Source organism: Paraburkholderia sp. LEh10 (assembly GCF_017814945.1).
Lineage (GTDB): Bacteria > Pseudomonadota > Gammaproteobacteria > Burkholderiales > Burkholderiaceae > Paraburkholderia.
On the sequence record NZ_JAGIPX010000004.1, the window covers coordinates 1 to 57,671 of the forward strand.

47 protein-coding genes and 1 other RNA gene (1 of these 48 running past the window's edge) are annotated in these 57,671 nt (G+C 64.8%); 25 read left to right on the top strand and 23 right to left on the bottom strand.

Annotated features, from left to right (window positions below; genetic code table 11):
- Positions 1–167 precede the first annotated feature (167 nt).
- Genes J8I87_RS04225 through surE form a run of 5 tightly spaced genes read right to left on the bottom strand, consistent with a single transcriptional unit; the run spans position 168 to position 4,861 of the window.
- Positions 168–944, bottom strand: coding sequence for a 3'-5' exonuclease (locus J8I87_RS04225; protein WP_209930209.1), 777 nt, complete (start codon positions 942–944; stop codon positions 168–170).
- Between the two features lie 6 nt (positions 945–950).
- The gene (gene rpoS, locus J8I87_RS04230; RefSeq protein WP_209930210.1) at positions 951–2,045 is read right to left on the bottom strand and encodes an RNA polymerase sigma factor RpoS; all 1,095 of its coding nucleotides are present in this window, start codon (positions 2,043–2,045) and stop codon (positions 951–953) included.
- A 16-nt stretch (positions 2,046–2,061) separates the two neighbouring features.
- Positions 2,062–3,006: a peptidoglycan DD-metalloendopeptidase family protein gene (locus J8I87_RS04235; RefSeq protein ID WP_209930211.1), complete on the bottom strand. Its 945-nt coding sequence runs from the start codon at positions 3,004–3,006 to the stop codon at positions 2,062–2,064.
- A 5-nt stretch (positions 3,007–3,011) separates the two neighbouring features.
- Entirely contained in the window at positions 3,012–4,106 is a 1,095-nt protein-coding gene (locus J8I87_RS04240) for a protein-L-isoaspartate(D-aspartate) O-methyltransferase (protein ID WP_209930212.1), read from the bottom strand.
- The gene (gene surE, locus J8I87_RS04245) at positions 4,103–4,861 is read right to left on the bottom strand and encodes a 5'/3'-nucleotidase SurE (RefSeq protein ID WP_209930213.1); all 759 of its coding nucleotides are present in this window, start codon (positions 4,859–4,861) and stop codon (positions 4,103–4,105) included. The genes J8I87_RS04240 and surE overlap by 4 nt, the downstream gene beginning before the upstream one ends.
- Before the next feature lie 294 nt (positions 4,862–5,155).
- Here surE and J8I87_RS04250 point away from each other — a divergent pair, with 294 nt between their 5' ends.
- Positions 5,156–6,130 carry an NADPH:quinone oxidoreductase family protein gene (locus J8I87_RS04250; RefSeq protein WP_209930214.1) on the top strand — a complete coding sequence of 325 codons (975 nt, stop codon included), beginning with the start codon at positions 5,156–5,158 and terminating at the stop codon, positions 6,128–6,130.
- 80 nt (positions 6,131–6,210) lie between these two features.
- Here the strand turns inward: J8I87_RS04250 and J8I87_RS04255 are convergent, their stop codons facing one another.
- The 8 genes from J8I87_RS04255 to ffs all read right to left on the bottom strand — a co-directional run bounded on the left by J8I87_RS04255 (position 6,211) and on the right by ffs (position 14,188).
- Entirely contained in the window at positions 6,211–7,035 is an 825-nt protein-coding gene (locus tag J8I87_RS04255; protein WP_209930215.1) for an ABC transporter permease, read from the bottom strand.
- A gap of 2 nt (positions 7,036–7,037) precedes the next feature.
- On the bottom strand, positions 7,038–7,862 hold the full coding sequence (locus J8I87_RS04260; RefSeq protein ID WP_209930216.1) for an ABC transporter ATP-binding protein: 825 nt from the start codon (positions 7,860–7,862) through the stop codon (positions 7,038–7,040).
- Between the two features lie 40 nt (positions 7,863–7,902).
- A complete protein-coding gene (locus tag J8I87_RS04265; protein WP_209930217.1) occupies positions 7,903–8,940 on the bottom strand; it encodes an ABC transporter substrate-binding protein in 1,038 nt (345 codons plus the stop codon).
- 70 nt (positions 8,941–9,010) lie between these two features.
- Positions 9,011–10,240: a CaiB/BaiF CoA-transferase family protein gene (locus J8I87_RS04270; protein WP_209930218.1), complete on the bottom strand. Its 1,230-nt coding sequence runs from the start codon at positions 10,238–10,240 to the stop codon at positions 9,011–9,013.
- A 70-nt stretch (positions 10,241–10,310) separates the two neighbouring features.
- A complete protein-coding gene (recR, locus tag J8I87_RS04275; RefSeq protein WP_209930219.1) occupies positions 10,311–10,907 on the bottom strand; it encodes a recombination mediator RecR in 597 nt (198 codons plus the stop codon).
- Positions 10,908–11,039: 132 nt separating this feature from the next.
- Entirely contained in the window at positions 11,040–11,366 is a 327-nt protein-coding gene (locus J8I87_RS04280) for a YbaB/EbfC family nucleoid-associated protein (RefSeq protein ID WP_006048866.1), read from the bottom strand.
- A 74-nt stretch (positions 11,367–11,440) separates the two neighbouring features.
- Entirely contained in the window at positions 11,441–13,846 is a 2,406-nt protein-coding gene (dnaX, locus tag J8I87_RS04285; protein ID WP_209930220.1) for a DNA polymerase III subunit gamma/tau, read from the bottom strand.
- A 243-nt stretch (positions 13,847–14,089) separates the two neighbouring features.
- Positions 14,090–14,188, bottom strand: an RNA gene (gene ffs / locus J8I87_RS04290) — signal recognition particle sRNA small type.
- A gap of 452 nt (positions 14,189–14,640) precedes the next feature.
- Between ffs and trxA the strand changes: the two genes are divergently transcribed.
- The 7 genes from trxA (at position 14,641) to J8I87_RS04325 (ending at position 21,987) form a co-directional block, all read left to right on the top strand.
- Positions 14,641–14,967 carry a thioredoxin TrxA gene (gene trxA / locus J8I87_RS04295; RefSeq protein WP_007586494.1) on the top strand — a complete coding sequence of 109 codons (327 nt, stop codon included), beginning with the start codon at positions 14,641–14,643 and terminating at the stop codon, positions 14,965–14,967.
- 277 nt (positions 14,968–15,244) lie between these two features.
- On the top strand, positions 15,245–16,507 hold the full coding sequence (gene rho / locus J8I87_RS04300) for a transcription termination factor Rho (protein ID WP_012400357.1): 1,263 nt from the start codon (positions 15,245–15,247) through the stop codon (positions 16,505–16,507).
- 152 nt (positions 16,508–16,659) lie between these two features.
- Positions 16,660–17,166 carry a MerR family transcriptional regulator gene (locus J8I87_RS04305; RefSeq protein ID WP_209930221.1) on the top strand — a complete coding sequence of 169 codons (507 nt, stop codon included), beginning with the start codon at positions 16,660–16,662 and terminating at the stop codon, positions 17,164–17,166.
- 69 nt (positions 17,167–17,235) lie between these two features.
- Positions 17,236–18,072 (top strand): M90 family metallopeptidase, encoded by an 837-nt coding sequence (locus tag J8I87_RS04310; RefSeq protein WP_209930222.1) that lies wholly within the window; start codon positions 17,236–17,238, stop codon positions 18,070–18,072.
- Between the two features lie 171 nt (positions 18,073–18,243).
- Positions 18,244–18,507, top strand: coding sequence for a type B 50S ribosomal protein L31 (locus J8I87_RS04315; protein ID WP_209930223.1), 264 nt, complete (start codon positions 18,244–18,246; stop codon positions 18,505–18,507).
- 340 nt (positions 18,508–18,847) lie between these two features.
- Positions 18,848–20,605, top strand: a complete 1,758-nt coding sequence (locus tag J8I87_RS04320; protein WP_209930224.1) for an ArnT family glycosyltransferase — start codon at positions 18,848–18,850, stop codon at positions 20,603–20,605.
- 2 nt (positions 20,606–20,607) lie between these two features.
- Entirely contained in the window at positions 20,608–21,987 is a 1,380-nt protein-coding gene (locus J8I87_RS04325) for an MATE family efflux transporter (RefSeq protein WP_209930405.1), read from the top strand.
- 235 nt (positions 21,988–22,222) lie between these two features.
- On the opposite strand, the gene J8I87_RS04330 is transcribed toward J8I87_RS04325, so the two are convergent.
- Positions 22,223–22,633 carry a carboxymuconolactone decarboxylase family protein gene (locus tag J8I87_RS04330; RefSeq protein ID WP_209930225.1) on the bottom strand — a complete coding sequence of 137 codons (411 nt, stop codon included), beginning with the start codon at positions 22,631–22,633 and terminating at the stop codon, positions 22,223–22,225.
- Positions 22,630–23,046 (bottom strand): MerR family transcriptional regulator, encoded by a 417-nt coding sequence (locus tag J8I87_RS04335; protein WP_209930226.1) that lies wholly within the window; start codon positions 23,044–23,046, stop codon positions 22,630–22,632. The genes J8I87_RS04330 and J8I87_RS04335 overlap by 4 nt, the downstream gene beginning before the upstream one ends.
- A gap of 162 nt (positions 23,047–23,208) precedes the next feature.
- Between J8I87_RS04335 and J8I87_RS04340 the strand changes: the two genes are divergently transcribed.
- From J8I87_RS04340 to J8I87_RS04355, 4 genes are all read left to right on the top strand, one after another.
- Positions 23,209–29,268 carry an Ig-like domain-containing alpha-2-macroglobulin family protein gene (locus J8I87_RS04340; RefSeq protein ID WP_245253691.1) on the top strand — a complete coding sequence of 2,020 codons (6,060 nt, stop codon included), beginning with the start codon at positions 23,209–23,211 and terminating at the stop codon, positions 29,266–29,268.
- A gap of 11 nt (positions 29,269–29,279) precedes the next feature.
- Entirely contained in the window at positions 29,280–31,712 is a 2,433-nt protein-coding gene (gene pbpC / locus J8I87_RS04345; protein WP_209930228.1) for a penicillin-binding protein 1C, read from the top strand.
- A 185-nt stretch (positions 31,713–31,897) separates the two neighbouring features.
- Positions 31,898–32,428, top strand: a complete 531-nt coding sequence (locus J8I87_RS04350) for a helix-hairpin-helix domain-containing protein (protein ID WP_209930229.1) — start codon at positions 31,898–31,900, stop codon at positions 32,426–32,428.
- Positions 32,429–32,566: 138 nt separating this feature from the next.
- The gene (locus J8I87_RS04355; protein WP_209930230.1) at positions 32,567–33,010 is read left to right on the top strand and encodes a YidB family protein; all 444 of its coding nucleotides are present in this window, start codon (positions 32,567–32,569) and stop codon (positions 33,008–33,010) included.
- Between the two features lie 131 nt (positions 33,011–33,141).
- Here the strand turns inward: J8I87_RS04355 and clpB are convergent, their stop codons facing one another.
- Together clpB and J8I87_RS04365 are read right to left on the bottom strand one after the other, a co-directional pair.
- Positions 33,142–35,739: an ATP-dependent chaperone ClpB gene (clpB, locus tag J8I87_RS04360; RefSeq protein WP_209930231.1), complete on the bottom strand. Its 2,598-nt coding sequence runs from the start codon at positions 35,737–35,739 to the stop codon at positions 33,142–33,144.
- Positions 35,740–36,057: 318 nt separating this feature from the next.
- A complete protein-coding gene (locus tag J8I87_RS04365; RefSeq protein WP_209930406.1) occupies positions 36,058–36,576 on the bottom strand; it encodes an Rrf2 family transcriptional regulator in 519 nt (172 codons plus the stop codon).
- A 238-nt stretch (positions 36,577–36,814) separates the two neighbouring features.
- Between J8I87_RS04365 and J8I87_RS04370 the strand changes: the two genes are divergently transcribed.
- Positions 36,815–37,363: a group III truncated hemoglobin gene (locus J8I87_RS04370; RefSeq protein WP_245253692.1), complete on the top strand. Its 549-nt coding sequence runs from the start codon at positions 36,815–36,817 to the stop codon at positions 37,361–37,363.
- Between the two features lie 112 nt (positions 37,364–37,475).
- Here the strand turns inward: J8I87_RS04370 and J8I87_RS04375 are convergent, their stop codons facing one another.
- The 6 genes from J8I87_RS04375 to J8I87_RS04400 all read right to left on the bottom strand — a co-directional run bounded on the left by J8I87_RS04375 (position 37,476) and on the right by J8I87_RS04400 (position 44,042).
- On the bottom strand, positions 37,476–37,952 hold the full coding sequence (locus tag J8I87_RS04375; RefSeq protein WP_209930232.1) for a molybdenum cofactor biosynthesis protein MoaE: 477 nt from the start codon (positions 37,950–37,952) through the stop codon (positions 37,476–37,478).
- A 27-nt stretch (positions 37,953–37,979) separates the two neighbouring features.
- Positions 37,980–38,237 (bottom strand): molybdopterin converting factor subunit 1, encoded by a 258-nt coding sequence (gene moaD, locus J8I87_RS04380; RefSeq protein ID WP_209930233.1) that lies wholly within the window; start codon positions 38,235–38,237, stop codon positions 37,980–37,982.
- Positions 38,238–38,276: 39 nt separating this feature from the next.
- Positions 38,277–39,533, bottom strand: coding sequence for a gephyrin-like molybdotransferase Glp (gene glp / locus J8I87_RS04385; RefSeq protein ID WP_209930234.1), 1,257 nt, complete (start codon positions 39,531–39,533; stop codon positions 38,277–38,279).
- Between the two features lie 384 nt (positions 39,534–39,917).
- Positions 39,918–41,366 carry a threonine synthase gene (gene thrC, locus J8I87_RS04390; RefSeq protein WP_209930235.1) on the bottom strand — a complete coding sequence of 483 codons (1,449 nt, stop codon included), beginning with the start codon at positions 41,364–41,366 and terminating at the stop codon, positions 39,918–39,920.
- A 36-nt stretch (positions 41,367–41,402) separates the two neighbouring features.
- A complete protein-coding gene (locus J8I87_RS04395) occupies positions 41,403–42,734 on the bottom strand; it encodes a homoserine dehydrogenase (protein ID WP_209930236.1) in 1,332 nt (443 codons plus the stop codon).
- A gap of 54 nt (positions 42,735–42,788) precedes the next feature.
- The gene (locus tag J8I87_RS04400) at positions 42,789–44,042 is read right to left on the bottom strand and encodes a pyridoxal phosphate-dependent aminotransferase (protein ID WP_313063929.1); all 1,254 of its coding nucleotides are present in this window, start codon (positions 44,040–44,042) and stop codon (positions 42,789–42,791) included.
- A 771-nt stretch (positions 44,043–44,813) separates the two neighbouring features.
- Here J8I87_RS04400 and J8I87_RS04405 point away from each other — a divergent pair.
- The 12 genes from J8I87_RS04405 to J8I87_RS04460 form a co-directional block, all read left to right on the top strand.
- Positions 44,814–45,188 (top strand): Mth938-like domain-containing protein, encoded by a 375-nt coding sequence (locus J8I87_RS04405; protein ID WP_209930237.1) that lies wholly within the window; start codon positions 44,814–44,816, stop codon positions 45,186–45,188.
- Positions 45,189–45,636: 448 nt separating this feature from the next.
- Positions 45,637–47,448: a glycosyltransferase family 39 protein gene (locus J8I87_RS04410; protein WP_209930238.1), complete on the top strand. Its 1,812-nt coding sequence runs from the start codon at positions 45,637–45,639 to the stop codon at positions 47,446–47,448.
- Positions 47,449–47,474: 26 nt separating this feature from the next.
- Complete coding sequence (locus tag J8I87_RS04415; RefSeq protein WP_209930409.1) at positions 47,475–47,846, top strand: multidrug efflux SMR transporter; 372 nt, start codon at positions 47,475–47,477, stop codon at positions 47,844–47,846.
- Positions 47,847–48,104: 258 nt separating this feature from the next.
- Positions 48,105–49,256 (top strand): DegT/DnrJ/EryC1/StrS family aminotransferase, encoded by a 1,152-nt coding sequence (locus J8I87_RS04420; protein ID WP_209930239.1) that lies wholly within the window; start codon positions 48,105–48,107, stop codon positions 49,254–49,256.
- Positions 49,257–49,274: 18 nt separating this feature from the next.
- On the top strand, positions 49,275–50,324 hold the full coding sequence (locus tag J8I87_RS04425; RefSeq protein ID WP_209930240.1) for a glycosyltransferase: 1,050 nt from the start codon (positions 49,275–49,277) through the stop codon (positions 50,322–50,324).
- Positions 50,321–51,268, top strand: coding sequence for a formyltransferase (locus J8I87_RS04430; protein ID WP_209930241.1), 948 nt, complete (start codon positions 50,321–50,323; stop codon positions 51,266–51,268). Before J8I87_RS04425 ends, J8I87_RS04430 begins: the two co-directional genes overlap by 4 nt.
- Positions 51,265–52,311, top strand: a complete 1,047-nt coding sequence (locus J8I87_RS04435; RefSeq protein WP_209930242.1) for a bifunctional UDP-4-keto-pentose/UDP-xylose synthase — start codon at positions 51,265–51,267, stop codon at positions 52,309–52,311. Before J8I87_RS04430 ends, J8I87_RS04435 begins: the two co-directional genes overlap by 4 nt.
- A gap of 12 nt (positions 52,312–52,323) precedes the next feature.
- Positions 52,324–53,220: a polysaccharide deacetylase family protein gene (locus J8I87_RS04440; protein ID WP_209930243.1), complete on the top strand. Its 897-nt coding sequence runs from the start codon at positions 52,324–52,326 to the stop codon at positions 53,218–53,220.
- A 185-nt stretch (positions 53,221–53,405) separates the two neighbouring features.
- Positions 53,406–53,867 carry a peroxiredoxin gene (locus tag J8I87_RS04445; RefSeq protein ID WP_209930244.1) on the top strand — a complete coding sequence of 154 codons (462 nt, stop codon included), beginning with the start codon at positions 53,406–53,408 and terminating at the stop codon, positions 53,865–53,867.
- 353 nt (positions 53,868–54,220) lie between these two features.
- Entirely contained in the window at positions 54,221–56,056 is a 1,836-nt protein-coding gene (locus tag J8I87_RS04450; protein WP_209930245.1) for a PhoH family protein, read from the top strand.
- Between the two features lie 220 nt (positions 56,057–56,276).
- Positions 56,277–57,365: a C40 family peptidase gene (locus J8I87_RS04455; protein WP_209930410.1), complete on the top strand. Its 1,089-nt coding sequence runs from the start codon at positions 56,277–56,279 to the stop codon at positions 57,363–57,365.
- A 148-nt stretch (positions 57,366–57,513) separates the two neighbouring features.
- A protein-coding gene (locus J8I87_RS04460) for an SDR family NAD(P)-dependent oxidoreductase (RefSeq protein WP_209930246.1) crosses the window boundary here: on the top strand, positions 57,514–57,671 show its start. It continues 649 nt past the right edge of the window; 158 of the gene's 807 nt are visible here — the first part of the coding sequence; its start codon is at positions 57,514–57,516; its stop codon lies off the right edge, out of view.

A 57,671-nucleotide genomic window follows, 5' to 3' on the forward strand; every position in this document is an offset into this window, starting at 1 on the left:
CTTTGCCTCCTTTCTTTGCCGCGGCAAAGAAAGGAGGTGCCGCCCCGCACAGGGGCAACGCCTGCGCCGCGAGGCGCATCGCGGATGCCAGCGCAAAGGCAAAAGGAACCGCATCGCGGAGGCAAAACGAACCGCATCGCGAATGCCACACGCAAAAAGCTACTTAATCAATTCTCAAACGCCGCGAGATATTCGGCCCAATGCGGGGCCGATTCCTGTGCGAGTGCATTCTTCACAAACGCGATCTCATCGGCATACTCCTCCGGCGAGAAACCGCCCCGCATCAACTGAAACCGGCAATACAAAAGATATGTATTCACCACGTCAGTCTCGCAGTAATTGCGAATCTCATCGATACGCCCCGCCTGGAACGCGTGCCACACCTGGCCGCCGTCCATCCCGAGCTTGCCGGGAAATCCGCACAGCTTCGCGAGCGCATCGAGCGGCGCATTCGCGCGCGCCTGGTACATCGCGAGCAGATCCATCAGATCCGTATGACGCGAGTGATAACGGCTGATGTAGTTGTTCCACTTGAAATCGCGATCGTCCTCGCCGAGGTCCCAGTAGCGGTTCGCGCGAATCCCGTTGATCAGCGCACGGTAGTGCAGCACGGGCAGATCGAAGCCGCCGCCGTTCCACGAAACGAGTTGCGGCGTGTATTTCTCGATGGTCCGGTAGAACGACTGCACAAGCGCCGCTTCGCCGTCAGCGGTCGTGCCGAGCGAGCGCACGCGAAAGCCGCTATTGTCGCGGAACACGCACGAAATCGCCGCGACGCGCTGCAGATGATGCGGCAGGAAATCGCTGCCCGTCTTCTCACGCCGCGCGCCGAAGGCGTGCTCGGCGACTTCTTCGTCGCTCATCGTCGCGGGAAGACTTTCAAGCCGGCGAATGCCGGCGACATCGGGAATCGTCTCGATGTCGAAAACCAGAATTGGAGTCATCAGTTTCTAGAGAACGGCGTCCTTGCGTACGCCATTGGAGGCGAAGAAGCGCTTCAGTCGCACAAGCGCCTCTTGCTGGATCTGACGCACGCGCTCCCGCGTCAGCCCCATTTCGTCGGCAAGCTCTTCGAGGGTGGCCGGCTCGATGTGATTCAGGCCGAAGCGGCGCTCGATCACATGCCGGTGCTTGTCCGACAGTCGCGCAAGCCACGCGCGCGTCAGCGTTTCGAGCTCGCGGTGCTGGACTTCCGCGTCAGGCGACTGGCTGGTGTCGTCCGACAACAGATCGAGCAGGCTGCTCGCCGGATCGAGATCGAGGGGCGCGTCGAGCGACGCCGTGTGCTCGTTCAGCGCGAGGATATCAGTCACTTCGTCGGTGGTCTTGCCCGTCAAATACGCGATGTCGTCGATGCTCGCGTCACGGCGGTCGGCCGCCGCGCCCGAATTCATCGAATTTTTTTCGAGGTGCCGCTTCGCGCGCAGCACCTGGTTCAGCTCGCGAATCACGTGCACGGGCAGCCGCACCGTGCGCGCCTGGTTCATGATCGCGCGCTCGATGCTCTGACGGATCCACCACGTCGCGTAGGTCGAAAAACGAAAGCCGCGCGTCGGGTCGAATTTTTCGATCGCGTGCATCAGCCCGAGGTTGCCCTCTTCGATCAGATCGAGCAGCGGCACGCCGCGGTTCAGATAGCCCTTCGCGATACTGACCACGAGCCGCAGATTGCGCTCGATCATCACCTGGCGCGCGTCGAATTCGCCCGCCTTCGCAAGACGCGAGTAACGCTGCTCCTCCTCGACGGTGAGCAGCGGCTTCACGCTGATCCGGTTCAGATAGTGCTGGATCGTGTCGGCCGTCAGTTCGGCCTGCAGGAGCGCGCGGAAATCGTCGGCGTCGGGCGCGGAATCGTTTGCGCCTTCGCGGGACTCGGACTCGTCGTCCGACGACGAAGCGCGCTCGTCGAGATCATTGGTGCTGTCGAGATCGTCGACATTGTCGTCGTCGACATCCGAAGCGCCAGCGTCGTCCACAGAAACATGCGTGGCACGGCCGAGTGACTCAGTCTCTGCTTGCGATGGGCGGCGCTTCGATTTCGGCATGGTCGTATCGCTTGGCTTATTGCGGCGGCAAATACTTCAATGGGTCGACAGGCTTACCCTGGCGGCGAACTTCGAAATGCAACATCACGCGGTCCGAATCACTATTGCCCATTTCGGCGATCTTCTGACCTTTGGTCACCGCGTCACCCTCTTTTACCATCAAAGCACGATTATGTGCATACGCTGTGAGATACGTCGCGTCATGTTTGATGATAATGAGATTGCCGTAACCGCGCAGCCCATTTCCTGCATAAACCACGCGACCATCAGCGGAAGCCTTTACCGCTTCCCCTGCCGCCCCGCCGATGTTCACGCCTTTGTTCTTCGAATCGTCAAAGCCGTTGAGCAGCGGACCGCGCACGGGCCACGCAAACGTCACATTGCCGTTCGACGCCGTCGTATCGCTCGCGGCGGGCGGCGCGAGCGCGGCTGACTGCGTGCCCGGCGTCACAGCCGGCGCCGCGCCATAAATGGGCGGCTGGTTCGCCGGCCCCGCTGACGGCGCGGGCGGCGCGCCCGTGAGCGGCGCGCTCTGCACCGCACCACCGCCGACGGGCGCCGTCGCGACGCCCGGCACCGCGGGTGCGCCATTGGCGCCCGGCGGCGCCACGCGCAGCAACTGGTCGACTTCGATCTGATTCGGGTTCGTCAGGTTGTTCCACGCGGCGATGTCGCGATAGTTTTGGCTGTTTTCGAGCGCGATCCTATACAACGTGTCGCCGGGCTTCACTCGGTAGTAGCCCGGAGGCGGCGGGCCGAGCGGCACGGCAGGCTGCGCACCGGGCGCGGCGCCTGTCTGCGTGACGGTGCCGAGGGTGCCGGAGCGGTCGACGACGGGCGCCTGATCGAGCCGCGTCGCACATGCGGCCAGGATGGACAGCATGGCCACGCAAACGCTGCGCTGAGCGACGGACAACGGGACATTCAGGCTGGTTCTTTGCATCGCGCGAAACATACTCATCGGGTTCAAATCACTCCGGATTTTAAGGGGACAAAGAAAACGCGATCAAGCCGCGATTCGCGCCATTGCGCAGGCCCCGTGCGCTCGACGAGCGTGAGCACCTGCGACTGTCCGTCCTGCGATCCGACGGGCGCGACGAGCCGCGCGCCGATCGCGAGCTGCTCGAGCAGCGCCTGCGGCACATCGAGCCCCGCGGCCGCGATCACGATCGCATCGAACGGCGCAGCCGCCGGCAAGCCGATGCGTCCGTCGCCGTAATGCAGACGGATGTTCGGGATGCGCAGCGGACGCAGATTCGTCTTCGCGCGTTCATAAAGCGGCTTGATGCGTTCAATCGAATACACATCGCGTGCGACCTGGCTCAGCACGGCCGCCTGGTAGCCGCAACCGGTGCCGATTTCGAGCACGTTCGCGAGCGTGCGGCCCTGCGCGGCCAGCTCGATCATCCGCGCGACCACGGACGGCTTCGAGATCGTCTGGTGATGGCCGATCGGCAGCGCCGCGTCCTCGTAAGCCTGCGTGGCGAGACCCGGGTCGACGAACATGTGGCGCGGCACCATCGCCATCGCGTTGAGCACGCGCGGGTCTGTGACGCCGTTCGCCCGCAGCCTTTCGACCATCCGCTCGCGCACGCGTTCGGACGTCAGCGTGAGCGCGCTGCTCAACGCGACATTCGGTGCACCCGTGCGTTCCGTCGATGCCGTCACGGGACGCGGCAACTGGTTGCGTGCGCCTTCGTTGCGGATCGTGGATGCGCTTTTCGTATTGACGATTGCAGCGGCGTTTTTTGCAATCGCGCCGGATGCAATCGACGGCGATGGCGTGCGCGCCTGCGAACGCGCGCCTGCCGCCTTCGCGTTGCTGCTGCTGAAGACGCCTGTCGCGCTCTTCGCGCCTGCCTGCGCGTTGACGCTGGACGTGCCCGCCGTGCCGCTTGCGCCGCTGCGCGCGCGGCCTGCTGGCGCGTTCGCATTCGATGCCGTGGGCTTGCCTGTCGACTTCGCGCCGCGTGCGTCGACCGCGCGCGCGTCGGCGCGGCGCGGCTCGCGCACCAGGTCTTCGAGGCCAAGCGGGAAGCGCTTTGCGCGCTCGCCGGTCATGAACCACCGCTCCCGGCGCGCACCCAGTCGCACGCCGTGGGCAGCATCGCCGTATCGGTCAGATCGAGTTGCAGCGGCGTGATCGACACGAAGCCGTTCGCCACTGCGTGGAAGTCGGTGCCTTCGCTGGCATCGCGGGCCGCACCCGACGGACCGATCCAGTAGATCGGTTCGCCGCGCGGATTGGTCTGCCGGATCACGGGCTGCGATGGATGGCGCTTGCCAAGACGCGTGATGCGCCACTCGCCCATCTGCTCGTAAGGCAAATTCGGAATGTTGACGTTCAGCAACGGGTGACCTGGCAACGGACGCTCGAGATAGTGCGCGACGATTTCCGCGGCGACGCGCGTTGCGTCTTCCAGATGCGTCCAGTCTTTATCGACGAGCGAAAACGCGATCGCCGGCACGCCGAACATGATGCCTTCTGTAGCGGCCGCGACGGTGCCCGAATACAGCGTGTCCTCGCCCATGTTCTGGCCGTTGTTGATACCGGACACGACAAGGTCGGGCGTGTGGTCGAGCATGCCCGTCAATGCGATGTGGACGGAATCGGTCGGCGTGCCGTTCACGTAATAGAAGCCGTTGGCCGAGCGCAGTACCGACAGCGGGCGCGACAGCGTCAGCGAATTCGACGCGCCGCTGCAATTCTGTTCGGGTGCCATCACGGTGACATCGGCGAGCGGCTTCAGCGCTTCGTAAAGCGCAGCAAGGCCCGGCGCCAGATAACCGTCGTCATTGCTGAGTAGGATTCGCATGCGGCGATTGTAACCGAGGAAACAAGGCACGCGAACGACACACGGGCGCGCCGCATGCCTATGCTTTCAAGTCCGGCGTCGCATGCGATGCGACGCGGCAAAAGCGCACGGTCGTTCGCGCTTGCTTTACACTGGCTGATCGCGCCGGGTCATTGACGTAGTCGGTTCGTTGCGTCGACATGGACGTTCCCGTGCAGAAACGCGGCGAGCATGCTTATCGAGTGCATGCTCACGAGTTCGCACATGACCCGCGACGCTTGCCATCAACATGAACACTTATCGCTGGGAGACACGATGCGTGCAATCCGCTGCAACCAGTATGGTCCGCCTGAAACCCTGAGCATCGAAGAACTGCCCGATCTCGTGCCGCAAGCCGGCCAGGTCGCGATCGACGTGAAGGCGGCGAGCGTCAATTTTCCCGATGTGCTGATCATCCAGAACAAGTACCAGTTCAAGCCCCCGCTGCCCTTCACGCCCGGCGCGGAAGTCGCGGGCATCGTGCGCGCAGTGGGCGAAGGGGTCACGTCGTTCAGGCCGGGCATGCGCGTGGTTGCCTACACACAGCAAGGCGGCTTTGCCGAGCAGGCGCTCGCCGACGCCAGCGCGTGCGTGCCGCTGCCCGACGACGCCGATCTGGAGACGGCCGCGATCTTCACGCTCGCGTACGGCACGTCGCACCATGCCGTCGTCGATCGCGCGGCGTTGCGAGCGGGCGAAACGATGCTCGTGCTCGGCGCGGCGGGCGGCGTTGGGCTTGCAGCCGTGGAAATCGGCAAGGCGCTCGGCGCGCGCGTGATCGCGGCGGCGTCGAGTGACGAAAAGCTCGCGACCTGTGTCGCGCATGGCGCCGACGCGACCATCAATTACGCGACGCAAGATCTGCGCGAACGCGTCAAGGCGCTCACGGACGGCAAAGGCCCCGACGTGATTTATGACCCTGTCGGCGGCAGCTACGCGGAGCCCGCGTTTCGCAGCATCGGCTGGCGCGGGCGCTATCTCGTCGTCGGCTTTGCGAACGGCGAGATTCCGAAGCTGCCGCTCAACCTCGCGCTGCTCAAGGGTGCGAGCATCGTCGGCGTGTTCTGGGGCGACTTCGCGCGGCGCGAGCCGCAGCGCAATGCGGCCGCGTTCCAGCAGATGCTCGGCTGGATTCGCGAAGGCAAGCTCAAGCCGCTCGTGTCGGCGCGCTATCCGCTCGAGGACACGGCGCGCGCGCTCAACGACATGGCGCAACGGCGCGTGCTCGGCAAGATCGTGATCACGCCGTAAGCGTTCAAAGCCGCATTCAGTGAAAACGGCGCGCGACCCTTGCAGGTCACGCGCCGTGTTTCGTTCGATACATCAACCGATCAGATCTTTTCCGTCTCGCCGCTCTTCGGTTGCCATTTCATCAGGCGCTTTTCCAGCACGCCGACGATCGCATCGAGTATCAGCGCGAACGCCGTCAGCACGAGAATGCCGGCGAACACGGTATTGATGTCGAACGTCCCTTCCGCCTGCAGGATCAGATAGCCGACGCCGCGCGCCGAGCCCAGATACTCGCCGACCACCGAACCGACGAACGCCAGCCCCACCGACGTATGCAGGCTGGAAAACACCCAGCTCATCGCGCTCGGCAGATAGACGGCGCGCAAGAGCTGCTTGCGGTTCGCGCCGAGCATGCGCGCGTTCGCGAGCACGACGGGGCTCACTTCCTTCACGCCCTGATAGACGTTGAAGAACACGATAAAGAACACGAGCGTGACGCCGAGCGCGACCTTCGACCAGATGCCGAGACCGAACCACACGCCGAAGATCGGCGCGAGAATGACGCGCGGCATCGAGTTGGCCGCCTTGATGTACGGATCGAATAGCGCGCTCGCCAGCGGCGACAGCGCGAGCCACAAACCGACGCCGAGCCCGAGCACCGTGCCGAGTGCGAACGCGAGCACCGTTTCGATCAGCGTGATCCACAGATGCAGATAGATCTCGCCCGATGCGAACCACTCCCAGATCCGCAACAGCACCTTTTGCGGCTCGCCGAAGAAGAACGCGGCCTTGTTCGGATCGTCGAAGTAGAACGCGGGCAACAGTGTCGGGCTCGTCAGCACGTACCAGAGCACGAAGCTCAGCACGAGCAGAAGCCACTGCCAGATCACGAGGTTCGCGCGGTTCGGGCGCAACGCTTTCCACATGGTCAGTTGCCCTCCTGCGCGGCCGTCAACTGCTGTTGATAGCCCTTGAGCACTTCATCGCGCAGCACGCTCCAGATCTGCGCATGCAGTTCGACGAAGCGCGGATGGGAGCGCACTTCAGCGACATCGCGCGGACGCGGCAGGTCGATCGTAAACTCGCCGATCGGCCGCGTGCCCGGCCCCGCCGACAGCACGACGACGCGGTCCGACATCGCGATCGCTTCGTCCAGATCGTGCGTGATGAAAAGCACCGCCTTGCGCTTCGCGGCCCACAAGTCGAGCAACTCGTTTTCCATCAACTGGCGTGTCTGGATGTCGAGCGCGGAGAAAGGCTCGTCCATCAGGATGATGTCGGGATCGAGAATCAGCGTCTGCGCCATTGCGACCCGCTTTCTCATGCCACCCGACAGCTGATGCGGATAACGGTCCCCGAAGCCGCCGAGACCGACGCGCTTGAGCCATTCCTGCGCACGTGCGCGGGCTTCGGCGCGCGGCACGTCATGGAACGACAGGCCCGCGATCACGTTGTCGAGCGCCGAGCGCCACGGCATCAGCGCGTCGGCCTGGAACATGTAGCCCGCGCGCCGGTTGATGCCCGCGAGCTTCTCGCCGAACACGCTCACCGTGCCCGTGGATGGTTCCAGCAATCCTGCGCCGACATTCAGCAACGTCGACTTGCCGCAGCCCGTCGGTCCGACCACGGACACGAACTCGCCCGGCGCGATGCGCAAGGTCGTGTCCTTGACGGCGGTGTAGCGTTGCCCGCGTTTCTCACGCGACGCAAATGTGCAGGTGATGTTTTCGAGCGCCAGGGCGGCAACGGTCATCGTTCGGCTCGCTTGTTTCTCGTTGCTTTTGTTCTATGCGTCAGGCCTTGACCGTCGCGAGCGCCTTCTTCACGAAGTCGTTCGTCCAGGTCTTCGACAGGTCGATCGGCTTGCCCTTCACGGTCTCGTCGAACGCCTGCAGCGTCTTCAGCGACGTCGCGGGACCATCGGCGGGCATCAGTCCGTCAGGCGACATCGCCTCTTTCACGTGCTGCCATGAGTCGAGATACAGCGCGCGGTCGCCGAGCAGATACGACTCGGGCACGGTGTTGATCAGCTCCGTGCCCGTCGCCGACTGCAGCCACTTCAACGCGCGCACCATCGCGTTGGTCAGCGCCTGCGTCGTATTCGGATTCTTGCTGATGAACGATTGCGATGCGTACAGGCAGCCCGCGGGCATGTTGCCGCCGAACACCGTGCGCGTGTCGTTGAGCGTGCGCGTATCCGACACGACGCGAATCTCGCCCGCGCGTTCCAGCTTCGTCATCACCGGGTCGAGATTGGCGAGCGCATCGATCTGGCCCGACTGCAGCGCGGCGATCGCCCCCGCGCCCGCGCCGACGCCGATGAACGACACGTCTTTCGCCGTCAGACCTGCTTTCGCGAGCACGAAGCTCGCCATGATCGACGTCGACGAACCGGGCGCCGTCACGCCGATCTTCTTGCCCTTGAGATCCGCGATCGTCCTGTAGCTCGCCATCGTCTTCTTCGACACGGCAAGCACGATCTGCGGCGCGCGCCCTTGCAGCACGAATTCGCGGAAGTACTGGTTCTTCGCCTGCAACAGGAGCGTATGCTCGAACGCGCCGGAGACGACATCCGCACTGCCGCCGACAGCCGCCTTCAACGCCTGCGAGCCGCCCGCGAAATCGGAGATCTCGACTTCGAGCCCTTCGTCCTTGAAGAAATTGCGGCGCTCGGCGATGGTGAGCGGCAGATAGTAAAAAAGGTTCTTGCCGCCGACGGCGATCGAGACCTTCGATGTCTCCAGCTTGCTCTGCGCGAACGCGAGCGGCGAGCCGACGAGCGATGCGCCCGCGAGCGCCGCGGTGCCTGCGAGGAAGCTTCTTCGTTGCATGGTCCTGTCTCCAATTGTTGTTCTGTTGCGGGCTCATCCGCCCGTCTTCGCGCGTTATCTCGTACGCGGGCTACACGATCTGTTGCGCGTGCAACCTTGCGATGTGGTCCGCATCATAACCCAGCGTTTGCAGAACTTCATCCGTATGTTCACCCAGTTCCGGCCCGAGCCAGCGCGTCTCGCCGGGCGTCTCCGAGAGCTTCGGCGTGACGTTGGGCAGCGCGATGTCGCGGCCGTCCTGCCACTTGAACGTCTGGATCATTTGGCGCGCGGCGTACTGCGGATCGGTGAACATGTCTGCGACGCTGTAGATGCGGCCCACGGGCACATCGGCGGCATTGAGCACGTCGAGCGCCTCGTCGATCGTGCGATTCGCGAGCCACGCGGCAATCGCGCCGTCGATCTCCTGCGTGCGCGGCACACGGCCGTCATTGTGGGCGAGCGCGGGATCGTTCGCGAGGTCGTGGCGGTCGATCGCGATCATCAGCCGTTTGAAAATGGGATCGCTGTTGCCGCCGATCACGATGCTGCCGTCGCGGCACGGATAAGTGTTCGACGGCACGATGCCCGGCAGCGACGCACCCGTGCGCTCGCGAACCATGCCGTACACGCCGTACTCCGGCACCACGCTCTCCATCATGTTGAAGACGGCTTCGTACAGCGCGACGTCGACGACCTGGCCCTTGCCGCCGTTCACCTGCCGGTGGTGCAGCGCCATCAGCGCGCCGATCACGCCGTGCAACGCCGCGATCGAATCGCCGATCGAAATGCCGATGCGCGGCGGCGGCAAGTCCGGATAGCCGGTGATATGACGCAAGCCGCCCATCGATTCGGCAATCGCGCCGAAGCCGGGACGGTCGCGGTACGGCCCCGTCTGCCCGTAGCCCGACAGGCGCACCATCACGAGGCCGGGGTTCTCTGCCGACAGCACGTCATAGCCGAGCCCGAGCTTTTCGAGCAGGCCGGGCCGGAAGTTCTCGACGACGATGTCCGCTTCCTTCGCGAGCTTGCGGACGATTTCCTTGCCTTCGTCGGCTTTCAGATTGATCGTCACCGACTTCTTGTTGCGCGCCTGGACGGCCCACCACAGCGACGTCCCGCCGACTTCGGGATAGAGCTTGCGCCACTTGCGCAGCGGATCGCCGCCCTTGGGATCTTCGATCTTGATCACGTCCGCGCCGAACTCGCCGAGAAAGCGCGCGGCGAACGGGCCCGCGATCAGCGTGCCGAGTTCGAGCACCTTGATGCCCGCGAGCGGCCCTCGCGGTTGTTCCGTTGGCGTAGCAGTCGATGCGCTCATGTGTCTCCTGATCTTCTTGTGCTGGCCGTTGCGCCTCTTGCCGCGGCGCGTGCCGCCATGGACGGGCGTGCTACATCGAACGCCGGTCGAGCATCGCGCGCGCGATGGTCCCGGCGTCGACGTACTCGAGCTCGCCCCCGACGGGCACGCCGCGCGCGAGCCGCGTGACGGCGAGGCCGCGCGCCTTCAGCGTCTGCCCGAGGTAATGCGCGGTGGCCTCGCCTTCATTCGTGAAGTTGGTCGCGAGCACGACTTCCTTCACGACGCCATCCGATGCGCGTTTGACGAGACGGTCGAAGTGGATCTCTTTCGGCCCGATGCCGTCGAGCGGGCTCAGCCGCCCCATCAGCACGAAGTAAAGCCCCCGATAGGTCATTGTCTGTTCGAGCATGATCTGATCGGCGGGCGTTTCGACGACGCACAACAGCGTCGGATCGCGTTCGGTGTCGCTGCAGACTTCGCAGATCTGCGCTTCCGTAAAGGTGTTGCACTTCTCGCAGTGCTGCAGATGCTCAGTCGCGAACAGCAACGAGCGGCCGAGCTTTTCGGCGCCTTCCCGGTCGTGCTGCATCAGATGGTACGCCATGCGTTGCGCGGACTTCGGCCCGACGCCGGGCAGCGCGCGCAGCGCTTCGACGAGCGCCGACAAGGCGGAAGGTTGTTTCATGCTGGTACGGCGTCGTCGATCGTGAGTTGAATAAGACGCGGGGCGCGGGGCGTGGCGCGCGGGTTCGCGCCGCCCTGCCGCGCGGACGCTGACGTCTGCGAACAGTTCGCGTGCCCCGCCACCCTGCGCGATTTAGAACGGCAGCTTGAATCCCGGCGGCAGCGGCAGGCCGGAGGTCATGCCGCCCATCTTCTCCTGCGCGGTGGCTTCCGCCTTGCGCACGGCGTCGTTGAACGCGGCCGCGACGAGGTCTTCGAGCATGTCCTTGTCGTCGGCGAGCAGGCTCGGGTCGATCGACACACGGCGCACGTCGTTCTTGCAGGTCATCGTCACCTTGACGAGACCCGCGCCCGACTGCCCCTCGACTTCGATCTGCGCGAGTTGCTCCTGCATCTTCTTCATGTTCTCTTGCATCTGCTGGGCCTGCTTCATCAGCCCGGCGAGTTGGCCTTTCATCATGGACTTGCTCCTTCGTAATGGTCGGATCCGGGGTTTATCCCGCTCGCGCGCGTCAGATAAGACGCGCGCGAGAATCAGTGAGTGGCTGCCTGATGGCCGCCTTCGGCGCCCGGCGCGAGCGGGCGAACCGAACCCGGCACGATGCTCGCGCCGAATTCGCGGATCAGCGACTGCACGAACGGATCGGCGCCGATCTCACGCTCGGCTTCCTGCTGGCGCTTCGCGCGCTCGATCGCGTCGAGCACCGCGGCCGTGCGCCGGACGGGGCCGACTTCCACCTGCACGTCGATCTCGCCGCCGAAGCGCTCGGCAAGCGCCGTCTTCAGCTTCGCGATCTGCGCGGACTCCGTGTAAAGCTGAACCGCGACGTTGAGTTTCAGCGTCTTGCCGACGACCGCCATCAGCTCGCTGTTGAAGGCAAGCTGGTACGAAATGCCCTTGAGCGGCAGCGTCACCGCGAGCGCTGGCCAGTCGCCGTCGAAGCCGATCGCGTCGAGCGGCACGGCGGGCGGCAGCGTGCGGATATCGACGACGGGCGCGGCTGTGGATGTCGCGGCGGACGCGCTGCCTAGGCCAACGACGACATCGTCGGGGCCGCTGTCGAAGACAGGAATGAAGTTGTCGTCGGGCGGCGCGAAGAACGCATCGTCCGACGAGGCAGGCATGTAGTCGTCGGGCGGAATGTCCTCCCACGGCGGAACCGGTTGGCCTGCGGCTTGCTGCTGAGCCGCTCGCGGTGCCTCGCCACGCGCGGGCGCATCCTGCTGGGCGGCGGCTGCGGCGCGGCGGGCCGGGTCCGGCGTCGGCACGCGAACGGCCACGCGCGGCGCGGCGGGTTTCGCTGCGGGTGCGGGCGCCCCTGCCGGTGCTGCCGCCGCTGGACGGCCTCGATCCGTCGAGACCTTCATGCCCGCATTGCGCAGCACGTCGAGCGCCGCGCTCGCGCCGCCCGTGCGGCGCGACGTGGGTTCAGGCCGCGCTTGCGACGCTGCCGCTTGTGCGGCCACCACTCGCGTAGGCGCGCCGTCGTTCGGCGCAATTTCGGCTTGCGGCGCGTCGTCTTGTGCGGGCGCCGCCTCGGACGCCGCGCCGGATTCGGCCACGAACGTCGGCGTCACTTCTTCATCGGCTGGCGCTGCTGCCGTTTCCGGCGCCGCATCGATTGAAGGTGTCTGCGATACGAACGCTTCGCGATCTGCTTGCGGCTGTCGAGGCGGCTCGGTACGCACCGCGGCCGCAGCGGCCGCAGCGGCCGCCGATTGCGTCGGCGCATCGGTCGCGCGGGCCTGCGGCTGCGACGCAGCCGCCGCGACGGGCGCGCCCGTGCGCTTCGCGCCTGCCGCTGCCGGAACGGCCGAACGCCCTGCGGGCGCCACGCCGCCTCCGCCCCCGTTCGGCGCCGGCTCGAAGGCGAGCATGCGCAGCAGCGTCATCGTGAAGCCCGCGTATTCGTCCGGCGCGAGGCCGAGTTCGCTTCGGCCGATCGTCGCGATCTGATAGAAGAGCTGTACCTGCTCGGGACTCAGCGCATCGGCGAAGCGTCGCAGATCGGCGGCTTCCGGCCATTCGTCGAGCACCGACGACGGCGCGAACTGCGCCCACGCGATCTTATGCAGCAGCCCAGCGAGATCCTGCAGCGCCGTGGAGAACGACAGGCTGCGCAATGCCATTTCGTCGGCGACAGCCAGCACGGCAGCGCCATCGCCCGCAGCCACCGAGTCGAGCAGACGGATCAGATAGCTCTGATCGAGCGCGCCGAGCATGCCGCGCACGGCTTCCTCGGTGACCTGGTTGGCCGAGTACGCGATGGCCTGATCCGTCAGCGACAGCGCATCGCGCATCGAACCATCCGCAGCGCGCGCAAGCAGACGCAGCGCCTGCGCCTCGTGCGGAACGTTCTCCTCGCCGAGAATGCGCTCGAGGTGCGACACGATATGCCCCGCCGGCATCTGCTTCAGATTGAACTGAAGACAGCGCGAGAGCACCGTGACGGGAATTTTCTGCGGATCGGTCGTGGCGAGGATGAACTTGACGTGCGGCGGTGGCTCTTCCAGCGTCTTCAACATCGCGTTGAACGCGTGGTTCGTCAGCATGTGCACTTCGTCGATCATGTAGACCTTGAAGCGTGCATCGACGGGTGCATACACCGCGCGTTCGAGCAGCGCGGCCATCTCGTCGACGCCGCGATTGCTCGCCGCGTCCATTTCGACGTAATCGACGAAACGCCCCTCGTCGATCTCGCGGCAAGCGCGGCAGACGCCGCATGGCGTAGCCGTTACGCCCGTTTCACAGTTGAGCGCCTTCGCGAAGATCCGTGAGAGCGTCGTCTTGCCAACGCCCCGCGTCCCCGTGAAAAGGTAGGCGTGATGCAGACGGCCGCCGTCGAGCGCGTGCGTGAGCGCGCGCACCACATGCTCCTGTCCGACGAGCGACGCGAAATCCTTCGGCCGCCATTTGCGTGCGAGAACTTGATAGGTCATCCGGAAATTGTATCAGCAACACTGCTGCGAAAAGGCGAATCGACAGCGCGCTCACGCAAGGCGTGACAATGCTCTGATGGTCCATTGAATTTCGCTACTCAGGCGATAGACGATACCGCGTTTCGAACGACGCGAGCACGTGACACTTCGGAGGAAGCAAGGGGAAAACCGCGAGGGGGATGACAACCGCGATGACAACCGCGACGACAAGCCGGGATGAAAACCAGCAGGATGAAAAGCGAAGGTGACGAGCCCGACCCTCGGCACTGGCGGAAAACGGCTGTGGCTGCTTCGTTCCCGACCTGACCAGGTTGACCGCCCCTCCATGCGAGGAGGCCCGTCACGGTGCATTCTAACATCGCTTGCTGCGCCGCGCGAGCGGCTCGCGGACAAAAGATGGCAATGGCGCGCAAACGTGCCGGCGCGCGCTCTTGCATTCGCAATGCGGCATCTCCAGATAGGGTATGTCACGACGGGTTGCCATGCGCGGGACGTAAGCAGAGACCGCTACGGATGCATGCCGAAGCGTCCTCGCCGAAGCCTGATGCGGCATGAAACCCTACCGTCGGAATGCGCACTATCACGACGGGCAACGCATAGCAATTTAGGCTAAACTGACGTTCAACTGACCCGCAAAGCCAAGCCTGGCCGCCCTCCCGAAGGTGTCCCCACGATACTTCCCGAGTTGGTGCTCATGGTTTGTCCTGTGGCAAGGCGAACGGAAAGTTTTCTGGTTTTGTTGTATCGTGGCGGGCAATCAAAGCAGGCCTCGAACCGAAAGAGGTATTCACACAATGAGCGAACACATCAAGCATATTAGCGACGCGTCGTTTGAACAGGACGTCGTCAAATCCGACAAACCCGTGCTGCTCGACTTCTGGGCGGAATGGTGCGGTCCATGCAAGATGATCGCGCCGATCCTCGACGAAGTCGCCAAGGACTACGCTGATCGCCTGCAGATCGCCAAGATCAACGTCGACGAACACCAGTCCACGCCCGTCAAGTTCGGCGTACGCGGCATCCCCACGCTGATTCTCTTCAAGAACGGCGCGGTCGCTGCGCAGAAGGTCGGCGCACTGTCGAAGTCGCAACTTACCGCGTTCCTCGACGGCAACCTCTGATCCGCGTACACGGCGGCGCGCTTTGCATGCGCGCTGCCCGGCTCGCCACAGTGCATCGCGTGCAGTGATGCTGTGCAACCGGCGAGCCGCATGATTCCTGTTGTCCCGCGACAACAGGAATCATGCGCCGGCACCAACCGGCCGCGCAGGCTGGACTTGGCGTGTGCTATGCTAGAATCTATAAAACGTCTAAAAGACGAGTAAGTCCTTGAGCGGTTCCGCTCACTTCTCCTCCCAGATTTCATTTCAGGTCGCACCTTCTCTGCGGGTTCTCCGTATGCATTTATCCGAGCTTAAGACGCTACACGTGTCCCAATTGATCGAGATGGCCAATGGTCTCGAGATCGAAAGTGCGAACCGCCTGCGCAAGCAGGAACTGATGTTCGCCATTCTAAAAAAACGCGCCAAGACGGGCGAAACGATCTTCGGTGACGGCACGCTCGAAGTGCTGCCTGACGGCTTCGGTTTCCTGCGCTCGCCGGAAACCTCGTATCTCGCGAGCACGGATGACATCTACATCAGCCCGTCGCAGATTCGCCGCTTCAACCTCCATACGGGCGACACCATCGAAGGAGAAGTCCGCACGCCGAAGGACGGCGAGCGCTACTTCGCGCTGGTGAAGGTCGACAAGGTCAACGGCCAGCCGCCGGAGGCGTCGAAGCACAAGATCATGTTCGAGAACCTGACGCCGCTGCACCCGAACAAGGTGCTGCTGCTCGAACGTGAGATGCGTGGCGAGGAAAACGTCACGGGCCGCATCATCGACATGATCGCGCCGATCGGCAAGGGCCAGCGCGGCCTGCTCGTCGCGTCGCCGAAGTCCGGCAAGACCGTGATGCTCCAGCACATCGCGCACGCGATCAAGCAAAACCATCCCGACGTCATCCTGTTCGTGCTGCTCATCGACGAGCGTCCGGAAGAAGTGACGGAAATGCAGCGCTCGGTGGCGGGCGAAGTGATCGCGTCGACGTTCGACGAACCCGCCGCGCGTCACGTGCAGGTCGCCGAAATGGTGATCGAGAAAGCCAAGCGCCTCGTCGAAATGAAGAACGATGTCGTGATTCTGCTCGACTCGATCACGCGTCTCGCGCGTGCGTACAACACGGTCGTGCCGGCATCGGGCAAGGTGCTGACGGGCGGTGTCGATGCGAACGCATTGCAGCGTCCGAAGCGCTTCTTCGGCGCGGCGCGCAACATCGAGGAAGGCGGGTCGCTCACCATCATCGGCACTGCGCTGATCGAAACGGGCAGCCGCATGGACGACGTGATCTACGAAGAGTTCAAGGGCACGGGCAACATGGAAGTGCACCTCGAACGCCGTCTCGCGGAAAAGCGCGTCTATCCGTCGATCAACCTGAACAAGTCCGGCACGCGCCGTGAAGAACTGCTGATCAAACCCGAGATCCTGCAAAAGATCTGGGTGCTGCGCAAGTTCATCCACGACATGGACGAAGTCGAAGCAATGGAATTCCTGCTCGACAAGATCCGCCAGACGAAGAACAACGCCGAGTTCTTCGACATGATGCGCCGCGGCGGCTGACGTCCCGCGCAGCGCGCGCATCTGTACAAAAAACGCCTGCCATTGTGCAGGCGTTTTTCTTTTCAGCACATTCCGATCGCTGCACGCGCATGCATCTGAACGTACACGTTTATCTATAATTCTTTACGTCCCGCCGATCCATCAACCTTCCCATGCCGAACGACGCTTCCTCCACTCTGCTGACCGTGCGCGACGCAGCCGAACGTCTGAACGTCACGCCGCGCACGCTCAAGTACTACGAGGAACGCGGCCTCGTCACGCCGAGCCGTAGCGAAGGCCGCTATCGGCTTTACGACGAGGCCGATCTCGAGCGCTTTGCGCGCATCCTGCGGCTGCGCGCGCTCGGCTTCTCGCTGGCGGGCATCACCGAGATGCTGAAGCGCCCGCTCGAAAAAACGGAAAGCGGACGCAGCGGCTACTCGATGGAATCGCTGCGCCAGATCCGCGACGGCCTTGCACAGCAGGTCGACTCGCTCGATGCGCGCATCGAGTCCGTGCGGCGCGAGCTGAAGGAAGCGCAAAAGCTGAAGGCCGAACTGAGCGACGATCTCGACTATGTGCAGCGGCGTCTCGACGGCGAAAGCGCCGATGAACTGATTCAAAAGCGGCGCGCCGCGGCTGCGCTGAAGCGCGCTGCCGGCAAGGGCGAGAAAGCGTAAACGTCGCGGTTTAGAATCGATTCGATCCGACACATATCGACCACGCAAGCGAAGACAGACACCGGCGCGATGTTTTCCAAACTCACTCAATGGCTCGACACGCGCCGCCGCGACCGCGCGCTGCGCACCCACGCAATCGACGACGCGCTATGGCAGGCGACCCTCGATGGCCTGCCGTTCCTTTCGCGTCTCGGCGCCGCTGACCTCGCGCGCCTGCGCGATATGACGAGCCTCTTCATCGCGCAAAAGGAGTTTTCCACCGCGCACGAACTCGAACTGACGGATCAGATCACGGTCGCGATCGCCGTGCAGGCCTGCCTACCCGTGCTGAACCTCGGGCTCGATCTGTATCGCGGCTGGGTGGGCGTGATCGTTTATCCTGGCGAGTTCGTGATCCGCAAGACGGTCGAGGACGAAGACGGCGTCGTGCACGAAGTCGAGCACGACGCGAGCGGCGAAGCGTGGGAAGGCGGCCCCGTGATCCTGTCGTGGGAAGACGCGCAGATGACGGACGGCTCGGACGCCTACAACGTCGTGATCCACGAGTTCGCACACAAGATCGACATGGTGACGGGCGAAGCCGACGGCCACCCGCCCCTCTTTCGCAGGCTGCACGCGCCGCTCGATTCCGCGCAGTGGAGCGACGTATTCGATCACGCATACGACCAGTTCTGCGCGAAGGTGGACGCCGTGCCCGAACGCCGCTGGTCGCGCTTCGAACGCGACTCGCTGATCGATCCCTACGCCGCCGATCATCCGTCGGAATTTTTTGCCGTGTGCAGCGAGGCGCTGTTCGTGAAGCCGCGCGAATTCGAGGCGGAGTATCCCGAACTCTACCGGCTGCTTGCCCGCTATTACCGGCAGGACCCGGCGCGCACGGGTGCGCTCGACCAGACGGGCGGCTGAACGAACCGAAAGCGGTCCGCCCGCCGCCGAAGCTTGCGAAAAACATCCACGAAGCTCGTCAAAGGTCTGATTTTCTGGCATAATTGCCGTTTTTCGACCTTAGGCAAGTGGCTCGCGGTTGCGGAATTCTCCGGCTCCCGGGTTGGCTACCGCCAGACTAAAGGAAAGACCATGAAAGAAGGCATTCACCCGAATTATCGCGAAGTCCTGTTCGTCGACATGTCGAACGACTTCAAGTTCGTGACGCGCTCGACCATCCAGACACGTGAAACGGCCGAATACAACGGCAAGACGTACCCGCTGGCAAAGATCGAAGTTTCGTCCGAATCGCACCCGTTCTACACGGGCCAGCAAAAGATCATGGACACGGCCGGCCGCGTCGAGAAGTTCAACAAGAAGTTCGGCGCCCGCGCATCGGGCAAGGCCGTCAAGTAATACCGCGGTATCGCACATCAGAGGCCACGACTTCCGCTCGTGGCCGAGAGATGCAAAAAGGGCAGCGCAAGCTGCCCTTTTTTGTCGGTGGAAGGTTTGTTGCGCGCGGTTCCCGGCGTGCCCCGCGGTTCGAAGCCGCTTCCCGAGCCATCACCCGCGCACGCATCCAAACCGTTCCTGCTGCCGCCGTCATAGCGCGCTTCAATACACGCCTCGGCGGGCGATTGTGACGTGCACCGCGCCACACGACTACAATGCCGCATGCCAGAATCCGAGACGCCTCCTGCGCTCCACCAATAACTGACGGCTGCCGTTCCGCGAGAGCCCACACGAATACCGCATGAGATCTGTCGTTCGCCTTACCGCCTCCGCCACCAGCGCGCTGCCGCGCTGGCTGCTGCTCACGATTTGCGTCGTGTACGCGTCGTTCGGCCTGTTCGGCCGCGATCCGTGGAAGAACGAAGACGCAGCCGGCTTCGGCGTCATGTGGACGATGGCCAACGGTTCGCTGCACGACTGGCTGCTGCCGAATCTCGTCGGCAAATACATGACGTCGGATGCGCCGCTCGGCTACTGGCTTGGCGCGAGCGCGATGCGCGTGCTCGATCCGCTCGTCGACGCGAGCAATGCGTCGCGCGTGTTCACGGGCCTGCTGTTCTGCGCGGCATGTGCGTTCGTCTGGTACGCGGCCTATCTGCTTGGCCGCCGCCCCGAAGTGCAGCCGTTCAAATATGCATTCGGCGGCGAACCCGAACCGCGCGACTATGGCCGCACGCTCGGCGACGGCGCGCTGCTGATCCTGCTCGCCACCTTCGGCCTCGCCGAGCGCGGCCACGAGGCCACACCGCAGATTGCGCAATTCGTCTGCATCGCGATGCTCGTCTACGGCCTCGTGCGGATGATCGACAAGCCCGTCCAAGGGGCGCTGATCTGGGGTTGCGCGATCGGCCTCGTCACGCTGACGAGTAGTCCCGTCCTGGTCGGCGCGCTGCTCGTCGGCACCTTCTCGATGATGGTCATCGTGCACGAGACGCACTGGCGCACGCTGATGCTGGCCGGCTTGCCTGTCGCGCTGGCGTTGTCGGTCGCGTGGCCGCTCGCGGCCATCGCGCTCTACCCCGACGACGCCGTATGGTTCCTCCATCAGTGGATGCGCGGCAGCCTGCATGCGTTCGCGGGCCCGTATGGTTCGACGCTGCGCTATGCCGTCAAGAACCTGCCGCTTTTCGCGTGGCCCGCGTGGCCGCTCGCGATCTGGGCATGGTTCAGTTGGGCCGGGCTGCGGCGCGCGCCGCACGTCGCGATTCCGCTGTCGGTGATCACGCCGCTGCTCATTCTCGTCGTGCTGCAAAGCCAGGGGTCGAACCGTCTCTACATGCTGCTGATGCCCGCGCTCGCGGTCATCGCCGCGTTCGCGCTGCCGACGCTCAAGCGCGGCGCAATCAACGCGATCGACTGGTTCGCCGTGTTGAGCTTCACCGTGCTCGGCACGTTCGTCTGGCTGGTGTGGCTCGCGGGCATGACGGGCTTTCCGCATCAACTGGCGCGCAATCTCGCGCGGCTCGCGCCCGGCTTCAGCCCGCAGTTCAAGATTCTGTCGTTCGTGTGCGCGGTGGCCGTCACGGTGTGCTGGTTCGCGCTCGTCCAATGGCGCGTCGCGCGGCATCCGAAGGTGCTGTGGCGCAGCGTCGTGCTGTCGAGTGCGGGCACGACGCTGATGTGGGTGCTGCTGATGACGCTGTGGCTGCCCGTCGTCAACTATAGCCGGACCTACAAGGACGTCGCCCAGCAGATCGCCGCGCATTTGCCGTCCGACTACAACTGCATCTCACCCGTGCGTCTCGGCGACGCGCAGATCGCGACGTTCGCCTATTTCGGCGACATGCACTTTTCGTTCGATGAAGACTGCGACGTGATCCTGCGCCAGGACACGCAGGACTTCGGCGAGCCGAGCGCGATGTCGAACTTCGTCTGGAAGCTCGTCTGGGAAGGCCGCCGCGTTGCGGACCGCGACGAACGTTTCCGGCTGTACGTACGCATCGATCGCCCGCAGCCGCCCGTCAAGCGCCGCCCTTGGCGTCCGAAGAAAAGCGGCTGACCATGTTCGCCGATGTGCGGAAAATCGCCGGGCTTGCATGGCCCGTGCTGATTGGCCAACTCGCGATCATCGCGTTCGGCGTGATCGATACGGCGATGGTCGGCCGCTACTCGGCGACGGATCTGGCCGCGCTCGGCCTCGGCTCGTCGATCTACATCTCGGTGTATATCGGCCTGACGGGCATCCTGACCGCGCTGCAGCCGATCGCCGGTCAACTGTACGGCGCGGCGCGCTACGAGGAGATCGGCGAGGAAGTGCGCCAGTCGCTGTGGCTCGCGGCCGCGCTCGCTGTCATCGGGTTTCTGATCCTCTACTTTCCTCATCCGCTGCTGCAACTTGCGCGCGCGCCCGAAGCGCTGCGCGAGCGCACCGTGTCCTATCTGCAGATTCTCGCGTTCGGCTTGCCCGCGAGCCTCACGTTTCGTGTCTATAGCTCGCTGACGAACGCCGTGGGCAAGCCGCGGCTCGTGATGATCCTGCAGATCGGCGCGTTGCTGCTGAAGCTGCCGCTCAACACGTGGCTGATTTTCGGCGGGCCTGGCGTGTCCGCGCGCGGCGGCCCGGGCGCCGCGCTCGCCAGCATCACGATCAACTGGGCGCTCGCCATCGTCGGCATGCTGGCGATGACGAAGCTCGATGTGTTCAGCCCGTTTGCGATCTTCCGGCACTTCTGCTGGCCCGTCTGGAAGCGGCAAGCTGCGCAGTTGAGGCTCGGCGTGCCGATGGGCCTGTCGTATCTGATCGAAGTCACGTCATATACGTTCATGGCCCTCTTCATCGCGCGCTTCGGCACGACGACGCTCGCCGGCCATCAGATCGCGGGCAACATCGGCGCGGTGCTGTACATGACGCCGCTGTCGATCGGGATCGCGACATCGACGCTGGTTGCGCAGGCGCTCGGCGCGCATCGCTACGAAGCGGCCCGCACGCTCGCGCGGCACGGCATCGTGATGGCGATGGCGATCGCGTGCTGCTATGGCGTAATCGTGCTCGCGCTGCGGCCGGTGATCATCGCGGGCTATACGCCGAACGCGCATGTCGCGGCGGCGGCGATGCCGCTGGTGCTGATCGTCGTCTTCTACCATGTGTGCGATGCGCTGCAGATCACGTCGGCATTCGTGCTGCGCGCATATCGCGTGGCCGTCGTGCCGACCGTGATCTATGCCGTCGCGTTGTGGGGCGTTGGAATCGGCGGCGGCTACGCGCTCGGCTTCGACGTCGGCGGATGGGTGCCCGACTCTTTCACGGGCGCGCGCGGCTTCTGGCTGGCGAACACGGCGAGCCTGCTGATTGCGGGCGCCGGTCTCGCCGCCTATCTGCGCAGGATCAGCGCGCGCTCGGCGCACACGGGCCGCGCGCAGCAGGCGGATGACGCCGTGTGACGACGCCCGCCAGGCAGTGCGCGGCCGCTGACGTATCGCCGCCTGCGAGCGCGTGTCACAAGCGATCGCCAGCCTTGCGACGCGCGCTCATCTTCGTCGTCTCGATCCTGACGACATCTCATTGAAGACTGGGGTCCAGCGTGTGCCGCATTCGCCGTTTGGAAGGATGCAGTAGCAACAGACCGTTAGTTGCGTTCGAAACACCTTGTCCTGCTTGCAATGTCGCTTGCCGCGGCTAGTCCGCCACCTCCGCCGCCTTCTCCTCATCCCGCCGCTCGAACACCTCGCGTGCCGCGAAGAGCGCATTCAACGCCGCCGGAAATCCCGCATAAACGGCCATCTGGATGAACACCTCGACGATCTCGTCGCGTGTGCAACCGACGTTCAACGCCGCCTCGACATGCACCTTGAGCTGCGGCTGCGCGTTGCCCAGCGCGGCGAGCGCCGCGATCGTCGCGATCTCCCTTGAGCGCAGGTCCAGTTGCGCACGGCTGTACACATCGCCGAACGGAAACTCGATCAACATACGTGCGAAATCGGGCGCAATTGGCGCAAGCGCCGCGATCACCTTCTCCCCTGCCGTTCCGTCGATTTCCTTCAGCTTGTCCCAGCCGCGTGCATAGCGGTCATCGTGTGCGTGTTTCATAGTGAGTCCTTTACGAATGATTGGTCGATATGTCCAGTCGATGACGCCTCATGTCCGGCTGCTTCGTACACCGCGATCTTGTCGTCGATTGCGGCGAGATTAGTCTGCAGCTCCTCGATGCGCGCCAGCACGGCATCGCGATGCTCGATCAGCATCGCGCGACGCGCGCCGATCGTTGCGTCGCCTTCGGCGCGCAGCGCGGCAAACGCCTGCATGCCCGCGATCGGCATGCCTGTCGCCTTCAGGCGCATCACGAACTGCAGCCAGTCGAGATCGGCGGGGGAATACAGACGATGCCCCGCATCCGTGCGGCCAATGGGGCGTAACAATCCCGCCTGCTCGTAGTAGCGCAGCGTATGCGTGGAGACGCCGCTCGTCGCGGCGACCTGACCGATCGTGAGAGCTTTCGACATGACGGAACTCAGGTTAGGACTTCGAGTGAACTCTAAGTCAAGCGCAATCTGGTCGCTAACAAAATTCGACACAATTCCACGAAACGCGCGGGCAGAGGCGCTGCACGCATCGGCTAGAATCGGCTGCCATCTGAAAGAAAAATGAAACCGGGAGCGCAGTCGATGCAAAGCGTGGCAAGCGGCACCAACAAACGCAAGTGGATCGGGGCAACTGAAGCGGCTGTGACGCTCGCCCTGCTCGCCGCCGTCGCCTGGCGCGCCGACGCAGCACGCATCACGCAAGTCTCGCCGCAAGGCAAGGTCGCGCAGGTGCGGCAGGTGGTCGTCAAGTTCGACGAAGCGATGGTCCCGTTCGGCGCACCCAATCTGCCCGCGCCCGCGCGCGTCAAATGCGGCGACGCGGCCGCCAGCGCCGGCCAGCCGCGCTGGATCGACGACAAGACCTGGGCGTGGGACTTCAACGCCGATCTGCCGCCGGGCGTCGCCTGTTCCGTCGATCTCAACGATGGCCTGAAGTCGTCGGCAGGCAACCCGCTGACGGGTCCGCGCCACTACGCGTTCGAAACAGGCGGTCCGTTCGTGCAGAGCGTCGAGCCGTACGGCGGTGAGATCGAGGAAAACCAGATTTTCATCGTGCGTCTGAACGGGCAGGCGACGGACGCGTCGGTGCGTCAGAACGTGTGGTGCGAATCGAGTGGACTTGGCAACCGCATCCCGGTGACGGATGTCGATGCCGCGACGCGCACAGCGCTGCTCAAGCGTTTCCGTCTGCAAAAGGAAGCGGCGCGCGTGCTGACGCTGCAGTGCCAGCAGGCGCTGCCGTCCGGCACCAAGGCGCAGCTCGTCTACGGCAAGGGCGTCGCGAGTCCGGGCGGCATCGCGAACGACGTCGAGCGCCGCTTCGACTTCACGGTGCGCGAGCCGTTCGCGGCGAGCTTTAGTTGCGAGCGCGAAAACGCGAAGGCGCCGTGTACGCCATTGCGTCCGCTGCGCGTGCAGTTCAACGCGCCGATCGCGCGCGCCGACGCGGAAAGAATCCGCCTCAAAGGGCCAAAAGGCGACCTCAAGCCGACCTTCTCGCCCGACGACAAAGACGCGCAGACCAGCGCGGTCGAGTTCGCCGCGCCGCTGCCCGAGCGCGCCGAGCTGACCATCGAACTGCCGCCGGACCTCAAGGACGCGAGCGGCCGAGGGCTGACCAACGCGGACCTGTTCCCCCTGAAGACCACGACGGCCGCGCTGCCGCCGCTCGCGAAGTTCTCGTCGGGCACGTTCGGCATCATCGAGCGGTTTGCCGAGCCGGACATGCCCGCGCTCGTGCCTGTCACGCTGCGCAATGTCGAGGCCGATCTGCATATCGCGGGGCTCAACGCGGGCGGCGCACAGTTCACGAAGCTGCGCGTCGATGCCGATCTCGACATCCGGCGCTGGATGCGCAGCGTCGAGCGCTTCGACGGCTTCACGATGAACCGCGCATGGATCAACGAGCAGATGCCGCAACTGCTCGCGCACAATCCGCATCCCGTCATCGTGCCGCGTCAAGGCGAAGACCTGGACCCGAACGAAGACCGCAAGAACCCGCAGATCGACTTGCGCTCGCTGTCGCTGCTCGCCGGTCAGCCAAACGTCGAAAGGCTCGCGCTGCCGAAGGCCGAGCCGAAAACGCTGCGCCCTTTCGAAGTGGTCGGCGTGCCCATCACGAAGCCAGGCTTTTATGTGATCGAACTCGCGTCGCCCGCGCTCGGCGCGTCGCTGCTCGGCAAACAGGCGCCTATGTACGTGCGCACGGCCGTGCTCGTCACGAACCTCGGCGTGCATTTCAAGCAGGGACGCGAGAACAGCGTCGTATGGGTGACGACGCTCGATAAAGGCCAGCCCGTGCCGAACGCCGACGTGCAGGTGAGCGACTGCAACGGCGACGCGCTGGCGTCGGGCAAGACCGACGCGCACGGCGTTCTGGCCATCAACCAGCCGTTGAGCGCGCGCGCCGCGTGCAACGAAGACAGCTTCGAGGGCCTGTTCGTGTCCGCGCGCATCGACGATCCGAAAACGGGCCACGACATGGCGTTCGTGCGCTCGGACTGGAATCGCGGCATCGAAGCGTGGCGCTTCAACGTGCCGACGGACACGAGCGCCGATCAGACCGTGCGCGCGCATACCGTGTTCGACCGGACGCTGCTGCGCGCGGGCGAAACGGTGTCGATGAAACATATGATCCGCGCCGAGACGATGCGCGGCCTCGCGTTCCCGAAGACGTATCCGACGCGCGTGACGATCCGTCATCTCGGCAGCGGGCAGACATGGCACATGCCGCTCAAGTGGACCGCCGATCACACAGCGGACTCGACGTTCGCGATTCCCGCCTCGGCGAAGCTCGGCGAGTACAGCGTGACCCTCGACGATGGCGATCCGAACGCGTCCGCGCAAAACGTGGACAACGCAAGCAACGAAGCGGACGACGACAGCGATGCCGGTTCCGCGCGGCACAGTTATTCGTCCGGCAGCTTCCGCGTCGAGGAATTCCGGCTGCCCGTGTTCAAAGGCACGATTGCCGTGCGCGACGAGAAGACTCGTCCCCTCGTCGCCGCGAGCGAGGCGCCGCTTGCGCTGCAGATCGACTATATGTCGGGCGGCGGCGCGTCGGGGCTGCCCGTGCAGGTGTCGGCGCTGATGAAAAGCACGACGCCCGGGTTTGCCGGCACCTATCCCGAGTTCAGCTTCGCGCCGTACAGAAAGCGCAATGAGACCAATGCGTCGTCGGACGACGAGGAAAGCGAACCGGCATCCGACGATGACACGTCGAAGCTGATCGCCGACAAGGAACCCGTGACGCTCGACCGCAACGGCTCCGGCAGCCTGACCTTGAAGAGCCTGCCCTCCGTCAACGCACCGAAGCGTCTCGCGCTCGAAGCCACCTTCGCCGACCCGAACGGCGAAGTGCAGACCATCAGCGGCAGCGCGACGCTCTGGCCCGCGGCCGTCGTCGCGGGCGTGAAGTCGGGGCAATGGGTATCGGTGGGCAACACCGTGCCCGTGAAGGCGCTGGCCGTCGATCTGCAAGGCAAGCCGCGCGCCGGCGTGCCGCTCGAAGTGCGCGGCATCGCACGCATCACGATCTCGTCGCGAAAGCGGATGGTCGGCGGCTTCTATGCGTACGACAACCACACGGAAACGAAGGACCTCGGCACGCTCTGCACCGGCAAGAGCGACGACCACGGCCTGATGACGTGCGACGCGACGCTCAAGGAAGCGGGCAACGTCGATCTCGTCGTGACGGCGAAGGACGGCGACGGCCACGTGTCGACGGCCGCGACGTCCGTCTGGGTCACGCGCGAGGAAGACCTGTGGTTCGGCGGCGAAAACACCGACCGCATCGACGTGCTGCCGGAAAAGACCGCCTACGAACCCGGCGAGACGGCCCGCTTCCAGGTGCGCATGCCCTTTCGCTTCGCGACGGCGCTCGTGGCCGTCGAGCGCGAAGGCATCGTCGAAACGCATGTCGTGAAGCTGGACGGCAAGGACCCGACCGTCGAACTCAAGGTGAACGAAGCGTGGGGGCCGAACGTGTATGTGTCGGTGCTCGCGCTGCGCGGGCGCATCCGCGACGTGCCGTGGTACTCGTTCTTCACGTGGGGCTGGAAGGCGCCCCTCGAATGGGCGCGCGCGTTCTGGTACGAAGGCCGCTATTACGAGGCGCCGACGCCGCTCGTCGATCTGTCGAAGCCCGCATTCCGCTATGGTCTCGCCGAGATCAAGGTCGGCACGGCGGCGCACCGGCTCGCCGTGACGGTCACGCCCGACGCGAAGTCGTACGCGGTGCGCGGCAAGGCGCACGTGAAGCTGCGCGTGCAGATGCCGGGTGGCCGGTCCGCGCCGGCAGGCACGCAGATCGCGGTGGCCGCCGTCGACGAAGCGCTGCTCGAACTGATGCCGAACACCAGCTGGGACGTGCTCGACGCGATGCTGCAAAGGCGCGCCTATGGCGTCGAAACAGCGACCGCGCAGATGGAGATCGTCGGGCGCCGCCACTTCGGACGCAAGGCCGTGCCGGCGGGCGGCGGCGGCGGACACAGCTCGACGCGCGAGCTGTTCGACACGCTGCTGTTATGGAATCCGCGCGTGACGCTCGACGCAAACGGTGAAGCGTTCATCGACGTCCCGCTCAACGATTCGCTGACGAGCTTTCGCATCGTCGCGATCGCCGCTGTCGGTGACGGCGCGTTCGGCACGGGCAGCACGTCGATCCGCAGCACGCAGGACCTGCAACTGATCTCCGGCTTGCCGCCGCTCGTGCGCGAAGGCGACCAGTTCCGCGCGCAGTTCACGGTGCGCAACACCACGGCGCGCGCGATGAAGGTCGCCGTCACGCCAAACGTGCCGGGGCTGTCGTTGCAGCCGCAAACGGTCGACGTCGCGGCGAACGCGGCGCGCGAAGTCGCGTGGACGGTCACGCCGCCCGATGGTCTTTCCGAGGCCACGCCCGCCGCGCTGACATGGAGCATCGCGGCAACGGAGCAAGGCGCAGCGCACGCGGCGGACGCGCTCAAAGTCACGCAGCGCGTGACGGCCGCCGTGCCCATCACCGTGCAACAGGCGACGCTCACGCAAATCGACGGCTCGTTCTCGCTGCCCGTCGCAGCGCCGCCCGATGCAACGACGACGCAAGCGGGCGCGCTGCGCGGCGGCATCGCGGTGTCGCTGCAATCGAAGCTGTCCGACGGCATGCCGGGCGTGCGGCGCTGGTTCGAGCGCTACCCGTATAGCTGCCTCGAACAGCAGACCTCGGTTGCGCTCGGCTTGCGCGACGCGGCGCGCTGGCAAGCCGTGGTCGCGCGCATGCCCGTCTATCTGGACCGCGACGGCCTCGCGAACTACTTCCCGCCCGGCGACGACAGCGGCAACACGGGCAGCGTGACGCTCACCGCTTATCTGCTGTCCGTGACCGACGAGGCCGCGAAGCTCGACCCGCGCTTCGCGCTGCCCGACGACCTGCGCGCGAAGCTCGAAGACGCACTCGTGAACTTCGTCGAAGGACGGCTCGCGCGCAATGTCTGGGCGCCGCGCCAGGATCTCGACCTGCGCAAGCTCGCCGCGCTCGAAGCCCTGTCGCGGCACGGCGCCGCGCGCGCCAGCATGCTTGCGTCGATCGAGATCGCGCCGAACCAGTGGCCGACCTCGGCCGTGCTCGACTACTACGCCGTGTTGTCACGCGTGAAGGACATCGCGCAGCGCGACGAAAAGCTCGCGCAGACCGAGCAGATCATTCGCTCGCGGCTCACGTATCAAGGCACGCGGCTCTCCTTCTCGACGGCTGGTAACGACGATCTCTGGTGGCTGATGACGGGCACTGAAACCAACGCGGCTCGCACCGCGCTCACCTTCGTCGACCGGCCTGGCTGGAAGGACGAGATGCCGCGCCTCGTCGCGGGGTTGCTCGCATTGCAGAGGAACGGCGCATGGCAGACGACGACCGCGAACCTGTGGGGCTCGATTGCTGTCCAGCGCTTCTCGCAGGTGTTCGAGAGCATGCCCGTCGCGGGGCAAACGAAGCTGCAACTCGGCACGACGGACAAAACGATTTCGTGGAACCAGCCCGCTTCGGCCGCCGCGAATTACGCATCCGCGACAGCCATCACGAAGACGGCCGACACGCGCAGCCAGTTGCTGCCGTGGCCCCCTGAAGCACGCAGCGCGTCGGTCCCGCTCACGCTCACACACGACGGCGCCGGCAAACCCTGGGCGACGATCGAGAGCCTTGCCGCCGTCGCATTGAAAGCGCCGTTCGCCGCCGGATATCGGATCACGAAGACCGTCACGCCCGTCGATCCCGCCGTGAAGCGTGCGTACACGCGCGGCGACATCGTGCGCGTGCATCTCGATGTCGATGCGCAGACGGACATGACCTGGGTCGTCGTCAACGATCCCGTCCCTGCGGGCGCGACGATACTGGGCACGGGACTCGGCCGCGACTCGCAAGCGGCAACGGAAGGCGAGAAGTCGACAGGCCATGCGTGGCCGGCATTCGTCGAGCGCGGCTTCGACGGCTATCGTGCGTACTACGACTATGTGCCGAAGGGCAAGTTCTCGGTCGAGTACACGGTGCGGCTGAACAATGTCGGCACGTTCGGCCTGCCGCCGACGCGCGTCGAGGCGCTCTATGCGCCGTCGACGTTCGGCGTGCTGCCGAACGCGCCCGTCGTCGTGAAGCCATCGGCGCAGTGACGGAGCGCGCGATGAACGGCACGAACACAACGAGCCGCAACTGGACACTCAACCGTCCGTTCGATCGCGCACCGAGACTGCGAAGCCCGATTGCGTTCGCGCGCATCGCCGTGTGCGCGGTTTTGATCACGACGCCGCTCGCCGCACACGCACTGCCGACCTTCAACGACGTGCGCACGCAATGGCGCAGCTCCGACTGGCTGCTGCTCTCGCGCGACGGCGTGCCGCTGCAACGCACACGCGTCGACAAGACCGGGCGCCGCGGCGACTGGGTCGCGCTTGCGGATGTATCGCCTGCGCTGCGCGAAGCGATCGTCGTTTCGGAGGACAAACGCTTTTACGAGCACAGCGGCGTCGACTGGCGCGGCGCGGCAGCCGCTGCATGGGCGAATCTGTGGAACACGCGCACGCGTGGCGCGTCGACGGTCACGATGCAGCTGACGGGACTGCTCGACGACGATCCGCAGCACTCCGGTCAACGCTCGCTCGCGCAGAAAGCGAATCAGGCCGTGAGCGCGCTGTGGCTCGAACGCACGTGGCGCAAGGACCAGATTCTCGAAGCGTATCTGAACCTCGTGCCGTTTCGCGGCGAGACGATCGGGCTGTCCGCGTTGTCGATCACGCTGTTCAACAAGGCTCCCTCCGGCCTCGACGAGCGCGAAGCCGCCGTCGCCGCCGCGCTGATCCGCGCGCCGAACGCGTCGTATGCGAAGGTCAGCGACCGCGCGTGCCGTATCCTGCGCGACATGAAAGCGCCCGAGCGCTGCGCGAATCTCGCGAGCTTCGTGCAGCTCGCGTTCGCGCGCCCCGCTCCCGCGCTGCTGTCCGTCTCGCCCGATGAAGAAACGCTCGCGCCGCATTTCGCGCGACGCGTCGCCAGCGAAACGCAGCCCACGGCAGGCGCGCGGATCACGAGCACGCTCGACGCGAGGCTCCAGCGTTTTGCCAGCAATACGCTCACGCGCACCCTCGTCGAGCTCAACGCGCCCGCGCATCCGCGCAACGTGCATGACGGCGCTGTCGTCGTGCTCGATAACGCGACAGGCGACGTGCTAGCGTGGGTCGGATCGTCGGGCGGCCTGTCGGGCGCGCGCGATGTCGATACCGTGCTCGCGCGCCGCCAGGCGGGCTCGACGCTCAAACCGTTCCTCTATGCGCAGGCCATCGACGAAAGGCGGCTCACCACGGCATCGCTGCTCGACGACGCGCCGCTCGATCTCGCGGCGGGAGGCGGCCTCTACATTCCGCAAAACTACGACAAGGACTTCAAGGGCTGGGTGAGCGTGCGCACGGCGCTCGGTTCGTCGCTGAACGTGCCCGCCGTGCGCACGCTGGTGATGGTCACGCCGCATCGCTTCGCGAAGACGCTCACCGCTCTCGGCCTGCCGCTCGCCCAAAGCGGCGACTACTACGGCTATTCGCTTGCGCTCGGCAGCGCGGACGTGACGCTGCTGTCGCTGACCAATGCGTATCGTGCGCTCGCCAACGGCGGCGTCGCGGCACCGACGGCAGACCTGCGAGTTCACACGAATGCGCCCTCGCCGCAACGCCGCGTCTTCAGTGCCGACGCGAGCTACATCATCACGACCGTCCTGTCCGACAACAACGCCCGCACGCGCACATTCGGCTTCGACAGTCCGCTTGCGACGCGCTTCTTTTCGGCCGTGAAGACGGGCACCAGCAAGGACATGCGCGACAACTGGACGATCGGCTACACGTCGCGCTATACGGTGGGCGTCTGGGTCGGCAACGCCGACGGCCAGCCGATGTGGGACGTATCGGGCGTGACGGGCGCAGCGCCCATCTGGGCCGCGATCGTCGGCTATCTGCACGGGCGCGTGCCGAGCGCCGCGCCGCCCGCGCCGGCGGGCGTCGTGCAGGCGCGCGTGCGCTTCGATGGAAACGTCGAGCCCGCGCGCAACGAATGGTTTCTGAGCGGCACGCAAACGCCTGTCGTTGCGCTCGCCGCGAATACCGCCACGACGGACAACTCACCCGCCGTATCGGGAGGAGCGCATTCGCCGCCGACTGCGCGCGCGTCGATGCTCACGGGCATGGCTTCATCCCGCGCCGCCGCGCCGCGCATCGGCTCGCCCACGGACGGCACGCTGTTCGCGCTCGACCCCGATATTCCCGCCGCGCGCCAGCGCATCGTGTTCGAACGCGTGAGCGGCTCGTCGGCGCGCAGCAACTGGCGTCTCGACGGCAAGCCCCTCGGCCGCGACGAGCGCGTGCTGTGGCTGCCCTGGCCGGGCCGGCATGTGCTCGAACTCGTCAATGCGGACGGCGCGAACACCGATACCGTGCGCTTCGAAGTGCGCGGCGCGACGGCGCGCGATGCTCCGCTGTCGCGGACAGGCGGCCGCGACGCGACGCCGTCGCCGCATCGACGTCCGCTGCCGTCCGCGCAGCATGACGGCCCGGCGAACGGGCAAAAGCGATAAATTTGGTTCGCGTCGATTGTCTTGTCACGATCCCGCCGGTATAAATCGGCGGAATCGCGCGAGGCCCGACGTCGTTCGTTCGGTTAAAGAGGACAGTAAATTGTCCTATGCTTGAACGCAGTGCTTGCTAACGTGAATGCGTCGTCCGTTCCGGCTACCTGTTCGCCCTCAATGGAGTGATTGCCATGTTGAAGAAGCTCTTGATGCTGTGCGTTGCGCTCGTCCTGTCGCTGTCGGCGGGTTTTGCGGCCGCCGTCGAAGTGAATACGGCCGACCAGGCCGCGCTCGAATCGGTCAAGGGCATCGGCCCGGTTCACGCGAAAGCGATCATCGACGAACGCACGAAAAACGGCCCGTTCAAGGATGCTGACGATCTCGCCAACCGGGTCAAGGGTATCGGCCAGAAGTCGGTGAAGAATCTCGAAGCGGCGGGCCTGACGATCAACGGCTCGTCCGCGCCGCCAATGGGCGCCAAGTCCGCGGGCACGATGTCGAAGACGACGCCTGCGAGCGCAACCACTGCGCAATCGACGGCGCCCGCCGACGCGGCATCGGGCGCGAAGGCCTCGAAGAAGAAGAGCAAGAGCGACGCGGCAGCATCCGCTGCGACCACGGCATCCGCGGCCGCGGCGCCCGCGATGGCGTCGGAGACGACTGCTTCGAAGTCGAAGAAAGCCAAAAAGAGCAAGGCTGCGTCCGCCGCTTCGGGCGCATAAGGACGCACGTCGATCGGCGTCCAGCGGCCTCACTGCCCTCACGTTTCACGTTCACGGTGCCGCGCTTTGCGCGGCGTTTCGTTCCCTGCCGGCGCGCACCTCGATGAGCATCGCGCCGGCTTCTGAAGAGAGATCGTCATGAGCCTACTCGACACCCTCGGTTCCATGCTCGGCGGCGGTAACGCGCCCGAAGGAGGCGGCCAGGCAGCGCTGGTCGCAGCCGCGCTCGAATTCATCAACAACCAGCCGGGCGGCCTGAACGGGCTGATCCAGCGATTCCAGCAAAACGGCGCGGGCGACATCATCAACTCGTGGGTCAGCACGGGCGAAAACCAGCCGATCGCCGCCGATACGCTGCATAACGTGCTCGGTTCCGAAGCCGTCGCCAATATGGCCTCGAAGGTCGGCGTCGAGCCGTCGATGGTGACAGGCCTGCTGTCGCAAGTGCTGCCGCACGTCGTCAACGCCGCGACGCCAAACGGCGAAGTGCCCGCCGACGGCAAGCTCGATGTGGGCGGCCTGAGCGGCGCGCTAGGCGCGATCAGCCAGCTCGCCGGCCTGTTCGGCAACAAGAACGCCTGAGCATCGTGTCGTTCGACAGGCGCGGCGCCTGATACGCCGCGCAAAAAAAGGGCAACGAATCGCTTCGTTGCCCTTTTGCTTTTGATAAGGAACGGATACGCCAGCGTCTGATGCATCCGTTCGCGTGCGGCTTAGTGCACCACCCGCTCGAACACGAGCTTGCCGTTTTCCACCTCGACGGGGATCACTTCCTTCGGTCCGAACTTGCCAGCCAGAATCAGCTTCGCGACGGGGTTCTCGATCTCCTGCTGGATCGCGCGCTTCAAAGGCCGCGCGCCGAACAGCGGGTCGTAGCCGACCTTGCCGATCAACTCCAGCGCCGCATCCGACACGACCAGCTGCATGTCGAGCTTCGCCAGCCGTTCGTGCACGCGCTCCAGCTGGATCTTCGCGATCGACTGGATGTTCGAGCGGTCGAGCGCATGGAACACGACGACGTCATCGATCCGGTTCAGGAACTCCGGCCGGAAATGCAGCTTCACCTCTTCCCAGACGGCATCCTTCACGGCTTCCTGCGGCTCGCCGACCATCGACTGGATCACTTGCGAGCCAAGGTTCGACGTCATCACGATCACCGTGTTCTTGAAATCGACCGTGCGGCCTTGGCCGTCCGTCATGCGGCCGTCGTCGAGCACCTGCAGCAGCACGTTGAAGACATCCGGGTGCGCCTTTTCGATCTCGTCGAGCAGGATCACGCTATACGGCTTGCGGCGCACGGCTTCCGTCAGATAGCCGCCCTCTTCGTAGCCGACATAGCCCGGCGGCGCGCCGATCAGACGTGCGACGCTGTGCTTCTCCATGAACTCACTCATGTCGATGCGGATGAGATGATCTTCCGCGTCGAACAGGAACGCCGCGAGCGCCTTGCACAGCTCCGTCTTGCCGACACCCGTCGGCCCGAGGAACAGGAAAGAGCCGTAAGGACGGTTCGGGTCCGACAGGCCCGCGCGCGAGCGGCGGATCGCGTCGGCGACGGCACTGATCGCTTCATCCTGACCGACTACACGCTGATGCAGCTTCTCTTCGATCTGCAACAACTTCTCGCGCTCGCCCTGCATCATTCGCGATACGGGAATGCCCGTTGCGCGCGACACGACTTCGGCGATCTCCTCGGCGCCGACCTGCGTGCGCAGCAAGCGCGGACGCGTCGGATTGTTCTGCTCTTCCGCCTCGGCCTTCGTGACTGTTTTCAGTTGCGCCTCGAGCTGCGGCAGCTTGCCGTACTGCAGCTCGGCGACCTTCTCCAGCTTGCCTTCGCGTTGCAGCCGCGTGATTTCCGCGCGCGTCTTCTCGATCTCTTCCTTCAACTGGGCGCTGCCCTGCACAGCCGCTTTTTCAGCCGTCCAGATTTCTTCGAGATCCGAGTATTCGCGGTCGAGCCGCTCGATTTCTTCTTCGATCAGTTGCAGGCGCTTCTGCGACGCTTCGTCCTTCTCCTTCTTGACGGCTTCGCGCTCGATCTTCAACTGGATGCGGCGGCGGTCGAGCCGGTCCATCTCTTCCGGCTTCGAGTCGATTTCCATCTTGATCTTCGACGCGGCCTCGTCGATCAGATCGATCGCCTTATCCGGCAGGAAGCGGTCCGTGATGTAGCGATGCGACAGTTCCGCCGCCGCGACGATGGCCGGGTCGGTGATGTCGACGCCGTGGTGCAGTTCATAGCGCTCCTGCAAGCCTCGCAGGATCGCGATCGTCGCCTCGACGGTGGGCTCGTCGACGAGCACTTTCTGGAAACGGCGTTCGAGCGCGGCATCCTTCTCGATGTACTTCCGGTATTCGTCGAGCGTGGTCGCACCGACGCAATGCAGCTCGCCGCGCGACAGCGCCGGCTTCAGCATGTTGCCCGCGTCCATTGCGCCTTCTGCCTTGCCGGCGCCCACCATCGTATGAATCTCGTCGATGAAGACGATGGTCTGGCCTTCGTCCTTCGCGATGTCGTTGAGCACCGCCTTCAGACGCTCTTCGAACTCGCCGCGATACTTCGCGCCCGCGAGCAGCGCCGCCATGTCGAGCGACAGCACGCGCTTGCCCTTGAGCGTCTCCGGCACTTCGCCGTTGACGATGCGCTGCGCGAGCCCTTCGACGATCGCTGTCTTGCCGACGCCCGGTTCGCCGATCAGCACCGGGTTGTTCTTGGTCCGGCGCTGGAGGATCTGGATCGAACGACGGATTTCGTCATCCCGGCCGATGACGGGATCGAGCTTGCCCGCGCGGGCGCGCTCGGTCAGGTCGATCGTGTATTTCTTCAGCGCTTCGCGCTGGCTTTCGGCGTCCTGGCTATGCACCTGCGCGCCGCCGCGCACGGCGACGATGGCCGCTTCGAGCGACTTGCGCGACAGGCCGTGTTCGCGCGCGAAACGGCCCGCCTCGCCTTTGTCGTCGGCGATGGCGAGCAGGAACATTTCGCTCGCGATGTAGGTGTCGTTGAGCTTCTGCGCTTCCTTGTCGGCCTGGTTCAACAGGCCCGTGAGGTCGCGGCCGATCTGCACGTTGCCGTCCGTGCCCCGCACTTGCGGCAGACGCGTGATTGCGTCGTTCAACGCGGTTTGCAGCGCCTGCACGTGGACGCCGGCGCGCGATAGCAGCGAGCGCGCGGAGCCGTCCTGTTGCGCGACGAGTGCGGCGAGCAGGTGGACGGGCTCGATGTACTGATTGTCATGGCCGACGGCAAGGCTTTGCGCATCGGCCAACGCTTCCTGGAATTTAGTGGTGAGTTTGTCGATTCTCATCTAGAGACCTCCAATTTCGATTACCACCAAAATGAGGCGTTTTATTTGGGTTTCAAGCGCTTTTTTGCATCAGGGAGAGGGAATTGCACGATTGGCCTCGATTCGACGCTGATCACGACATGCGGTCGGAACTGCAGCGGAAAGCCGAAGGCCAGTGTAGCCCGGCGCGTAGCCGCGCGAAAGCCGGCGACGGGCGGCAGGCAGCGGCCGCCGCACTGCGCGGCATGTGCGGCGGCGGAATCGGCGGGCGCAGGCACGCCCGGGCGTATGAAACGCCCAGGCACGAAATCTGGGCGCCCGCGGATACGGCAGAGCGGCTCAGACTCCCGCCGACGCAGCGGGCGCGGCGGGCGCCGGCACGATCGGCACGACGGTGGCGGACGGCTTGAGTCCGAGCAACGACATCAGCGGTGAAGCCGGCTCCGCGATATCGCGGATCGTATAGCGGTCGAGTTCACGGAAGAATGCTTCGCGCGCCGCTTCGAGTATGCCCTTCAGTCTGCATTGCGACTGAATGACACATTCGCGGTGGGCGCCCGGCTCGCCGCTGCCGCTGCCGTTGAAGCAGCTCACGAGCGTGAAGTCGCTCTCGGCCGCCCGCACCACCTCGCCCACCGTCAATGCCGACGAATGCTCGAATAGCCGCAAGCCGCCATTGCGCCCTCGCACGGTTTCGACCCAGCCAAGTTCGGCGAGCCGCTGAACCACCTTCATCAGATGATTCTTCGATATTCCATAGGCATCGGAGATGTCTTGTATCGTTGCCAGTCCTTCAGAACGAACTGCGAGGTAAAGCAGCACGCGCAGCGAGTAATCGGTATAGTCTGTCAGTCTCATTGAATGGCAAATCGCGACGGAGTCGACGTGCGGAATGTTCACGTCTGCTCCATTAACGCCGGCACTGCGACCGCGCAATAACATGCTTGCAACCCACATGTTATTGCCGCGTTTATCTCGTTATTTCGCGTAACTATAAACGGTAACTTTCGTTTGAAGAGCACTTTTTCTTAATTGAGTTCGCGCAGGCTTTACGTTTGCGTCTAAGCATTTGTCGCGACTCATTTTTGTATCAGATATGAAGTCCGAGATTTCTCCAGATATTCCCGCCGTCGCGCCCCTCGCCTCGCGTTTTGCCGAACCGACCGAGGACAATATCCGCGAACTTGTCTATGCGTTTTACGACCGCGTGCGCGCCGATGCGCTGCTCGGTCCCGCTTTCGAGCAGAAACTGGCCGGCCGCTGGGACGAGCACTTGCCGAAGATGTGCGTCTTCTGGGGGTCGCTTGTGTTGGGCGCGAAGCAGTATCGCGGCAACGTCCAGCAGGCGCATATGCCCCTCGCGGGCATCGAGCCGCGCCACTTCAGCCGCTGGCTGTTCCTGTTCCTGGACACGGTGGAGTCACGCTACGAACCCGCCGCCGCCGTGCGTTTCATGGAGCCGGCGCTGCGTATCGCGCAGAGCCTGCAGTTGAGCAAGTTCGGCTGGGACTATCAGATTCCCGCCGAGCAGCAGGCGTTGCTCAAACGCATCGCGCCGCGCCGCCGCCCGCGTGACGAGCACGAGCGGCCGCGCGGCGAGCCGTTTCCGACGAAGATCATCGGCAAGTCGGGCGACGATGATTGAATTGATCCAACGATTGGATTAACAGTCGGGAATTGGCAATCGGCATTGCGCTGCAATTGCGTCCGAATTAGCGCCTTGGCAATAAATTTTTGAAGCGTTCAATGAATAACGCCTAATCGCTTTTCGAATTCAGCGATTCGAGTCCCCAGCGCGCGAGTGCTTCGTCGTCAGTGACGCGCGCATCGACCCAGCGTTCGCCGGTTTCCGTTTTTTCTTTTTTCCAGAACGGCGCCTGGGTTTTCAGGTAGTCCATCACGAATTCGCACGACGCAAACGCGTTGGCCCGGTGCCTCGACGTCGTCGCGACAAGCACGATCTGATCGAGCGGCATCAGCTTGCCGACGCGGTGCACGATCAGCACGTCCGTGCCCGGCCAGCGCTCGCGCGCCGCGGCGGCGATCGCCTCCAGCGACTTCTCCGTCATGCCCGGATAGTGCTCGAGCTCCATCGTTTCGACGGTTTCGCCTTCGTTGATGTCGCGCACCGTGCCGACGAAGCACGCCACCGCGCCCACCTTCGGGTTCTGCGCGCGCAACGCGGCAACTTCCGCCGTCAGGTCGAAGTCTTCCGTCTGAACACGGACGGTCATGGTTCTTTCCTCGCCTCGATGCGCCGCTCAGCCGCCCGTCACGGGCGGAAAGAACGCGACTTCGCAGCCGTCGGTCAGGCGCGTGCCCGCGTCCGTCATCACATGGTTGCACGCCATGCGCAGCGCGCGGCCTTCCGCGAGCGTCTCGGCCCATACGCCGCCGCGCGCGCGCAGCCAGCCGCGCACGTCGCCGACGGTGGCAATGCCTTCGGGGACGTCCACGGATTCGTCCGACCGGCCGAGCGCTTCTCGCACGCTCGCAAAATATTTCAACTGGATCTTCATCGTCGATAACGGCTCATTGCGGCTCAATAGCGGCCGCGGTCAGTTCAGCAATTCGGAAAACGGGATGAAGCGCACGGTCTCGCCGGCGCTGATCGCATGATTCGGCGGATTGTCGATCAGCCCATCGCCCCAGACGGTCGACGTCAGCACGGCCGAACTCTGGTTCGGGAACAGATCGAGGCCGCCAGCGGCGTTCACGCGCGCCCGCAGGAATTCGTTGCGGCGGTCGCCCTTCTGCTGGGTGAAATCGGCGCGCAGCGACAGCGCGCGTGGCGTCACCGTCCGCACCCCCGCGAGGCGCAGCAGGAACGGACGCACGAATAGCAGGAATGTGACGAACGTCGACACGGGGTTGCCCGGCAGGCCGATAAAGAACGTTTCGCTCGACGCGGCTACCGCGCCGCTCGTGCCTGTGCTTCCGGCCGTGCCCGACGCGCCAGCGCGGCGAATCGCGCCGAACGCGAGAGGCTTACCCGGCTTCATTGCGATCTGCCACATGGACAGACGCCCCTCCGCGTCGACGGCGGGCTTCACGTGATCTTCCTCGCCCACCGACACACCGCCGCACGTCAGGATCAGATCGTGCCCTTGCGCGGCTTCGCGCAGCGTTTGGCGCGTCGCGTCGAGCTTGTCGGGGACGATGCCGTAGTCGGTGACGTCGCAACCGAGTTTGTGCAAAAGTCCCGTCAGCGTGAAGCGATTCGAGTTGTAGATGGCGCCGGGCTTGAGCGGTTCGCCGGGCATCGTCAGTTCGTCGCCGGTGAAGAACACGGCGACCTTCACGCGGCGCACGACTTCGAGCGTCGCGCAGCCGACGGACGCCGCCAGCCCGAGCGCCTGCGGCGTGAGCCGCGTGCCGGCTGGCAGGATCGTCGCGCCCTTGCGGATGTCGGCGCCCTGCTGGGTGATCCATTCCCCTGCTTTGGGCGTGTGCAGGATCGTCACTTCGTCGCCGGCCGCTTCCGTCTGCTCTTGCATCACGATCGCATCGGCGCCGGGCGGCACCGTCGCGCCCGTGAAGATGCGCGCCGCCGTGCCCTCGGCCAACGGCTGCGGCGCGTGGCCTGCCGGAATGCGCTGGGAGATGGCCAGACGCCGGTCGCCCTGCGACAGCTCCGCGACGCGCACCGCATAGCCGTCCATCGCGCTCGTGTTCATCGGCGGCACGTCGACGGGCGACACGACGTCGGCCGCGAGCACGCGGTTGGTCGCGTCCAGGGTCGACAGCGTTTCCGTCCCGCCGATCTGCACCGCGGCGCCAAGCAGCGTCGCGAGCGCGTCGGCGGTCGAGAGCATCGGCGCACGCGGCGCGGACTGGGCAGGTGGCGTCGGAGGCGTAGGGGTGGACATCGTTCGGATGGGGAGCGATTCGGAAAGAATCATTGTAGCGGGAGGGGACGCTGCGCGTCGCAAGGGGCTTTGATAACGTCTGCGACGCTGTTGGGGTTTGGCTTTTGCCCTTCTCGCGGGCATCTGCGATGTGGTGTGCTTTGGCCTTGCGCGGGCATGCCGGCTAAACCGGTCTGTTTTGCCGCTGTCGCTGGCATCCGCGATAGCGCATCGCGGATGCCAGCGCAAAGGCAAAACGAACCGCATCGCCGATGCCAGCGACAGCGGCAAAACAAACCGCATCGCCGATGCCAGAAAAAAAGGCAACCCAACCGCGTCGCAGACAAAAAACTACGCAGTACGTCCTGCAACGAACTCCTTGACCCGCCGCGCGTCATTCGCCAGCAGCTCGAATCGCTGCGGCAAATCCTCGAGTCCGCTGAAAGCCGCCGGACGCTCCGGCTCGCGCTCCAGCGCCTCGCGGATCGTCTCGCCGAACTTGATCGGCTGCGCCGTCTCCAGCACGATCATCGGAATGCCCGCTTCCAGATGCTCGCGCGCCACCTTCAGGCCGTCCGCCGTGTGCGTGTCGATCATCGTGTCGTAGCGCTGAAAGACGTCGCGGATCGTATCGACGCGGTCGTCGTGGCTGCTGCGCCCCGACACGAAGCCGAATTCGCGCACGCGCGCGAAATCGCCGCTCGCCTGCAGATCGAAGCCGCCCTTCTCTTCGACGTCGCGGAACAGTTGCAGCACGCGCTTCGGATCGCGGCCGAGCAGATCGAACACGAAGCGCTCGAAGTTCGACGCCTTCGAAATATCCATGCTCGGGCTGCTGGTGTGATATGTCTGCGCCGACGTGCGCACACGGTAGATGCCCGTGCGGAAGAATTCGTCGAGCACGTCGTTCTCGTTCGTCGCAACCACGAGCTTTTCGATGGGCAGACCCATCATGCGCGCGATGTGCCCCGCGCACACGTTGCCGAAGTTGCCCGACGGCACCGTGAACGACACCCGCTCGTCGTTGCTCTTCGTCGCCGCGAAATAGCCCTTGAAGTAGTACACGACCTGCGCGACGACGCGCGCCCAGTTGATCGAGTTGACCGTGCCGATCTTCTGCTGCGCCTTGAACGCGTGATCGTTCGACACGGCCTTCACGATGTCCTGGCAATCGTCGAACACGCCTTCGATCGCGATGTTGAAGATGTTCGGGTCCTGCAGGCTGTACATCTGCGCCGTCTGGAACGCACTCATCTTGCCGTGCGGCGACAGCATGAACACGCGAATGCCCTTCTTGCCGCGCATCGCGTATTCAGCCGCGCTGCCCGTGTCGCCCGACGTCGCGCCGAGAATGTTCAGCGTTTCGCCGTGCTTCGCGAGCGTGTACTCGAACAGGTTGCCGAGCAGTTGCATCGCCATGTCCTTGAACGCGAGCGTCGGGCCGTTCGACAGTTCGAGCAGCGACAGCGGCGCGCCGTTTTCGACGCCAAGCGTCTTCAGTGGCGTGATCTGCGCGGCGTTCTCCTCGTCGCGCACGTTGCAGTACACCTGTGCCGTGTACGTGCGGCGCGTCAGTTCGCGCAGGTCTTCAGCGGGAATGTCGTCGCTGAACTTGCGCAGGATCTCGAACGCGAGGTCCGCGTACGGCAGCGTGCGCCAGCGCGCGAGTTCGTCCGCGGAAACCCGCGGATATTCATTGGGCAGATACAGGCCGCCATCCTTTGCGAGACCGCCGAGCAGGATGTCGGAGAACGTATGGCGCTCGCCGATGCCGGCGCCGCGCGTGGAAATGTAGTTCATGAGCTTGCCTCGTTGCGTGTGTCAGTTGGTCGGTGCCTAGTTCAGCGCTTCCATGCGCAGCTTCGTCACCTTCGACACGACCGTCTTCAGCGCCTCGATGTTCGCGATCGCCGCGTTGACGTTCTTCTCGACCGTCTCGTGCGTGATCAGGATGATGTCCGTCTCGCCCTTCTTCGACACGTCGACCTGCTCCGATTCCTTCTGCAACAGCGCATCGATCGAAATGCCCGTGTCAGCGAGAATGCGCGTGATGTCGGCCAGCACGCCCGTCACGTCGGCGACGCGCAGGCGCAGGTAGTAGCCGCTCGTCACTTCGTCGATGGGGAGAATCGGCGTGTTCGACAGACGGTCCGGCTGGAACGCCAGATGCGGCACGCGATGCTCCGGGTCGGCCGTATGCAGGCGCGTCACGTCGACGAGATCGGCGACCACGGCGGAGGCCGTCGGCTCCGCGCCCGCGCCCTTGCCGTAGTACAGCGTCGTGCCGACGGCGTCGCCGTGCACGACGACGGCATTCATCGCGCCTTCGACGTTCGCGAGCAGGCGCTTGCCGGGAATCAAGGTCGGATGCACGCGCAGTTCGATGCCCTTGTCGGTGCGGCGCGCGATGCCGAGCAGCTTGATCCGGTAGCCGAGTTCTTCCGCGTACTTGATGTCGATCGCGGCCAGCTTGCTGATCCCTTCGACGTACGCCTTGTCGAACTGCACGGGCACGCCGAACGCGATTGCGCTCATGATGGTCGCCTTGTGCGCGGCGTCGACGCCTTCGATGTCGAAGGTCGGGTCCGCTTCCGCGTAGCCCAGCTCCTGCGCGGCCTTCAAGGCTGTCGCGAAGTCGAGGCCGCGGTCGCGCATCTCCGACAGGATGTAATTCGTCGTGCCGTTGATGATGCCCGCGATGTACTGGATGCGGTTCGCCGTCAGCCCTTCGCGCAGCGCCTTGATGATCGGAATGCCGCCCGCGACGGCCGCTTCGAACGCGACTATCACGCCGTTCGCGTGCGCCGCCTCGAAGATCTCCGTGCCATGCACGGCGAGCAGCGCCTTGTTGGCCGTCACGACATGCTTGCCATTCTTGATCGCCCGCAGCACGAGCTCACGCGCGATGCCCGTGCCGCCGATCATCTCGGCGACGATGGCGATCGACGGATCGTCGACGACCGAACCGAAGTCGTCGGTGATCGCGACGGTGCCCGCATCGTTGCCGAGCGCCGCTGCCGCCTTGGCGGGATTGCGCACGGCAATGCGCGCAATCTCGATGCCGCGGCCCGCGCGCCGGTTGATTTCTTCCTGGTTGCGGCGCAGTACCGTGAAGGTGCCACTGCCTACCGTGCCGAAGCCCAGCAGTCCAACTTTGATCGGTTCCATGCAGCGTGTGTTTCGAGTGAGAGTTTGGGAAATCGGTTAGCCCGGATGCAGCGTTCAGGCCGCGGCCGCGTGACGTTTGCGGTAGCCGTCGAGGAAGCGCGCGATCCGGTTGATCGAATCGGCGAGATCGTCGACGTTCGGCAGGAACACGACACGGAAGTGATCGGGCGCCTTCCAGTTGAAGCCGCTGCCTTGCACGAGCAGCACGCGCTCCTCCAGCAGCAGATCGAGAATGAACTGCTGGTCATTTTCGATCGGGTACATCCTCGGATCGAGGCGCGGGAACATGTACAGCGCCGCCTCGGGCTTCACGCAGGTCACGCCCGGGATCGCCGTGAGCATGTCGTACGCGAGCTCGCGCTGCTTGAACAGGCGCCCGCCCGGCGCGATCAGGTCGTTGATGCTCTGATAGCCGCCGAGCGCCGTCTGGATCGCGTACTGGCCCGGCACGTTCGGGCACAGGCGCATCGACGCCAGAATGCCGAGGCCTTCGAAATAGTCCTTCGCGCGGCGGCGGTTCTCGCCTGTCAAACCCGAGAGCCACATCCAGCCTGCGCGATAGCCGCACGAGCGGTAGCTCTTCGACAGGCTGTTGAACGTGACCGTCAACACGTCTTCGGACAGCGCCGCCATCGACGTGTGCTGCTTGCCGTCGTAGACGATCTTGTCGTAGACCTCGTCCGCGAAAATGACGAGGCCGTGGTGGCGCGCGATTTCGATCAGGCCGAGCAGCAGTTCGTCCGAGTACAGCGCGCCCGTCGGGTTGTTCGGGTTGATCACGACGAGCGCCTTCGTGTGCGGCGTGATCTTCGCTCGAATGTCGTCGAGGTCGGGCATCCACGCGTTCGATTCATCGCAAATATAGTGCACGGGCGTGCCGCCCGACAGGCTCACGCCCGCCGTCCACAGCGGATAGTCGGGCGCGGGCAGCAGCACTTCGTCGCCGTCGTTCAGCAGCGCCTGCAAAGCCATCACGATCAGCTCGGACGCGCCGTTGCCGATGTAGATGTCATCCAGTTCCACGCCCACGACGCCCTTTTGCTGCGCGTAATGCATGATCGCCTTGCGCGCCGCGAACACGCCCTTCGAGTCCGAATAGCCCGACGAAACGGGCAGATTGCGGATCATGTCCTGGATGATTTCATCCGGCGCATCGAAACCGAACGGCGCGAGATTGCCGATGTTCAGCTTGATGATGCGATGGCCTTCCTCTTCGAGGCGCTTCGCATGTTCGAGCACGGGCCCGCGAATGTCGTAGCAGACGTTCAACAGCTTGTTGGATTTGAGTATTGGTTTCACGACGGGCACTTCATCCTGGGTAAATGAGCGGGACCATTGAGCTGCGCCCCAAGCAGCGGGCAAGCCGTGAGGACGGGATTGCGCGGCGGGCGCTTTCCGGGAGCCGCGCGGCGCGCAGGGTATCGAGCGGGACGGGCGGCGCGCGGCACGCACGAGCGACGCGACCGTCACGCGGCCCGGCGAGCGCTCGCTTGCGCCCGCAGCGCCCTTGCGTCGAGCGCGTGCCGCCGCCTGATTCGCCGCCTGATTGTCACGCACTACGGGCGCTTCGGATGCTGGATCGACACTCCGGCCGACACGCGGATGGACATTCGGTTGATGCCCTTGCCGACGCGTTTTGTGCACCCCACTAGCGGCGGCGGGCGCAGTCGCCAGCCTTGCGGGCGCGGCTTGTGGCAGCGCGCGAACCTTGCGGGGAGCCGCCGGGCGGCTAAAAAGCTATAATTTAGCGGATTTTGACCGACTTCCGCAATGCACCACGCACGGCTGGGCGAGCCCCGGCGCACGGCGGCGAGCCCGCTTCGGCTGCGCTTCGTGCGGCGCGGCGGGCGCTCGCAGCCGGCGGGCTTTCGGCCCGCGCCGGCGCCCGCACAAGGCGGCATCCCGGCGCCGCCGCTGGCTCGCCGAAACGGCGCATCTCGGCGACGGGCACCATGCGAAGCTGCGAGAAGGCATTCAGCCGATGGTGAAGCGGCATTGAACCCGCTCCTGCGCAGGCCGGTCGAAACCTGGCGCACGATGCGCGCTTCGCATGTCTTACGACGATCACGGAAAACCAGTTTGAAATTACATCAGGATTCAAGCGGCGCGCTGAACACCGTCACGGGTTACGGCGCCGACTACGTCGAAATCAATCTCCAGCGTCACACGGGCAGCATCATCGTGCTGCCGGAAGGTCCCGTCATCAGTTGGCCCGTGTCGTCGTTCGAAGCCCTCTCGCCCGAGCACTTCGCGCTTCTGATCGAACCCGCGCCCGAAGTCGTCATCTTCGGCAGCGGCGAGCGCCTGCGCTTTCCGCATCCGCGCCTGACGGCCGCGCTCGCCGCCCAACGGATCGGCGTCGAAACGATGGACTTCAAGGCAGCCTGCCGCACCTACAACATCCTGATGGCGGAAGGCCGCAAGGTGGCGGCCGCGCTGCTGATCGAAGGCTAGCCGGACGATCGCACCCGATCACCATGGCCTGCATTGCGGCCGGCTCCCGTTTTTGGCGGGGGTGCTGCGCGGATCAAGTACACTGCGCGCCTGCGCGGCGTGGCATCCGCGTCGCGCGGGCGGCGCATGCCCAGGGAGCCCGGCGCGCGCGAATCGTCCGTGGCGGATGGCCGACCGCTCGGGATGCAACGGGGCGGCCATGAGAAAGCGATCGAGACGTCATTGAGCGTGTCATAAGCGTGCCATAAGGGTGCCATAAGGGTGATCGTGCAAAATCGCCCGCCGGCAGCGTTTCGTCAGGCGTGCGGCGGCGCGTACCGTAACCGGACCGCCTGGCGGCGCGAATCGCGCCGCACGCCGTCCTGACGCGCGGCAGCAACCGGACATCCGTCCGATCGGGATAAGAACGAAGCCGCGACAGCGGCGCCGAAAAAGGTTGAAAACACACATGAACGACAAGCCGTCAGGGCTGACGCTCAATCGCACGACGGTCCTGCTGCTCGTGCTCACGCTCGCCGTGATCTGGTTCGTGCCGCTGGGCTGGCGTCATCTGCTGCCAAGCGACGAAGGCCGCTATGCCGAAATGGCACGCGAGATGTTCGTCACGGGCGACTGGATCACGCCGCGCTACAACGGCTACAAGTACTTCGAGAAGCCGCCGCTGCAAACCTGGGCGAACGCGTTGTCGTTCGCGTGGTTCGGCATCGGCGAATGGCAGGCACGCCTCTACACGGCACTGACGGGCTTCGCGGGCGTACTGCTGATCGGCTATACGGGTGCGCGCGTGTTCAACGCCGCGACGGGCCTGTTTGCCGCGCTCGTGCTCGCGAGCGCGCCGTACTGGTATCTGATGGGCCACTTCAACACGCTCGACATGGGCCTGTCGTTCTGGATGGAGCTCACGCTCTGCGCGTTGCTGCTCGCGCAGCGCGCGGGCCTCGCCGCGCAGGAGCAGCGGCTGTGGATGTGGCTCGTGTGGGCGTCGATGGCGCTCGCCGTGCTGTCCAAGGGTCTCGTCGGGCTGATCCTGCCGGGCGCCGTGCTGGTGCTGTACACGCTGGTCGCGCGCGACTGGGCGATCTGGAAGCGCCTGTACCTGGTGAGCGGACTGATCGTGTTCTTCGCGATCGTCAGCCCCTGGTTCGTGATCGTGCAGGACCGCAATCCCGAGTTCTTCAACTTCTTCTTCATCGTACAGCAGTTCAGGCGCTATCTGACGCCCGAGCAGAACCGGCCCGGTGCCATTTACTACTTCGTGCCCGTGTTGATCGTCGGCTTTCTGCCGTGGCTGTCGGTGACCGTGCAAAGCGTGCGCCATGCGCTGCGCGTGCCGCGCCAGGCGAACGGGTTCTCGCCCGTCGCGATGCTGTTCGTGTGGACCGTCTTCATCTTCCTGTTCTTTAGCGCGTCGCACTCGAAGCTGCTGTCCTACACGCTGCCGATCGCGCCCGCGATCGCGCTCGTGATCGGCATGTATCTGCCCCTCGTCACGCGCGAGCAGTTTCACCGGCATCTGACGGGTTACGCGCTGTTCCTTGTCGCGGGCGCGTTCGGCGCGGTGTTCCTCGGTCATTTCGGCGACAGCCGCAACCCGAACGCGCTGTACGTCGAGTTCCGCGCCTGGGTGTTCGCCGCGCTGGCCGTGGGCTTCGCGTTCACGCTTGCGGCGATATGGCTGAACCGGCGCCGGCGCAACGCCGAGAGCGGCATGCGCAACGGCCTGCCAGCAGGCTCCCCGGCGGGCGCCACCGCATTCGCCGCGGGCATCTTCAGCGCGGCCACGGCATTCGGCTTCGGCTGGGTGCTGCTCGCGACCATCGCGGGCACGGGGCACGATACGTTCGGCCGGCTGTCGTCGGGCGCGCCGCTCGCGTCCGCGGTGAAGGCCGCGCTCGCGAAGCTGCCCGCCGATACGCCGTTCTACTCCGTCGGCGTGCTCGATCACACGCTGCCGTTCTACGCCGGGCATACGACGGTCATGGTCGAGTATCCGGACGAACTGGCATTTGGCGTATCGGTCGAACCCCAGAAATGGGTGCCGACGATCCCGCAATGGGTCGAGCGCTGGAAAACGGACCGCTACGCGCTCGCGCTGATGTCGCCGGACCGTTACCAGGCATTCGCCGCGCAGCACCTGCCGATGACCGTCGTCGCGCGCGATTCGCGGCGCGTGATCGTCGAGAAGCCGGAGGCCGGCCCGGACGGCGGCGCGCAACCCGACACCACGCCTGCGGCATCACAGCCGCAGCCGCAGCCGTGACCACACCTCATTTGAACGCTTCGTCGATGAACCCGATTTCGCTCTTCTGCATCCTGGCTGGCGTCGCACTGAACGCGGCCGCGCAGCTCCTTCTCAAGGCCGGCACGAACGCCGTCGGCCATTTCGAGTTCACGCTCGCCAACATCATTCCCGTCGGTTTCCGGATCGCGACGCAGTTGCCCATTATCGGCGGGCTCGCCTGCTATGTGCTGAGCGTCGCCGTGTGGATCGTCGGGCTGTCGCGCGTCGATGTATCGATCGCCTATCCGATGCTGTCGCTGGGCTATGTTGTGAACGCTTTCGCCGCGTGGTATCTGTTCGGCGAAGCGTTGTCGGCGCAACGCCTCGTCGGCATCGCCGTGATTCTGGTCGGCGTGTTCCTCGTCGCGCGCAGTTGACGGCCCGGCTGCACGACTTGCGCATCTTGCACGTCTTGCACCGCTGTGGCGCAAACGCCCCTGGCAAGCGTGTCAGCGTCTGATAATGTCTTCTGAATTGTTTCGAGTGCTGGACATTGCAACAGAAGTCGCACATTATCGCCGCCGCATTCAGGCATAGATAAGCACGGCGCGGCAATTTAAGCTTGATAGAAGCTAATCGTCAGGCTTTATTAATAAAAGCGCCCCGTGCCCTTTTTAATTCGAGCAAAACCATCCATGACTCAGTCATCCGTTCCGTTCCTGCCGTTCGTTCGTCCCGAGATCGATGAAGAAACGATTCGCGGCGTTGCCGACGTGCTCCGCTCCGGCTGGATCACGACGGGCCCGCAGAACCAGGCGTTCGAAAAGGCGCTGTCGGAATACTGCGGGGGCCGCCCGGTGCGCACGTTCAATTCGGGGACCGCGACGCTGGAAATCGGTCTGCGGATCGCGGGCGTCGGCGCGGGCGACGAAGTCATCACGACGCCCGCGTCGTGGGTCGCGACGAGCAACGTGATCCTCGAAGTCGGCGCGACGCCTGTGTTCGTCGATATCGATCCGACCACGCGCAACATCGATCTGGACCTGATAGAAAAGGCGATCACGCCGCGCACGAAGGCGATCATTCCCGTCTTCCTGTCGGGCCTGCCCGTCGACATGGACCGTCTCTACGCGATTGCCCGCGCGCACAAGCTGCGCGTGGTCGAGGACGCCGCCCAGGCGTTCGGGGCGACGTGGCGGGGCGAGCGCATCGGCAAGCTCGGCGACATCGTGTCGTTCAGCTTTCACGCGAACAAGAACCTGACGTCGATCGAAGGCGGCGCGCTCGTGCTGAACAACGAAGACGAAGCCGTCCTCGCGCAGAAGTACCGGCTGCAAGGCATCGTGCGCACGGGCTTCGACGGCGTGGATTGCGAGCTGCTCGGCGGCAAGTACAACCTGACGGACGTCGCCGCGCGCGTCGGCCTCGGCCAGCTCCCGCATATCGAGCGCTTCCGCGCGCAACGCCACAAGCTCGCGCGCGCGTACTTCGCGGGCTTCGAGGGCGGCGCGGCCGTGAAGCTGGGCATGGGCCTGCCTCTTGCGGACTTCGAGAACACCAACTGGCACATGTTCCTGATCACGTTGCCGCTCGCGCGCCTGTCGATCAGCCGCGCGGCGTTCATGGAACAGATGAAGGAACGCGGCATCGGCACGGGCGTGCACTATCCGGCCATTCATCTGTTTTCGCTTTACCGCGCGATGGGCTACAAGGAAGGGATGTATCCGCACGCGGAGCACTACGGCGCCAGCACCGTCACGCTGCCGCTCTTCACGCAGATGAATGAAGGCGATGTCGTGCGCGTGTGCCGAGCGGTGAACGAGATTTGCGAACAATACGGTCAATAAAGCGGAAACCCAGCGGAAATGAATCAAACGGATCCACGCCCGGCCATGCCCGAACTCTCGGTCATCATCCCCGTCTACAACGAGGAGGCCGGGCTCGGCGCCCTCTTCTCGCGGCTCTATCCGGCCCTCGATGCGCTCGGCACCGGCTACGAGGTGATCTTCATCAACGACGGCAGCCGCGACAAGTCGGCGGCGCTGCTGGCGGAGCAGTTCCGCGTCCGCCCGGACACCACGCGCGTGATCCTGCTGAACGGCAACTATGGGCAACACATGGCGATTCTCGCGGGGTTCGAGCAGTCGCGCGGCGAGATCGTCATCACGCTCGACGCCGACCTGCAGAACCCGCCCGAAGAGATCGGCAAGCTGTGCGCGAAGATGCGTGACGGCTACGACTACGTCGGCACGATCCGCAAGCAGCGCCAGGACAGCCTGTGGCGGCGCAAGGCGTCGCTGGCGATGAACCGGCTGCGCGAGCGCATCACGCGCATCAAGATGACGGACCAGGGCTGCATGCTGCGCGCGTACAGCCGCCACATCATCGACACGATCAACCGCTGCGGCGAGATCAACACGTTCATTCCCGCGCTCGCGTACACGTTCGCGCAGAACCCCGTCGAGATCGAGGTCGCGCACGAGGAGCGCTTCGCGGGCGAGTCGAAGTATTCGCTCTACAGCCTGATCCGCCTGAACTTCGACCTCGTGACGGGCTTTTCCGTCGTGCCGCTGCAATGGCTGTCGTTCATCGGCGTGATCCTGTCGATGGGCTCGGCTGCCCTCTTCGTGCTGCTGCTGATCCGCCGCTTCATCATCGGCGCGGAAGTGCAAGGTGTGTTCACGCTGTTCGCCATTACGTTCTTCATGCTCGGCGTCATCATCTTCGCGCTCGGGCTGCTCGGCGAATACATCGGGCGCATTTATCAGCAGGTGCGGGCGCGCCCGCGCTATCTGGTGCAGGCTGTCCTCGAGCAGCGCGACGACGAGCCCATCGTCGCGCAGCCGCGCCAATCCGTCGTGCAGGGCGCCCAGCCCGCGCCCGTCAACGGCGACGATCGCGGAGCCGGCAAATGAAGCCGCGCGCCGTCGTCTTCGCGTATCACAACGTCGGCGTGCGCTGCCTGCAGGTGCTGCTCGCGCGCGGTGTCGATGTCGCGCTCGTGGTCACGCACGAAGACAGCCCCACCGAGAACATCTGGTTCGGCAGCGTCGCGTCGGTCGCCACGGAGCACGGCATTCCCGTCGTGACGCCCGCCGATCCGAAGAGCCCCGAGCTGCGCGCGCTCGTCGTCAATGCGCGGCCCGACTTCATCTTCTCGTTCTACTACCGGCACATGCTGCCCGTCGATCTGCTCGCCGTCGCGCCGCGCGGCGCGTACAACATGCACGGGTCGCTGCTGCCGAAGTATCGCGGCCGCGTGCCGACCAACTGGGCCGTGCTCAACGGCGAAACCGAAACGGGCGCGACGCTGCATGAAATGGCGGCGAAGCCCGACGCGGGCGCGATCATTGCGCAGACGCCCGTGCCGATCCTGCCCGACGACACGGCCGCGCAGGTGTTCGACAAGGTGACCGTCGCCGCCGAACAGACGCTGTGGCGTGCACTCCCCGCGCTGCTCAAGGGCGAGGCGCCGCATCTGCCGAACGACCTCGCGCACGGCAGCTACTTCGGCGGCCGCAAGCCCGAAGACGGACGCATCGACTTCAGCCAGAGCGGCCAGCAGGTCTACAACCTGATTCGCGCCGTCGCGCCGCCGTATCCGGGTGCGTTCGCGGAGGTCGGCGGCGAGCGCTTCGTGGTTGCGCGCGCGCGGCTCGCGCAACCCGGCGCGCCTGGCGGGGATTTGCCGCCCGGCATCCACGTAGGCGATAATGGCTTTTTTGCGACATGCGGCGACGGCCGCGTCGTCGCGATCCACGAATTGCGGCATCAGCGCGACGATCAGCACCATACAAGCGAGCGCGTCGTCTCCCCAGCCGAATTCACCCAGCTCATTCAATCTTCGCGTAATACATGAAAAAAGTCCTGATTCTGGGTGTGAACGGCTTCATCGGCCATCACCTGTCCAAGCGCATTCTCGAAACGACAGACTGGGAAGTGTTCGGCATGGACATGCAGACCGAACGCCTCGGCGACCTCGTCAACCACGAGCGGATGCATTTCTTCGAAGGTGACATCACGATCAACAAGGAGTGGGTCGAGTATCACGTGAAGAAGTGCGACGTGATCCTGCCACTCGTCGCGATCGCCACGCCCGCCACGTACGTGAAGCAGCCGCTGCGCGTGTTCGAACTGGACTTCGAGGCGAACCTGCCCATCGTGCGTTCGGCCGTGAAGTACGGCAAGCATCTCGTCTTCCCGTCGACGTCCGAAGTCTATGGCATGTGCACAGACGAGCAGTTCGACCCGGACGCGTCCGCCCTCACCTACGGCCCGATCAACAAGCCGCGCTGGATCTATGCGTGCTCGAAGCAGCTGATGGACCGCGTGATCTGGGGCTATGGCATGGAAGGCCTGAACTTCACGCTGTTCCGTCCGTTCAACTGGATCGGCCCGGGCCTCGACTCGATCTACACGCCGAAGGAAGGTTCGTCGCGCGTGGTCACGCAGTTCCTCGGGCATATCGTGCGCGGCGAGAACATCAGCCTCGTCGACGGCGGCGCGCAGAAGCGCGCGTTCACCGATATCGACGACGGCATCAGCGCTCTCATGAAAATCATCGAGAACCGCAACGGCGTCGCGACGGGCAAGATCTACAACATCGGCAACCCGACCAACAACTTCTCGGTGCGCGAACTCGCGCACAAGATGCTTGCGCTCGCCGCCGAATTCCCGGAATACGCGGAGTCGGCGAAGCAGGTACAACTGGTCGAAACGTCGTCGGGTGCGTACTACGGCGCGGGCTATCAGGACGTGCAGAACCGCGTGCCGAAGATCGACAACACGATGCAGGAACTCGCGTGGGCGCCGCAATCGACGTTCGACGAAGCGCTGCGCAAGATCTTTGAAGCGTATCGCGGCCATGTCGCCGACGCGCGCGCCCTCGTCGAGCAACAGTAAGGGCTGTCGCGCTTGGCTCTGATCGTCCTGAAGATCGACGTCGACACGCTGCGCGGCACGCGTGAAGGCGTGCCGAATCTCGCGCGTATCTTCGACCGCTACAAGGCGCGCGCCACGTTCCTCTTCAGCCTCGGCCCCGATCACACCGGCTGGGCGATGCGGCGCGTGCTGCGGCCGGGCTTTCTGAAGAAGGTGTCGCGCACGTCGGTCATCGAGCACTACGGCGTCAAGCAATTGATGTACGGCGTGCTGCTGCCCGGCCCGGACATCGGCGCACGCGCCCGCTCGCAGATGCGCGCGATCCACGAAGCCGGTTTCGAATGCGGCATCCACACGTGGGATCACGTGTACTGGCAGGACAACGTGCGTTCGCGTCCGCGCGACTGGACGGTCGCGCAGATGCAGAAGAGCCATGACCGCTTCGTCGATATCTTCGGCATGCCGCCCGTCACGCACGGCGCGGCCGGCTGGCAGATGAACGGCCACGCGTTCGAGCAGATCGACGCGTGGGGCATGCAGTACGCGTCCGACGGGCGGGGGCATGCGCCGTACTTTCCCGTCGTCGGCGGCCGCACGCTGTCACATGTGCAGATGCCGACCACGCTGCCGACGCTCGACGAAGTGCTGGGCATCGACGGCATCGACACGCACAATGTCGCCGCGTGGATGTTGAAGCGCACCGCGAACAATCCGCACGACCAGGTGTTCACGCTGCACGCGGAGCTCGAAGGCCAGAAGCTCGCGCCCGTGTTCGAGCAACTGCTCGCCGGCTGGCGCACACAAGGCCACACGTTCGCGACGATGGGCGACTACCACGCCACGCTAGACCGTGACACACTGCCGTCGTACCCTGTGACGTGGGGCGAAATCCCGGGACGTTCCGGCGAGTTGATCGTTCAACCCGACTAGCCGCGCGCCGGGCCGTACGATGCGCCATGTGGTGCGCCGCATTGTGCGGCCGTCGCGCCCGATGCGCACCGGCACCTGTTCGGCCGAGCAGCACGCCCCGGGAACCACCCCAAGCAACCCCGAAGAAAAAGTACAGGCGCGCGGCCAGCGCTGCCGCCGACACCGATAACAACCGGAGGACCCTCGTGCCCATCGCAGTCGATCAACCCGTTCCCGACTTCACCGCCCCCGCGACGGGCGGCGACTTCACGCTGTCCAGCCTGCGCGGCAAGAAGGTCGTCGTATATTTCTACCCGAAGGACAACACGCCGGGCTGCACCACAGAAGGCCTCCAGTTTCGCGACCTCTATCCGAAGTTCAGGAAGGCGGGCGCGGAGATCATCGGCGTGTCGCGCGACAGCGTCCGCTCGCACGATAACTTCAAGGCCAAGCTCGAACTGCCGTTTACCTTGGTATCGGATCCGGACGAAACGCTGTGCACGCTCTTCGGCGTCATGAAAATGAAGAAAATGTATGGCAAGGAAGTACGGGGAATCGAGCGCTCCACGTTTGTCATCGACGGCGAAGGCGTGTTGCGCCGCGAGTGGCGCGGCGTCAAGGTGCCCGGCCACGTCGAGGACATTCTGGAGTCTGTACAAGCGCTTTGAGGCGCGTTATATTGGGCCGCAATGAGTGCCTGTTCACATACTTTTTTCCGCAGTTGCGCTGCAAATCGCGTCTTTGTCGCCGCTGACAGTCCGGCCATGACGCGAAGCACGAGGCGCAATGCGATGACCGAAGTCGAGCCGCCTGCCCCGTTTGTCGGGCCGGCGGCTTTTTTAATTGCGCGCAGTTGCTCGCATCGTTCGCAACGCACTTTCGTCAAGGAGCCGATCGAAAACCAGGCGAACCGGCATTACTAATCCGACACGCGCCACCGGACGCAAATTGCGAGCACACGACGCACGACAGTTTGCGGCAGGCGGCGAAGAATTGTGACCCGCTTTACTCGAGGGAAACCATGCCTTTGCCTACCCCACCCAGCAAGCTCGGCAATCTGTTGCCGCCTGATGAATACAAGGCGAAAGCCACGCCTGCAAAGCCTGCCCGAAAACAGGCGCACGAAGGGGAGCAAGCCGCATCGGCCGAATATGGCCGCACCAATGTCGCCGCACCGATGACGCACGCCGCCAACGCCGCGACGACCCTGCGTTCCGTCCCCCATCTGGCCGCGTCCGCGGAAGTCGCCGAAGTCACGGAAGCTCCGCCGTCCCGCAGCCGCAAGGCGAAGCAGACGGCTGCACTGCTGCAGCCGGTGCCGTCCGTCGCTGATGAAAGCGCTGAAGCCGCGCCCATCGTCGCGCGCCGCGGCAAGGGTTCCGCCGAGGCCGATGCGCAAGCAACCGCCGCCACGCCCACGCGCGCCGGCACGAAAAAACGTACGACCAAGGGCGCGCAGGTCGAGGTGCGCAAGCTCTTCGTGCTCGACACCAACGTGCTGATGCACGACCCGACCTGCCTCTTCCGCTTCGAGGAACACGACGTCTATCTGCCGATGATGACGTTGGAAGAACTCGACAATCACAAGAAGGGCATGTCGGAAGTCGCGCGCAATGCGCGTCAGGTGAGCCGCACGCTCGACTCGCTGGTGGCGAATGCGGGCGAAATGTCCGAAGGCATTTCGCTCTCGCGCCTTGGCAGCCGCGAAGCGTTGGGACGCCTCTACTTCCAGACGAAGCTCACCCATATCGAGCCCGTCGAAGGCTTGCCGCAAGGCAAGGCCGACAACCAGATTCTCGGCGTCGTGCGCGCGCTGCAGCGCGACCGTCAGGACCGCCAGGTCGTGCTGGTGTCGAAAGACATCAACATGCGCATCAAGGCGCACGCGCTCGGCCTGCCCGCTGAAGACTACTTCAACGACCAGGTCCTCGAAGACAAGGACCTGCTCTACTCCGGCATCCGCCAGTTGCCGCCCGACTTCTGGACGAAGCACGCGAAGGACATGGAGAGCTGGCAGGACACGAAGACGGGCACCACGTACTACCGCGTGACGGGTCCGCTGTGCGCGTCGATGCTGGTCAACGAGTTCGTCTATCTGGAGCCGCAGAACGGCGAACCGGCGTTCCACGCGATCGTGCGTGAGCTGAACGGCAAGACGGCGCTGCTGCAGACGCTGCGCGACTACGGCCATCACAAGAACAACGTGTGGGGCATCACGGCGCGCAATCGCGAGCAGAACTTCGCGCTGAACCTGCTGATGAATCCCGAGATCGATTTCGTCACGCTGCTCGGTCAGGCGGGCACGGGCAAGACGCTCGTCGCGCTGGCGGCGGGCCTCGCGCAGGTGCTCGACGACAAGCGCTACAACGAGATCATCGTGACGCGCGCGACGGTGCCCGTCGGCGAGGACATCGGCTTTCTGCCCGGCACCGAAGAGGAAAAGATGCAGCCGTGGATGGGCGCGTTCGACGACAACCTCGAAGTGCTGCAGAAGACGGACGACGCCGCCGGCGAATGGGGCCGCGCGGCCACGCAGGAACTGATCCGCTCACGTCTGAAGATCAAGAGCATGAACTTCATGCGCGGCCGCACGTTCGTCGACAAGTATCTGATCATCGATGAGGCGCAAAACCTGACGCCGAAGCAAATGAAGACGCTCGTCACGCGCGCAGGTCCGGGCACGAAGATCATCTGTCTCGGCAATATCGCGCAAATCGACACGCCTTATCTGACGGAAGGCAGTTCGGGTCTCACGTATGTCGTCGATCGCTTCAAGGGCTGGGCGCACAGCGGCCACGTGACGCTCGCGCGCGGCGAGCGCTCGCGGCTAGCGGATTACGCGTCCGACATTCTCTGACGCGCTTTTATTGGCTTCTCAAGCCGCATCCGGTAGTCGCGCCGGATGCGGCTTTTTATTTGCGGGCCAGCTTCCCGCCTAATCGATCCGGTCGCAAAAAGTGACATTTAGCGCGTAAAGTTCAAGTAGCTCTTCAGGAATTCTTGCGGGAGCCCCGTCACACGGGCTACCATCGGGCATCACCGGCTTCTGGCGGGCGTCGTTGCTCGCGTTCGCTTGCATGTTCCGCCTCGCGCTGTCACTGTTCGTCGTCGCCCTGCTCGCCGCCTGCTCCGGCGCGCCGCAGAAGACCGTGCGCGGCTCGGGCGGATCGTATGCATCGTCGGGCGGCGCGTATCGCACGACGCCCCCGGGCTTTCCCAACTTCGTCGATCACAGCATCGGGCGCGAGGAAATCTCGATTCAGGCGATGAGCCTTGTCGGCGTGCCGTATCGATGGGGCGGCAATACGCCCGATAGCGGCTTCGATTGCAGCGGCCTCGTTCATTACGTCGTCCAGCGCGCGGCTTCCGTGAACCTGCCGCGCACGACGGCCGACATGAGTTCGCGCGGCGAATCCGTCGATCCGGACGAAGTCGCGCCCGGCGACCTGATTTTCTTCAACACGACGGGACGGCCGCATTCGCATGTCGGCATTTACGTCGGCAAGCTGCGCTTCGTCAACGCGCCTTCGACGGGCGGCACCGTGCGGCTCGACTATCTGACCAATCCCTACTGGGCGAAGCGTTTCGACGGCATTCGCCGGGTTGCGCCCGCCTTGGGCAAGCCGACGACCACGCCGTTCGACGCGCCCGGCTACCAGGCGGCGGCACCGGCGTCAGCGGCGCCCGCCGCTGCGACCGCCGCTGCGCCGAGGCCAGCGCCCGCTCGCACGCAGCCGACGCCGCTCGAAAATGCCGGCACTTCCGTGCCCACGGCGACGGCCGCCGCCACCGCGGACCCATTCGAGCCGCCGCCTGCCGGCACCAGCACCGCGCAGATGCAAGCGCGCAGAGCGGGCGCGGTATCGCCGACGGTGACGGCCTCGCCCGCGGGGTCGGCGGCGGACTTGCAGATCCCGCTTGCGTCGACGGCACGCGTCTACGGCCCCGCGACTTCACAAGCCGCCGATCCCATCGACGCCGCGGCCGATGCCTACGAGCCGCCTCCACCCGCCGCCGTGGCCGCGCGCCAGGCCCGTCAGGCGCAGTCGTCGCCCGACTCGGGCGGCGTGCAGATCATGCGCGCGTCGACGGGGTCGCGCCCCGTTCCCGCCCCCACGCACACCAACGACGACCCGATCGCGGGCTTCGCCAGCAGCAGCTATTGATCCCGCGACGCGCATAGCGGTCATCAGCCTTCTGGCGCGGCCCCCGACATCGTCAACTCGCCGTCGAGCCCGATTCGCCACCCGCCGCGGCGCGCCTCTGCTATCTTTTGACGGTATCTCAATATTTCCCTAACGGCGGGTGACGACGATGGATCTCGGACTCAAGAACAAAGTGGTCCTGATAACGGGCGGCAGCAAGGGCATCGGACTCGCATGCGCGCGGGCTTTCGCGATGGAAGGCGCGAAGGTCGCGATCGTCTCGCGCGATCCCGCCAATCTCGCGCGCGCACGAGAGCAGCTGTCGAG

Coding starts and splice junctions, on each gene's coding strand:
- J8I87_RS04225 (WP_209930209.1), bottom strand. CDS start 944: ATGACTCCAATTCTGGTTTTCGACATCGAGACGATTCCCGATGTCGCC.
- rpoS (WP_209930210.1), bottom strand. CDS start 2,045: ATGCCGAAATCGAAGCGCCGCCCATCGCAAGCAGAGACTGAGTCACTC.
- J8I87_RS04235 (WP_209930211.1), bottom strand. CDS start 3,006: ATGAGTATGTTTCGCGCGATGCAAAGAACCAGCCTGAATGTCCCGTTG.
- J8I87_RS04240 (WP_209930212.1), bottom strand. CDS start 4,106: ATGACCGGCGAGCGCGCAAAGCGCTTCCCGCTTGGCCTCGAAGACCTG.
- surE (WP_209930213.1), bottom strand. CDS start 4,861: ATGCGAATCCTACTCAGCAATGACGACGGTTATCTGGCGCCGGGCCTT.
- J8I87_RS04250 (WP_209930214.1), top strand. CDS start 5,156: ATGCGTGCAATCCGCTGCAACCAGTATGGTCCGCCTGAAACCCTGAGC.
- J8I87_RS04255 (WP_209930215.1), bottom strand. CDS start 7,035: ATGTGGAAAGCGTTGCGCCCGAACCGCGCGAACCTCGTGATCTGGCAG.
- J8I87_RS04260 (WP_209930216.1), bottom strand. CDS start 7,862: ATGACCGTTGCCGCCCTGGCGCTCGAAAACATCACCTGCACATTTGCG.
- J8I87_RS04265 (WP_209930217.1), bottom strand. CDS start 8,940: ATGCAACGAAGAAGCTTCCTCGCAGGCACCGCGGCGCTCGCGGGCGCA.
- J8I87_RS04270 (WP_209930218.1), bottom strand. CDS start 10,240: ATGAGCGCATCGACTGCTACGCCAACGGAACAACCGCGAGGGCCGCTC.
- recR (WP_209930219.1), bottom strand. CDS start 10,907: ATGAAACAACCTTCCGCCTTGTCGGCGCTCGTCGAAGCGCTGCGCGCG.
- J8I87_RS04280 (WP_006048866.1), bottom strand. CDS start 11,366: ATGATGAAAGGCCAACTCGCCGGGCTGATGAAGCAGGCCCAGCAGATG.
- dnaX (WP_209930220.1), bottom strand. CDS start 13,846: ATGACCTATCAAGTTCTCGCACGCAAATGGCGGCCGAAGGATTTCGCG.
- trxA (WP_007586494.1), top strand. CDS start 14,641: ATGAGCGAACACATCAAGCATATTAGCGACGCGTCGTTTGAACAGGAC.
- rho (WP_012400357.1), top strand. CDS start 15,245: ATGCATTTATCCGAGCTTAAGACGCTACACGTGTCCCAATTGATCGAG.
- J8I87_RS04305 (WP_209930221.1), top strand. CDS start 16,660: ATGCCGAACGACGCTTCCTCCACTCTGCTGACCGTGCGCGACGCAGCC.
- J8I87_RS04310 (WP_209930222.1), top strand. CDS start 17,236: ATGTTTTCCAAACTCACTCAATGGCTCGACACGCGCCGCCGCGACCGC.
- J8I87_RS04315 (WP_209930223.1), top strand. CDS start 18,244: ATGAAAGAAGGCATTCACCCGAATTATCGCGAAGTCCTGTTCGTCGAC.
- J8I87_RS04320 (WP_209930224.1), top strand. CDS start 18,848: ATGAGATCTGTCGTTCGCCTTACCGCCTCCGCCACCAGCGCGCTGCCG.
- J8I87_RS04325 (WP_209930405.1), top strand. CDS start 20,608: ATGTTCGCCGATGTGCGGAAAATCGCCGGGCTTGCATGGCCCGTGCTG.
- J8I87_RS04330 (WP_209930225.1), bottom strand. CDS start 22,633: ATGAAACACGCACACGATGACCGCTATGCACGCGGCTGGGACAAGCTG.
- J8I87_RS04335 (WP_209930226.1), bottom strand. CDS start 23,046: ATGTCGAAAGCTCTCACGATCGGTCAGGTCGCCGCGACGAGCGGCGTC.
- J8I87_RS04340 (WP_245253691.1), top strand. CDS start 23,209: ATGCAAAGCGTGGCAAGCGGCACCAACAAACGCAAGTGGATCGGGGCA.
- pbpC (WP_209930228.1), top strand. CDS start 29,280: ATGAACGGCACGAACACAACGAGCCGCAACTGGACACTCAACCGTCCG.
- J8I87_RS04350 (WP_209930229.1), top strand. CDS start 31,898: ATGTTGAAGAAGCTCTTGATGCTGTGCGTTGCGCTCGTCCTGTCGCTG.
- J8I87_RS04355 (WP_209930230.1), top strand. CDS start 32,567: ATGAGCCTACTCGACACCCTCGGTTCCATGCTCGGCGGCGGTAACGCG.
- clpB (WP_209930231.1), bottom strand. CDS start 35,739: ATGAGAATCGACAAACTCACCACTAAATTCCAGGAAGCGTTGGCCGAT.
- J8I87_RS04365 (WP_209930406.1), bottom strand. CDS start 36,576: ATGAGACTGACAGACTATACCGATTACTCGCTGCGCGTGCTGCTTTAC.
- J8I87_RS04370 (WP_245253692.1), top strand. CDS start 36,815: ATGAAGTCCGAGATTTCTCCAGATATTCCCGCCGTCGCGCCCCTCGCC.
- J8I87_RS04375 (WP_209930232.1), bottom strand. CDS start 37,952: ATGACCGTCCGTGTTCAGACGGAAGACTTCGACCTGACGGCGGAAGTT.
- moaD (WP_209930233.1), bottom strand. CDS start 38,237: ATGAAGATCCAGTTGAAATATTTTGCGAGCGTGCGAGAAGCGCTCGGC.
- glp (WP_209930234.1), bottom strand. CDS start 39,533: ATGCTCTCGACCGCCGACGCGCTCGCGACGCTGCTTGGCGCCGCGGTG.
- thrC (WP_209930235.1), bottom strand. CDS start 41,366: ATGAACTACATTTCCACGCGCGGCGCCGGCATCGGCGAGCGCCATACG.
- J8I87_RS04395 (WP_209930236.1), bottom strand. CDS start 42,734: ATGGAACCGATCAAAGTTGGACTGCTGGGCTTCGGCACGGTAGGCAGT.
- J8I87_RS04410 (WP_209930238.1), top strand. CDS start 45,637: ATGAACGACAAGCCGTCAGGGCTGACGCTCAATCGCACGACGGTCCTG.
- J8I87_RS04415 (WP_209930409.1), top strand. CDS start 47,475: ATGAACCCGATTTCGCTCTTCTGCATCCTGGCTGGCGTCGCACTGAAC.
- J8I87_RS04420 (WP_209930239.1), top strand. CDS start 48,105: ATGACTCAGTCATCCGTTCCGTTCCTGCCGTTCGTTCGTCCCGAGATC.
- J8I87_RS04425 (WP_209930240.1), top strand. CDS start 49,275: ATGAATCAAACGGATCCACGCCCGGCCATGCCCGAACTCTCGGTCATC.
- J8I87_RS04430 (WP_209930241.1), top strand. CDS start 50,321: ATGAAGCCGCGCGCCGTCGTCTTCGCGTATCACAACGTCGGCGTGCGC.
- J8I87_RS04435 (WP_209930242.1), top strand. CDS start 51,265: ATGAAAAAAGTCCTGATTCTGGGTGTGAACGGCTTCATCGGCCATCAC.
- J8I87_RS04450 (WP_209930245.1), top strand. CDS start 54,221: ATGCCTTTGCCTACCCCACCCAGCAAGCTCGGCAATCTGTTGCCGCCT.
- J8I87_RS04455 (WP_209930410.1), top strand. CDS start 56,277: ATGTTCCGCCTCGCGCTGTCACTGTTCGTCGTCGCCCTGCTCGCCGCC.